Source organism: Streptomyces sp. NPDC090119 (assembly GCF_044747085.1).
Taxonomy (GTDB): domain Bacteria; phylum Actinomycetota; class Actinomycetes; order Streptomycetales; family Streptomycetaceae; genus Streptomyces.
Genome location: NZ_JBIVDK010000004.1, coordinates 617,433 through 672,761, shown reverse-complemented (window position 1 = coordinate 672,761; position 55,329 = coordinate 617,433). Strand labels below are relative to the sequence as shown.

The window sequence follows — 55,329 nt, the reverse complement described above, 5'->3', positions numbered from 1 at the left end:
CCTGCCGTGATCGGGCGTGTCATGCGTGCGGTCTCCTCGTCGTCCGGCGTGCTCTGTCGTCGCCATGACCCTGCCACAGCGGGCGGGTGCGTCCGCCACCCGGCGGCCGGAGCGCACTGGGGCGAAGCGGGAGAAACGCACATACGATGGGCGGGAACCGGCGCGAGGGACCAGCGACACCGTCCCGTGCACCCGACCGCTCGGGGTGAGAACGCATGGCACAGCCGACCGACGTGAGCCGGACCGTCCTGATGACCGTGGACGACGATCCCGGCGTGTCCCGCGCCGTCGCCCGCGATCTGCGGCGGCGCTACGGCGCGTCGTACCGCGTGGTGCGCGCGGAGTCCGGGGAGTCGGCGCTGGAGGCGCTGCGTGAGCTGAAGCTGCGCGGCGATCAGGTGGCGGTGATCCTGGCGGACTACCGGATGCCGGTGATGAACGGCATCGAGTTCCTGGAGCGCGCGATGGACGTGCATCCGGGGGCACGGCGGGTGCTGCTGACGGCGTACGCGGACACCGGGGCGGCGATCGACGCGATCAACGTGGTGGACCTGGACCACTATCTGCTCAAGCCCTGGGACCCGCCGGAGGAGAAGCTGTACCCGGTGGTGGACGACCTGCTGGCGGCCTGGCGGGCCGGGGACCGCCGGCCGGTGCCGGTCATGAAGGTGGTGGGCCACCGCTGGTCGGCGCGGTCGTCGGACGTACGGGAGTTCCTGGCCCGCAACCAGGTGCCGTACCGCTGGTACTCGGTGGAGGAACCGGAGGGGCGGCGGCTGTTGGACGCGGCCGGGCAGGACGGGCAGCGGCTGCCGCTGGTGATCATCCCGGACGGCGGGGTGCTGGTCGAACCCGAGGCTCCGGAACTGGCCGCGCGAGTCGGGCTGGCGACGACGCCCACGGCCGACTTCTACGACCTGGTGGTGATCGGCGGCGGCCCGGCCGGGCTCGGCTCGGCGGTGTACGGGGCGTCGGAGGGCCTGCGCACGGTCCTGCTGGAGCGTTCGGCGACGGGCGGGCAGGCCGGGCAGAGCTCGCGGATCGAGAACTACCTCGGCTTCCCCGACGGTGTCTCCGGCGCCCAGCTCACCGACCGGGCCCGCAGGCAGGCGACCCGGTTCGGCGCGGAGATCCTCACCGCGAGTGAGGTGACGGGTCTCGAGGTGAACGGCGCGGCGCGGATCGTCCGGTTCGCGGACGGCTCCGCGATCGGCGCGCACAGCGTGATCCTGGCGACGGGGGTGCAGTACCGGCGGCTGACCGCCGAGGGCTGCGCCGGGCTGACCGGCTGCGGGGTGTTCTACGGCTCGGCGCTGACCGAGGCGCCGTCCTGCCAGGGGCACGACGTGTTCGTGGTGGGCGGCGCCAACTCGGCGGGGCAGGCGGCGATGTACCTGTCCCGGTTCGCCAAGTCGGTGACGCTGCTGGTGCGCGGGCCCGACCTGTCGGCGTCGATGTCGCAGTACCTGGTCCAGCAGATCACCGAGGCCCCGAACATCTCGGTGCGGGCCCGCACGGAGGTGGAGGCGGCGCACGGCTCGGACCGGCTGGAGCGGCTGACGCTGCGCCGGGTGGACACGGGTGAGGCCGAACAGGTCGACGCGCAGTGGATGTTCGTGTTCATCGGCGCCGCCCCGCTGACCGGCTGGCTGGACGGGACCGTACGCCGGGACGGGCGCGGTTTCATCCTGGCCGGGCCGGATCTGACCGTGGACGGGGGCCCGCCGGAGGGCTGGGAGCTGGACCGGCCGCCGTACCACCTGGAGACCAGTGTGCCCGGCGTGTTCGTGGCGGGCGACGCGCGCGCGGAGTCGGCCAAGCGGGTCGCGTCCGCCGTAGGAGAGGGAGCCATGGCCGTGATGCTCGTCCACCGGTATCTGGAGCAGTCGTGAGCGGGCGGCCGATGCCGTGCAGCCCCGGCGAGATCGGCAGTCTGTTCCTGTTCGAGCGGCTGTCGCCCGAGCAGTTGGGGCGGCTGTGCCGGGAGGGCCGGGTGGAGCTGTTCGAGCCGGGTCCGGTGTACACCGAGGGTGACCCGGCGACCTGTTTCTACGTGCTGATCGAGGGCGCGGTCGTGCTCTCGCGGCGGATCGGCGCCGAGGACGTGGAGGTGTCCCGGACCGCGCAGCGCGGGGTGTACGGCGGTGCGATGCAGGCGTATCTCGGGGACCGGGTGCGGCAGGCGTACAACAACTCGATGCGGGTGACGGAGCCGACGCGGTTCTTCGTGCTGCCCGCGCCGGTGTTCGCGGAGATCATGCGGGCCTGGTTCCCGATGGCGGTGCATCTGCTGGAGGGGCTGTTCTTCGGCTCCAAGAGCGTGCAGGCGGCGATCGGGCAGCGCGAACGGCTGCTGGCGCTGGGCTCGTTGTCGGCGGGGCTCACCCATGAGCTGAACAATCCGGCGGCGGCCGCGGTGCGGGCCACCTCGACCCTGCGGGAGCGGGTGGCGCGGATGCGGCACAAGCTGGCGCTGATCGCGGAGGGGCCGTTCTCCCGGGACGCGCTGGCGAGCCTGATGGAGATCCAGGAGCGGACCGCCGAGCGGGTCGCCAAGGCGCCGGTGCTCGGTCCGCTGGAGGCGGCCGACCGGGAGGACGCGCTCGCCGACTGGCTGACCGACCACGGCATCGCGGACGGCTGGCGGCTCGCCCCGGTGTTCGTGCAGGCCGGGCTGGACGCCGACTGGCTGGAGCGGGTGGCCTCGACGGTGGACCGGGAGATCCTGGGCGGCGCGGTGGGCTGGCTCAACTACACCATCGAGACCGAGCTGTTGATGAATGAGATCGAGGACGCCACCACCCGCGTCTCCCAGCTGGTCGACGCCGCCAAGCAGTACACCCAGCTGGACCGGGCGCCGTTCCGGGTGGTGGACGTGCACGAACTCCTCGACAGCACCCTGCTGATGCTGTCCGGGAAGCTCGGCCCGCACATCGAGGTGGTGCGCGCCTACGACCGTACGCTGCCCTCGCTGCCGGGCTATCCGGCCGAGCTGAACCAGGTGTGGACCAACCTGATCGACAACGCGGTGGCCGCGATGACCCAGGACGGCGGCGGGGGCACGCTGACCGTGCGGACGGCGCGGGACGGGGAGGTGGCGCTGGTGGAGTTCGGGGACACCGGTCCGGGGGTGCCGCCGGAGATCCGGGACCGGATCTTCGACCCGTTCTTCACCACCAAGCCGGTCGGCTCGGGCACCGGTCTCGGGCTGGACATCTCGCGGCGCATCGTCGTCGACAAGCACCACGGCACCCTGCTGCTGGAGTCGGCCCCCGGCGACACCCGCTTCCAGGTCCGCCTTCCGCTGAGCACCGGTACGGAATCCGAGAGAACCCAGGAGAGCGCATGAGCGAGGACACCGCGATCGACCCGTCCGTGCCGCCGAGCGGTACGGGGTGCGTGGAGTGCGAGAAGACGGACAGCTGGTGGTTCCATCTGCGCCGCTGCGCGCGGTGCGGGCACATCGGGTGCTGTGACGACTCGCTGGGCAAGCACGCCACCGCGCACTACCGGGCCACCGGCCATCCGGTGCTCCGCAGCTTCGAACCGGGCGAGGACTGGTTCTGGAACTACGCCACGCAGGAGGTGTACGAGTCCGGTCCCGCGCTGGCGCCCCCGGAGAGCCATCCCGCCGACCAGCCGGTGCCGGGCCCGGCCGGACGGGTTCCGGCGGGGTGGGAGCGGTTGCTGAGCTGAGCCTCAGCGGCGGCAGTCGAGGCTCTCGGGGTCGACCGACCCGGCGATGGCCCGCATGCCGTCGTCGTCCGGGTGGAGGTGGTCGCCCGCGTCGAGGTCCGGGCGCAGCCGCTCGGGGTCGCGGGGGTCGCGCAGGGCGCGGTCGACGTCGGCGACGGCGTCGAAGCCGCCGTCGGCCCGCATCCGGTGGTTGACCTCCCGGCGTACCGCCTCCGCGTCCGGGTCCCACTGGAGCCAGCCCTTGAAGGGGGCGACGGTGGCGCCGATCACGCAGAGGCCCGCCGCGTGGGCCCGCTTCGTGATCTCCCGGTAGCCCGCGACGATCTCGGCCGCGCTCGCCCCCTCCTTCGCCTTGAGGTCGTTGACGCCCTCGTAGAGGATCACGGCGCGCACACCGGGCTGGGAGAGCACGTCCCGTTCCAGTCGGCGGACGGCGCTCGGGCCGCCGTTGTTGCCGGTGAGGACCCGGTTGCCGGATATCCCCGCGTTGGCGACGCCCGTGCCGTCCGCGCGCAGCCGCCGGGCGAGGTCGTCGGGCCAGCGCCGGTCGCGTCCGGGCGTGGACCCCCAGCCGTCGGTGATGGAGTCGCCGAGCGCGACGACCGCGCCGGTGCGGGGGTGTGCGGGGCGTACGGAGACGGCGTCGAGGTACCACCAGGAGCCGGTGGTGCGGGTCCAGCCGGTGTCGCCGTCGCCGCCGGGGTCGGCGTCCTCGCCGAGGTAGGAGGTGGTCAGGGCCATCTCGTGGCCGGTGGCGGGCCCGTGGGCGTCGGGGGTGCGCAGGCTGACGGCGAGGCGGGCCCCGGCGGGGACGCGGCCGGGCAGCGGGTCGCTCCAGACGGTGCCGCCCGCCGGGACGGTGACGGTGTCCTCGCCGTCGAAGGTGAGCGCCCGGTTGCTGTCCGGTTCGAGCGCGGCCCCGTCGGCCTGGAGGCCCGCGTGGGCGGAGTCGACGGTGAGCGGGCGGTTCCCGTAGGCGTTGGAGAGCCGGACGCGCAGGTCGCTCCCGCCGGCGCTGACGCGCAGGATCAGCCGGTAGGACCGGTCGGCGCCCTGCCCGAGGCGCTGGGCGCTCGCCGCCCAGGTGACGACGCCGGAACCGCGCACGGTGGCCCCGGACGGCGTGGTCGCGAGGGCGGGCGTCGTCTGACCGGCGAGGGTGAGCAGCAGGACGGCCGCCGCCCGGCAGGCTCTCCCCCGGCCGTTCACCTGGCCGGTTCCTTCGTCTGGCCCATGCCTGTGATGGTCCCGCCGACGCCCGCGCCCCGCACCTCGGTACGTTCCGTGTCGGCTCGTACACCGGGGCCCCGCCCCGCGCGGAGGCGGGACGGGGCCTTGGCGGAGCCGGTGTGCGTCAGCGGTTCGCCGGGGTGTTGGCGGCCTTGACGTTGACCGCGGCCCAGGCCCGGTCGACGGTCCGGTACTCGGTGCTGGTCGCGCCGTACAGGTCCCTGGCCGCGTTCAGCGTCGCCACGCGGGCGTCGTGGAAGTCGGTGGTGGAGACCATGTAGCGGGTCATGGCGCGGTAGAAGATCGCCGTGGCCTTGGTGCGGCCGATGCCCTTGACGGCGCCGCCGTCGTAGGTCGGGGAGTCGTAGGAGACCCCGCCGATCTTCTTCTTGCCGCTGCCCTCGGCGAGCAGGTAGTACGCGTGGGACGAGACGCCGGAACCGGCGTGCACCTCGGTGTCGTACGTGGCCTTCGACCAGTAGTCGACGGTGCCCTCCAGCTTGTCCAGGGAGGGGCGGTCGAGGCGGCGCAGGAACTTCTGCCGCAGGCCCAGCTTCTCGCCCACCAGGTAGTTCGGCGGGTTCTTCGCGTTGTTTGTGTAGAACTCCACGTCGGAGCCGAAGATGTCGGCGAGGGACTCGTTGAGCGAGCCGGGTTCGCCGTACTGGTTGCCCTTGCGGTCGACGTAGGTCGGCTCCAGCTTGGCGGTGGCGTCGACCACGCCGTGGGTCAGCTCGTGGCCGGTGACGTCGAGGACGACCAGCGGTTTCCTGATCGTGTCGTCGCCGTCGCCGTACAGCATGCAGCCGCAGGCCGGGTCCCAGAAGGCGTTGCCGATCTTGCGGCCCCAGTGGACCATCGCGCGGGCGGCGGTGCCGTTGTTGGTGATGCCCGCCCGGTTGAAGGTCGCCTTGTAGAAGTCCAGGGTCTTGGTGATGCCGTACTGGGCGTCCGCGGCCGCGCTGTTGCGGTTGCCGGTGGTGCCGTTGCCCCAGGTGTTGGCGGTGCCGGTGATGGCGCCGCCGCTGCCGAAGGTCTCGGTGTAGGTGCCCTTGGCGTCCCGGGTCTCGGTGTTGTGCCGGGTCGGGTCCTTGAGCTGGAAGTGGCCGCGCGAGGTCTGCGTGGTGGTCAGCGGGACGTTGCCCACGAACAGGGTCCTGCCGGTGCCGCGGGCGGTGGCCGGGTAGCCCGAGGCGCCCGAGGTGATGCCCGCGACGAGGCCCGACGCGGCCGGGGCGGAGGTGGACGGGGTGACGGTCTCGCCGCGCGCCCGCAGCGCCGTGCGGAGCTTCGGCGAGAGGAACTCGTCCGCGTTCGGGATGTTGCTGCGGACCTCGCCGGTGACGGCGTCCACGACGACCGTGCGGGAGCCGCTCGCGCCGCCCAGGGTGCTGCCGGTGACGGTGACCTGGTAGGCGAGGGCGGTCTCGCCGTCGCGCGCGTCGACGACGAGTTCGGTGCTTGTGTCGTCACCCTCGGCGGCGTCGGCCGCTGTGGCGGCTGCCTGCCTGGGGGTGATCCGGGCGTCGGCGGCGCTGGCCCGCACGGACTGGCCGGCCGCGGTGGTCACGCCGGTGTAGGCGAGCTGCCGGTCGAGGTGGACGACGAGGTCGCCGCCGAGCACCGGCATGCCGCCGTGGGCGCGCTGGAAGCGGACGTGGCGCCCGCCCTCGGGGTCGAACATCACGTCCTGCGTGCGGAGTTCGTCGCCCGTGCCGACCCCGGAGGCGTCGGCGTGGGCGAAGGCGGCCGCGCGGGCGGCGTTCACCACGGGGGCGGTCCGTGCGGCGGTCCGGACGCCTTCGGCGCCCGTGCGGGCCGTCGGAGGCGCGGGGCGGGCGAAGGCCGTACCGGCCAGGCCCGTGGCCGCCGTCGCCACCGCGACGGCGACGGCCACACTGCGTATGTGCGGTCTGCGCACCAGGGGTTGTTCCTTCGTTCGACGGCGGCCGGGCATGCCGGACGCCGTGACACATGGCGCCGTGGGGCGGCCATCGGGGCAGGCGGGTCGCGCCCCGAAGGTTCACCCTTTCGGATGAGTCATGGCCACGTAAAGAAGGAATGATCCATTTCGCTGCCCTCCGGGACAATCCTTTGCCCAAAGGACACCCCGGAGTGATCGCCACCTGGCCGACTGTGTGTCGACTGGGGAGACGGGCCGTCAATCCCCTAGGTTCCAGGCCGGAATGTGACGCATGTCGCAGCAACGGCGGTGTGGACGGGAGTGGTGACCTGATGGTCTCGGCAACGGTGGGCAGGAGCGCGGTACTCGGGGCGGTGGCGCTGTCGCTCCTCGTCGTCCCGGCACAGGCGGCGACCGGGGCGAAGGACGCGGCGGCCGCCCTCCCCGCACCCGACACGGCGGGCGTGGACGGCGTGCTGCGCACGGTCCGCACCCAGGGCGCCCCGGCCGCGCTGGCCCGGATCGACGACCAGGGCCGCAGCCATCTGATCAGCCGGGGCGTCGCCGACCGGGGCACCGGCCGCGCGGCGAGCACCGCCGACCGGTTCCGCATCGGCAGCGTGACCAAGACCTTCTCCTCGGTCGTCCTGCTCCAACTGGCCGACGAGGGCAAGCTGGACCTGGACGCGCCGGTGAACCGGTATCTGCCGAAGCTGCTGCCGAGCGACGCCATCACGGTGCGGCACGTACTGAGCCACCGCAGCGGTCTGTACGACTACACCAACGACATGTTCGCCGAGAGCGTCTCCGGCTTCGAGGGCGTGCGCAAGAAGGTGTTCACCTACCCCCAGCTGGTCGCGCTCTCCCTGAAGAAGCCGCGCGTCAACGCGCCCGGCGCGGCCTACTCGTACTCCAACACCAACTTCGTGGTCGCGGGCATGCTCATCGAGAAGATCACCGGGCGCCCCGTCAAGGAGGCGTACCAGAACCGGATCACGGGGCCGCTGAAGCTGCGGGACACCTTCTACGTGCACCCCGCCACCACGATCCCCGGCCGGTTCGCCCGCGGCTATCTCACGCCGGACCGGGCCGGTGACCCGCTGTTCGACGCGACCGAGCAGACCGTGTCCTGGGCGCAGAGCGCGGGCGCCGTCATCTCCACCGCCAAGGACCTGAACACCTTCCTCGGAGCGCTGCTCGGCGGCAGGCTGCTCTCCGCCGCCGGGCTCGCGCAGATGGAGCGCTTCACCAAGGTGGACACGACCACCGCGTACGGCCTCGGCCTGCGCCGCCGGGACCTGTCCTGCGGCATCTCGGTGTACGGGCACACGGGCGCGGTGCAGGGCTACTACACCTACGCGTTCGCCACGAAGGACGGCAAGCGGGCGCTGACGGCGGTGGCCACCACCTCCAACAACGGCAAGGTCCTCAACACGCTCGCGGGCGCCCTGGAACCGGCGTTCTGCGGGAAGACCGCCAAGCAGCGGCGCGGCCCGGCACTGGTGGAGCGCAACGCCGACATGGCTCCTGCCTCGGAGCGCTGAACTACCTCTCCCGGACGGACCCGCCACTCCGCGATCTTGGCGGAACGGGCCCGTCCGGGACACCATGCGCTCATGAAGGGTGACCTCTTTTCCAGTGAGCACATGGTCCGTCCGGCCGTCGAGCCGGGAATGGCGATAGAGAACGGCAAGTGCGTCAGGTACGCGGTGGACGGTGAGATGCTCGCCCGCCAGGGCGCGATGATCGCCCACCGGGGCAACCTCCAGTTCGAGCGCAAGGGCCAGGGCGTGGGCGGCATGCTCAAGCGCGCGGTGACCGGCGAGGGACTCCCGCTGATGGTGGTGCGCGGTCGGGGTGAGGCGTGGTTCGCGCACGAGGCGCAGAACTGTTTCATCGTCGAGGTGGAGCCCGGTGACCAGTTCACCGTCAACGGCCGCAACGTGCTGTGTTTCGACGCCTCGCTGTCGTACGAGATCAAGACGGTGAAGGGCTCCGGCATCGCGGGCGGCGGCCTGTTCAACAGCGTGTTCAGCGGGCACGGCAGGCTGGGTCTGATCTGCGAGGGCAACCCGCTGGTGATCCCGGTCTCGCAGCAGGCGCCGGTGTACGTCGACACGGACGCGGTGGTCGGCTGGAGCGCCGGTCTGCGGACCTCGCTGCACCGCTCGCAGTCCATCGGGTCGATGCTGCGCGGCGGTTCGGGCGAGGCGGTGCAGCTGATGCTGGAGGGTGAGGGCGTCGTGGTGGTCCGGCCGAGCGAGGCCACGCCGCAGAAGCCCCAACAGCACTGATTCCGTGGGGGGTTCCCCGCGCCACTCGGAGTGATCCGCGTCGCACGGGCAACCCCCGTCGCCGTACCCGCGTCTTGCCCCACGACCGACCACGCCCCGGCCCCCCGGTGGACCGGGGCGATTCGCCCGCCTGCTATACGCGAGGCGTATACACGTGGTGTATAGAAGGGTTCACATGTACGGCAAGGCTTTCGCCCCGGAGTACCAGGGCGCCCTGACCACCCTGTCCGTCAATTCCTCGCTCACCGATGTGCTGGCCGAGGGGCTGGATCGGCTGCGGGAGGCCGAGCGGGCCGGGCACCCCGCCGAGGTGGCCCGCTGCGGTCTCGCGGTGGCCGAGGCGCACCGGCGGCTCGGCAGCACGGCGGAGGCGGACCGCGCGTGGAAGGCGAGTTACCGGGCGGCCCGTACGGCCGGGGACACCGGCGCGATGGCGTGGGCGCTGTGGAGCGGGGGCACACTGGCCCGGCAGCGCGGGGCGTTCCCGCTGGCCTGGCGGCTGCTGGGACTGGCCGCCGAACTCGGCGAGCGCGGCGGGGACATCGTGGTCCGGGGTTACTCGCTGGCCGGGCTCGCGGAGACCGGGCGCATCCAGGGCGACTACGCGGCGGTCGGCCGGCTGCACGAACAGCTGCTGGCCGAGGCCCGCAAACGCGGCGAGGCCCGGCACACGGTGTGGGCGCTGGAGGGCATCGCGCAGATGCACCGCAACACCGGCGACTTCGACCGGGCGTACGCGCTGTTCGAGGAGGCGGCGGAGATAGCGGAGCGCGCCGACGACCGGCGGGGCCACGCCTGGGCGCTGCGCGGTCTCGCGGACATCCTCTCGGCGCGCGACGGGGACACCGGCCGGGCGCTGGAGCTGCTGTCGCGGGCGGAGGACACGTGCCGGACGATGAATCTGTCCAGCGCGCTCGCCTACAACCACAAGATGCGCGGCAACGTCCTCTATCGCGCCGGGCGTCACGAGGAGGCGCGGGACCTGTACGGCCTGGCGCTGTCCGAGTTCCGCACGATGGACGAACCCCGGGGCGAGGCGCTGTCCCGCCTCGGTCTGGCCAAGTCGCTGGCCCGGCTGGGCCGTGACCCGGAGGAGACGGCGGCCGAACTGGCCGAGCTGGCGGTCGTGCTGGAGCGTGCCGGGCTGCGGCACTCACGGGAGATGGTGGCGCGGGCGCAGGCCGAGTTCGTGCCCGAGACGGAGGGCGCCCGGTGACGGCGGTCTTCCGCGCGGAGCGGATCTCGGGTACCGAAGTACTGCGCGAGGCACGCGAGTTGGTGCGGCCCGCGCTCCGGGAGGCGGTCGCCGGGCTGCATCCGTGGCTGGCCGAGATGGCCGCGTACTCCTTCGGCTGGCACGACGGCGCGGAGGCGGGCGGCAAGGGGGTGCGGCAGGCGCTGGCGGTGCTCGGGGCGCGGGCGGTCGGCGCGGACGCCGGGGCGGGGGTGCCGGGCGCGGTCGCGGTGGAGCTGGTGCACGTCTTCTCGCTGCTGCACGACGACATCATGGACGGCGACACCGCCCGGCGCGGCCGACCCGCGCTGTGGAAGGCGTACGGCACCGGTCCCGCGGTGCTCGCCGGGGACGCCCTGTTCGCGCTGGCGGTCGGCACCCTGGCGGACGTGCCCGGCGGGGTGCGGCTGCTCTCCGGCGCGCTGGCCGACCTGATGCGGGGGCAGGCCGACGACCTGCTGTTCACCTCCCGCCCCTGGACCGGACCGGAGGCGGTGACCCCGGAGGAGTACCGGGTCATGGCGGAGGGCAAGACGGGGGCGCTGCTGGGCTGTTCGCTCGCGCTCGGCGCGCTGCTGGGCGGGGCTCCGCGCCCGGTCGTCGCCGCGCTGGACCGGGCCGGACGGCACGCGGGCGTCGCCTTCCAGCTCGCCGACGACGTGCTGGGTGTCTGGGGGCGCCCCGAGGTCACCGGCAAGCCGGTGGGCGGTGACCTGCGCGAGGGCAAGAAGACGTATCCGGTGCTGGCCGCGCTCGCCTCGCCCGAGGGCGACCGCCTGCACGGCCTGCTGCGGGCGCCGGGTCATACGGCGGAGGCGGCGGCGCTCGTCGAGGCGGCGGGCGGCCGGGCCACAGCCCTGTCGGAGGCTCGCGCGCACCTGACCGCCGCCCGTACGCTGCTCGCCGGGCTGCCTCTGGAGCCGGGCGCGGCGGCCGAGCTGGGCGCCCTGCTGGACGCGCTCGCCGTCCGCGAACGCTGAACCCCGTCCGGTACCGGCGGCGGCCAAACATCGCCTATCGGGCCATATAGGCTGCCCCCGGTGCCCGGCCGCCCGGGCCACCGCACCATCGAGCCCCCGCACACAGGAGAGCCATCCGTGACCCTGGCCATCGACCCCGCCGAGACGACCGCCGACGCCCCGGCGCCCCTGTCCGACCTGGTGGCGCGGGACGCCCGCGAGTTCGGGGTGTACGCGCGCACCGGCGGCTGGGCCTTCGCGCTGATGGTGGCGCGCAGTGTGCGGCCGGGCGGGCAGGCGGCCGGGGAGACCCCGAAGGTGTCCGCGAAGGAGTTCGCGGAACTGGCGGAGTGCTCCCCCGAGCGGGTCATGCGCTACTACCGGGCCTGGGACCGGGCAGCCGACGACGGCCTGGTCCCGCAGTTCGAGACGCTGGAGCCGGGCCAGGAGATCCAACTCCCCGACTCCGACGTCTGGTTGAGCTACTACTCGTCCCGCAGCAGCGCCACCTCCGAGCGCGGCACCGCCATCGCCGAGGCCGCCGAGGCCGAGGGCATCCGGCCGACCAAGGCGCTGGAGGTGGCCGAGAACCCGACCGCGCTGCGTGCCGCCATCCTGGCCGACCCCTCCACCGCCCGCGCGGCCCGCTCCGCCCTGCTGGACCGGATCAAGGAGGACCCGGAGCTCCAGGCCGAGCTGGCCCGGGACGTGGTGCGCACCGACGACCTGAAGAAGGCCGTCGCCACCGAGAGCCGCGCCGCCGACAAGATCGGCTACGTCCGGCAGATCGCGGAGTCCGGCCAGATCAAGACGCCGGCCGGGCAGACCGTCGACGCCCCCGCCGAGCTGCGCGAGGAGGCCGAACGGCACCTCTCGCTGATCGACGAACTGCAGGACGACGAGGACACCGGCGAGTGGGCGGTCGAGGCGTACGACACGCTGAAGACGCTGGTCGCCGACACCGTCGAGGCCGACCCGGAACTCCGCGTCCAGGAGCGGCGCACCAAGTTCTACGGCAGCCTCCAGAAGGCGACGCGGGCCTTCGAGGAGCTGACCTTCGACGACGCCCAGGACTTCTACGAGGACGACATGGTCCGGCGCCTGGAGGAGCTGCAGCAGGCCATCGGCTCCTGCCTCACCGCGCTGCGCGGTGCGGTGGGTTCCGCGGACCGGTAGGGGTGCTCGGTGGGGGCATGAGTACCGGTACTCATGCCCCGCGCGCCGGGCGGCCGGACGATGGGGCGACCGACACCGCCCAGCCTCTGGAGCCCGCCATGACCGCAGTCCACCCCGACCGGCCGTCCGTCCGCCGCCCAGTGCCGCCCGCCGTGTTCGCCGGTGTGGCCGCCGTGGGCCTGGCCGTGTCCGCCTGGGGCGCGCGGGACCGTACGACCTGGTTGCTGGAGACCTTCTGGGTCATGATCGGGCTGCCCCTGGTGGTGCTCCTCTGGCGGCGCTTCCCGCTCACCGGACTGCTGTGCGGTCTGCTCGCCGCGCACGCCCTGGTGCTGGCGGTCGGCGGCCACTACACCTACGCGCAGGTACCGGCGGGCGACTGGGTGCGCGACACCCTCCACCTGGCCCGCAACCCGTACGACCGGTTCGGGCACCTGATGCAGGGGTTCGTCCCGGCGATCCTGGTGCGCGAGCTGCTCACCCGCACCTCGCCGCTGCGCGGCAGCCGCTGGCTGGCCCCGCTGACGGTCTGCGCCTGCCTGGCCTTCAGCGCCTGCTTCGAGCTGCTGGAGTGGGTGGCGGCCGTGATCGGCGGCTCCGGCGCGGACGCCTTCCTCGCCACCCAGGGCGATGTCTGGGACACCCAGTGGGACATGTTCTGCGCCCTGATCGGCGCCGTACTGTCGCTGCTGCTGCTCAGCCGGGTCCACGACCGCTCCCTGGCGGCGCTGCGGACCCGGACCGGGCGTTAGTCGGAGTCGGGCTTGGTGTGCCGCAGCCGGGCCCAGATGGGCAGGCCGTACCAGCAGACCAGGTACCAGCAGACGACGGCCGTCACGAGCCACGGCACATAGCCGTCGTGGGTGGCCACCCGCAGGATCAGCAGCAGTGAGCAGGCCATGGTGGCCAGCAGCAGCACCAGGCCGATGAAGGTGAGCGCCCCGGCCAGCTTCACCGCCTGCGGTTTCACCTGGTGCCCGGAGACCAGGCGGTGCAGCGACACCGGTCCGATGAGGGCGCCGGTCGCGCAGGCGCCCAGGACGACGGTGACGATGTAGATGAACTGGTCGGTGCCGGACAGCTGGGCGTACTTGGGCTGGAACACCACGGTGAGCAGGAAGCCGAACAGGATCTGCACGCCGGTCTGGGCGACGCGCACCTCCTGGATCAGCTCTCCCCACTTGCGGTCGGCCCGCTCTTCCGCTGTCTCGTCCCGCCCCCGGCGCGGTGCCTCCTCGGTCATGCGATCCAATTAACCGCGCAAACGTTCTTTCAAACCGGTCACCTGTCCGAGCGCACTGTGCTGGTTCACTCGAAGTAGTGGCCCTCGTCCAGATCGGCGAGGAGGCCGGGCCCTTCGGGCCGCCAGCCGAGCCGTTCACGGGTGACGGCGCTGGAAGTGGGGTTGTCCACCCCGGCGAACCGGCCGAGGAACCCGAAGTGCTCCCCCGCCCGCTCCGGCTCCACGCTCACCACGGGCACGTCCAGATGGCGTCCGATGACCTCCGCGAGGTCCCGGAACGGCACACCCTCGTCGGCGGCCGCGTGCCAGCGGGTACCGGCCGGGGCCTGCTCCAGCACGAGCCGGAACAGCCGGGCGGCGTCGAGCCGGTGGACGCCGGGCCAGCGGTTGGCGCCGTCCCCGACGTAGCCCGCCGCCCCCTTCTCACGGGCGATCCGGATGAGATGCGGTACGAAGCCGTGGTCGCCGCGCCCGTGCACGGAGGGCGCGAGCCGCACGACGGAGCCGCGTACCCCCTGCTCGGCGAGCGCGACGGCGGCCTCCTCGGACGGGGTGCGGTGGGTGCCCGGCGCGGGCGCGTCGGTCTCGACGGCGAGGCGGCCCGCCGGGGCGATCGCGGTGCCGGAGGTGACCACGAGCGGGCGGTCGGAGCCCGCCAAGGCGGCGCCCATCGCCTCGACGGCCCGCAGGTCGGTGGCTCCGGCCGCGTCGAAGTCGGCGAAGTCGTGGACGAAGGCCAGGTGGATCACCCCGTCGGCGCCGTCAGCCGCGCGGGCCAGGCCCTCGGGGTCGTCGAGGCTGCCCCGGAACACCTCGGCGCCCGCCTCCTTCAGCGCGGCCGCGCCGTCGTCCGAACGGGCCAGGCCGACGACCTCGTGCCCGGCGCCGATCAGTTCGGGCACCACGGCGGAGCCGATGAACCCGGTGGCCCCGGTGACGAAAACACGCATGGTGACGCTCTCCTCGGATGGTCGGTGGAAGTGCCTCCATCGTCGGCCGGTCACCGCGCACCCGTCCAAGGCTTCTTTCGCATGGCGCAATACGTTTCGGGCATCACCGCTGGTGTGCCGGTCGGCCGTACGCTGGAAGGCATGTCCGACTACACGGATCTCGATCTCCGGCTGGTCCGGTACTTCACGGTCGTCGCCGAGCACCGGCACTTCGGCCGCGCGGCCACCGCCCTGCACATCACCCAGCCCTCGCTGAGCCGCCAGGTACGGCGGCTCGAACGGGAGCTGGGCGTCGAACTGCTGGACCGCACCCCGCGGGGCACCCGGCTCACCGAGGCGGGCGAGGTCTTCCTGCCGCACGCCGAGGCGCTCCTGCGGGCCGCCCGGCAGGCGGTGACCGAAGCACGGGCCGCCGCCGAGCCCAGCCGGATCACCATCGGCTACACCACGGGCGTGCTGGTCACCCCGGCCGTGCGGGAGCTGCGGCGCAAGTTCCCGGACGCGGACGTACGGGCCACGCACCTGCGCTGGCACGAGACGCGGGAGGCGTTGCTCGGCCACCGGGTGGACGCGCTGGTGGCCCGGCTGCCGTTCGCCACCGACGGGCTGCGGGTGAGCGTGCTCTACGACGAGCCGCGCGTGGTGGTGGTCCCGCTGGACCACCGGCTCGCGGGCAAGGAGTCGGTCACCCTGGACGACATCGCCGACGAGCCCCTCCCCCGCGTCCCGGACCCGCTGTGGGACGCGTTCTGGCGGATCGACCCGCGACCGGACGGACGGCCCGCGCCGGACGGGCCGTTCATCGGGGACATCGAGGACAAGTTCGAACTGGTCGCGTCGGGCCAGGCGTTGGCGATCGCGGCGGCCGCCCCAGGCATGCCCGCGCGGCCCGATCTGACCGCGATCCCGCTGCACGGCGTGGAGCCGTGCCATGTCGCGCTGGCCACCCGCGCGGGCGACAACGGCCGCCTGCTCGCCGCGTTCCGGCGCTGCGCGGAGTCGCTGCTGACCGGCCCCGAGGGGTGAGTCAGGGCGTCAGCTGGGCCTGGACCAGCGGGCCGTAGCGGTCGGCCACCTCGTCGGGGCCGGCCTCGCGCACCTCGGGGCCGCGGGCGATGCCGTACATGACGCCGACGCCGATGAGCGCGGCGACGGCCAGTTCGGCGCGCAGGCCCGCGTCGGGGCCGGTGAGCCGGGCGGCGAGGCGGTCGGTGACCTGGGCGCGGAAGTTGGCGCGCAGGATGTCGCCGTGGTCGCCGTGCAGCGGGGCGAACGCGATGCGCAGCAGCGGGTCGGCGCCCCGGTCGCGCTGGCTGGCCAGGACATGTCGGACCATGTGCCGTCCGAGGCCGTCGAGGGGCGCGTCGAGGAGGTCGTCGGCGTCGGTGTCGAAGGACATGACGCGGGCGAACAGGGCGTCCTTGTTGCCGAAGTACTTCAGCACCAGCGGCGGGCTGACCCCGGCCCGCTCCGCGACCGCCTTGAGGGTGATGTCGGCGTGCGCGTGCCGGGCCAGGAGGTGGCGGGCGGCCTTGAGGATGGCCGCCTTGGTGGCCTCGGCGTCGCGGCGGGCGGGGGCGGGGGTGGGAGCGGTGGTCACGCCTCCTCCAGGGCACGAGCCCCCGTCGTGGCGCCCTCGGCGCGGCGCGTGCCGTCGGGGCCGCTGTCGCCGGGGATGGTGAGCGCGGCCGCGCAGGCGGCGAGCGCGACGGCACCGGCCATGGCGAAGGCCAGCAGATAGCCGTGCAGGGTGGGCACCGGCAGGCCGCCGACGAGGCTGGTGTGGTGGACCAGTACGGCCGCGACCGCGGCGCTGGAGACGGCCTGGCCGATGGTCCGCATCAGGACGTTGACGCCGTTGGCGGAGGCGGTCTGGGCGGCCGGGACGGCGCGCAGAATCAGGGTGGGCAGCGCGGAGTAGGCGAGGGTGGTGCCGGTGGCCACCACGGTCGCCCCGAGGATGATCATCCACAGGTCGCGGCTGTCGGCGATGCGCAGCGCGTAGCCGCAGGCGATGACGGCGGCGCCGAGCGCGAGGGTGATCCTGGGCCCGCGCCGGGCGGAGATCCGGGCGGACAGCGGCGAGAAGAGCAGCATGGTGACGCCGCCGGGCAGCAGGCACAGTCCGGTTGCGACGATCGACAGCCCGAGCCCGTAGCCGCTGGCCTTGGGCGCCTGGACGAGCTGGGCGGTGACCAGCGAGTTGGCGTAGAACGCGAAGCCGGTGAGCAGGGCCGCCACATGGGACAGGCCCACCCGGGGCCTGGTCACCAGCCGCAGGTCGACCAGCGGCCGGGCGGTACGGAGCTGCTGGTACCACCACAGGGCGAGCACCACGGCGGACGTGATGAACAGGCCGAGGACGGCGGGGCTCCCCCAGCCCCATTGGCCGCCCTGGGAGACGGCGAGCAGCAGGGACACCAGCGCGGCGGCCAGGCCCAGCGCGCCGACCACGTCGAACCGGCCGGGCTCGCGTACCGGTGACTCCCTGACCGCCCACCAGGTGGCCGCGACCCCGAGCGCGCCGAGGGCGCTGGTCAGCCAGAACATGGTGTGCCAGTCGGCGTACTGCACGACGAGCGCGGCCAGCGGCAGGCCGAGTGCGGCGCCGATGCCGACGGTGGAGCTCATCAGCGCCACCGCCGACCCCCGCCGCTGGGGCGGGAGTTCGTCGCGCAGGATGCTGATGGACAGCGGGACGACGGACGCGGCGGCACCCTGCAGGGCGCGGGCGGTGATGAGCACGGTGATGTCGGAGGACAGCGCGCACAGCACCGAGCCGACGGTCATCAGGGCGAGCGCGGAGGTCAGCACCCGGCGCTTGCCGTACATGTCACCGGCGCGGCCGAGGACCGGGGTGAGCACGGCGCCGGAGAGCAGGGTGGCGGTGACCATCCAGGAGACGGCGGCCGGTGACGATCCGGTGAGCCGGGGCAGGTCGGGCAGGAGCGGGACGACCACGGTCTGCATGACGGCCATGAGGATGCCGCCCGACGCCAGCACGGGGATGGTGAGGCGTTCCCGCAGCCGGGGCGGCGCCGCGAGGGTGCCGGGCGGCTCGGGTATGGGGGCGGAGGGGCCCATCGACGCTCCTGCGGGTGAATGTGCGTGGCTGGTGAATAGCCATTCACTCTATCCAGTGAATGGCTATTCACCAACCTTTACCCGTGCCTTGAGCTGGGGTGCGGGGGGTCAGCGGGGGCGTTCGGGGGTGCGCGCGGCGTGCAGGGCGCGGGCGGCGCGGGGGCCGAGCCAGCGCTTGAGGCGGCGCAGTGGTTCGAGCTGTCCCGCGGCCTTGTCGAGGCCGTAGTAGAGCTGGGGCGGGACGTACGGCAGCAGCGGGGAGTGGCGCTGGCCCAGCAGGGCGAACATGCGGTGCGGGGGCAGGTCGATGTACCGGGGCAGGCTCTCGTACCAGCGGGCGCTGTAGCGGGCGGCGCTCTGCGCGGACAACAGCTCGGTGCGGCGCCGCTTCTCGTAGGCGGCGAGGGCGTCGCGCGGGGCGGGGTGTTCGCGCAGGGCGGTGGCGAGGCACATGGCGTCCTCCAGGGCGAGGGTGGTGCCCGCGCCGATGGAGTAGTGGGTGGTGTGGGCGGCGTCGCCGAGCAGGACCAGGCCGTCGTGGTGCCAGGTGCGGTTGGTGAGGGTGCGGAAGTTCAGCCAGGGGACGCTGGCGCCGTCGCTGGTGCGGCCGATGAGGGGGTGGCCGTCGAGGAGTCCGGCGAAGAGCCGTTCCAGCAGGGCGAGCCCCTCGCCCTCGTCGGCGCGGTGCAGGCCGAGGCCGGTGAGGGTCTCGGGCGAGCACTCGATGACGCAGGTGCTGTGCCCGGTGTCGTACGGGTAGCCGTACGCCCAGATCCAGCCGTGCCCGGTCTCGACGAAGGCGAAGGTGAAGGCGTCGAAGACCTTGGTGGTGCCGAGCCAGAGGAAGTGGTTGCGGCCGTGGTTGACGTGGGTGCCGAACTCGTCCGCGTACCGCGTGCGCAGGGCGCTGCCGATGCCGTCGGCGGCCACCACCAGGTCTGCCGCTGCCGGGAGTTCGGTGATCTCACTCTCGAACTCCAGCCGTACGTCCAGGGATCGGGCGCGGTCGGCGAGCAGTTCGAGGAGGCGGTGGCGGCCGATGCCGAAGCCCCGGTCCCCCGGCTGCCGGGTGCTCGAGTCCCGTACGTGGGCGACGCCTTCGTTCCAGTGGACCGAGTTCGCCGCGATGGCGTCCGCCGACTCGGGGTCGTGGGCGCGGAGCCGGTCCAGGAGTCCCTGCCAGTAGGTGACGCCCCAGCCGTAGGTGGAGCCCTCGGGGGCGCGTTCATGGACGGTGATGTCGTGGGACGGGTTCTGCCGCTTGAGCAGGATGGCGAGGTACAGGCCCGCGGGCCCGCCCCCGACACAGACGACCTTCACGCGCACACCCCTGGAAGTCACCGGACGTAGTCGATCGGCCTCGCAGGGTAGCAGCGATGAGGTACGACCGGGCCCGGAAAACTCCGGCGGGGACGGTCAGCCGGTGGCGGTACGGCACTCCGGGTGGCCCCAGCCCTGCGCGTTCTTGGCGATGGACTCGCCCGCGGCGTAGGAGCGGCCGCAGAGGCAGCGGCCGGCGAACTTGGCCTTGATGGTCCGTGAGGAGGCGGACCCGGAGGAGCCGGTGGCACGGCGGGGCGTCTTGCGGCGGGCGGCCGGGGCCGGGGTGTCGGGCGAGGGCGGCGGCTCGGGCGAGCCGTGGGCGCTGCCCGCGGCCTCCTGGACGACGGCGGCCTGGCTGGCGGCGCGGTCGGCGAAGTCGTTCAGCGGGTCGCCGTCGACCTGGTGGGCGGGGACGTACCGGAACTCGACCGAGCGCCCGTCGAGCAGCTCGTCGATGCGGACGACGAGCTCCTGGTTGGCGACCGGCTTGCCCGCGGAGGTCTTCCAGCCGTTGCGCTTCCAGCCGGGCAGCCAGGTGGTGACGGCCTTCATCGCGTACTGGGAGTCCATCCGGACCTCCAGCGGCACGTCGGGGTCGACAGCGGCCAGCAGCCGTTCCAGCGCGGTGAGTTCGGCGACGTTGTTGGTGGCCCGGCCGAGCGGGCCCGACTCCCAGCGGGCCGGGGTCCGCTCGTCGTCGGAGACCACCCATGCCCATCCGGCCGGTCCGGGGTTTCCCTTCGAAGCCCCGTCGCACGCGGCCACCACACGTTCACGCATGTGCCCGATCATGCCATGGCCGCGCCGGGGCCCGGACCGGCCGGGTCAGGCGTCCTTGAACTCGGGCATGCCGCCCTCGGTGGTGGTGACGTCGATCACCGAGAAGTGCGCGCCCTGCGGGTCGGTCAGGGCGGCGAACCGGCCGAAGGGGCTGGTCATCGGGCCGAAGCGGAGCACGGCCCCCTTCTCGGTGGCGCGGGCCACGGCCGCGTCGCAGTCCTCGACGGTGAAGTAGACGTTGACGTAGGAGGGGACCTCGGGCGGGAACTCCTCGCCCATCCGCATCCGGCCGAGCACCGGGTCGGCGCCCAGGTCGAACAGCCGGAAGTCGACGTGTTCGTCCGCCATCTCCTTCATCCGGTACGGGAAGACGGCCGACAGGAACCCGTCCGCCTTCTCCGGCTCGCGAGTGAACACCTCCGACCAGCAGTAGGCGCCGGGCTTCGCCACCGCCTCGAAGCCCTCGTGGGCGTCGCCCTGCCAGACGCCGAACACCGCGCCGCTGGGCTCGCGGGCGATCACCATCGTGCCGAAGTCACCGACCCGCATCGGCTCCATCAGCACCTCGCCGCCGTTCTCCCGGATCTTCGCGGCGGTGGCGGCGGCGTCCGGCGAGGCGAAGTAGAGACACCACTGCGAGGCGCCCTCCTGGCCGGGCATGGGCGGGACGACGGCGGCGACGGCCTTGCCGTCCGCGTACGCCTGGGTGTAGTTGCCGTACTCCGACGAGGACTCGCCGAAGGTCCAGCCGAGGACGTCGCCGTAGAACCGCTTGGCGCCCTCGAGGTCGGTGAACATCGCGTCGGCCCAGCAGGGCGTTCCTTCGGATTGCACGGCCATGGTCGGCCCTCTCGTGTTGATGGTTCGTCCCGGATTGTCACGCTAGCCACTCGGCGAGCGGGGCGCTCGGGGACGGCGTGGTCCGGTTTTTTCGGTCGACAGCGGGGACCCGGCGGCCCTTGGATGGGGCTGATGAGTACTCGGAAGATGCGTGACGGGGAGATCGACATCGACGCACCGCTGGTGCGCCGCCTGGTGGCACGGCGGTTCCCGGCGTGGGCGGGGCTGCCGGTGACCCGGCTGAGGTCGTCCGGCACGGAGAACGCGATGTTCCGGCTGGGTCCGGACCTGGTGGTGCGGCTCCCCCGCCATCCGGGCGCGGTGGCGGACGTGGCGCACGAGCGGGACTGGCTGCCCCGGCTGGGCCCCGGTCTGCCGGTGGCCGTGCCCGAGCCGGTGGGGTCCGGGGAGCCGGACGGCGACTTCCCGTGGCCCTGGTCGGTCTACCGCTGGCTGGACGGCGCCAACCCGGTAGCGGGCGGTGTCGCGGAGCCGGAGCAACTGGCCAAGGAGCTGGGCGCGTTCGTGGCGGCGCTGCGCCGGACCGCGACCGTGGACGCGCCCCGAAGCTACCGGGGCGGCCCGCTCAGCGGCCAGGACGCGTCGGCTCGCGAGGCGCTGGCACAACTGGCGGGCCGGGTCGACACGGCCGGGGCGACCGCCCGCTGGGAGCGGGCGCTGGCCGCCCCGGCGTACCCCGGCCCGCCGGTCTGGGCGCACGGCGACCTCTCCCCCGGCAATGTCCTGGTGACCGCCGAGGGACGGCTGGGCGCGGTGATCGACTTCGGCTGTGCGGGGGTCGGCGATCCGGCCGTGGACCTGATCGCGGCCTGGAACCTGCTGCCCGCCTCCGCCCGGAACGTCTTCCGCGACGCGGTGGGCGCGGACGACTCCGAGTGGGCGCGCGGCCGGGGGTGGGCGCTGTCCATCGCCCTGATCCAGCTCCCCTACTACTGGCACACCAACCCGGTACTGGCCGAGAACGCCCGGCACACGATCGGCGAGGTGCTCGCCGAGCCCGTGTGACCGGGCGCCGGAGCCGGTCATTCGCCCGCGTACGCCTTCTCGAGCGCGGCGAGGTCGAGCTTGCCCATCTTCATCATGGCGCCGAAGGCGCGGGCGGCCTTCTGCGGGTCGGGGTCCCTGGTCATGTCGAGCAGCCGCTCGGGGCAGACCTGCCAGGAGACGCCGTACTTGTCCTTGAGCCAGCCGCAGGGGCCGCCCTCGCCGCCGTCCTCGATGAGCCGGTTCCAGTAGTGGTCGATCTCCCGCTGGTCGGCGCAGAGGATCTGGAACGAGATCGCCTCGGTGAACTTGAACTCGGGGCCGCCGTTGAGGGCGACGAACTTCTGGCCGTTGGCGGTGAACTCGACGGTGAGCACGGTCCCGGCCTCACCGGGGCCCGCCTCGCTCCAGTGGGTGACGCGGCCGACGCCGGAGTCCTTGAAGACGGACACGTAGTAGTGCGCCGCCTCCTCGGCCTGGCCGTCGAACCAGAGACATGTGGTGAAACCACCGTGGGACATGGGGCCTCCTGTGCGAATCGCCGCGCCGGTCGCGCGCTCACCAGTACCGACCGCCACCCGCCCCGGGACTCATCGGTCGCAGGCCGATAAGATCAAGCCACATCGTCGATTTCGAGCCAGGTCGAAATTCGTCTGCATGCGTCGCGTGACCGGGGGTACCCGGCCCGTGAAAGAAGACGTGCATGGGGCGGGGTTTGCCGGGTAGCCGGTAACCACGCGGCATCCGTGGCCCAGGGAGACCGGGGCCGGGGGGAGCAGTCGTCGAACCGTGACTTACGTGGGAGAGGTAATGGACACCGCCGTCGGCATCCGGTCACAGGCAGAGGTCGCGGAGAAGACCGCGCAGGACAGGACGGACGAGGAGATCCTTCCTGGTATCGCGGACCCCGCAGCCGTGGCCCCGCGTGACGCGCGGGCGCTCTCACGGCAGTTCTTCCGCCGTCTGGCGGAGCTGGAGGAGGGCACGCACGAGTACCAGTACGCGCGCAACACCCTCATCGAGATGAACATGTCGCTGGTGCGCTTCGCCGCCGGACGCTTCCGGGGCCGCGGCGACGACATGGAGGACATCGTCCAGACCGGCATGATCGGCCTGATCAAGGCGATCGACCGGTTCGAGGTGTCGCGCGAGGTGGAGTTCACCTCCTTCGCGCTGCCGTACATCGTGGGCGAGATCAAGCGGTTCTTCCGCGACACCACCTGGGCGGTGCACGTCCCGCGCCGCCTCCAGGAGCTGCGCGTGGAGCTGGCCAAGGCTCGTGAGGAGCTGTCGAGCCGACTCGACCGCGACCCCTCCGTGGCGGAGCTGGCCACGCTCATGAACATCACCGTGGAGCAGGTCGTCGAGGGCCAGCTGGCCTCCAACGGCTACAACTCCAGCTCGCTGGACGCCGCCCTCACCGGCGACGGCCGCGAGGACGGCGAGGCGGTCCTCGCGGACTTCATCGGCGTCGAGGAGGAGGGCCTGCGTCTGGTCGAGGACTTCCACGCGCTGGCCCCGCTGATGGCCGAACTGAGCGACCGCGACCGGCAGATCATCCACATGCGGTTCGTGGAGGAGGCCACCCAGGCGGAGATCGGCGAGAAGCTCGGCTGCTCGCAGATGCACGTCTCCCGTCTGATCAAGCGCATCATCTCGCGGCTGCGCCAGGGCATGCTCGGCGAGCTGGGCTGCGCCTGAGCATCACGGTTCTGACACCTTGAGGTGAGAGGGCGGTCCGGTTCGGCCGGGCCGCCCTTCGTCATGCCTGCTCGACCGTGAAGCCAGGAAGATGCGGACACACGAAGACGCCGACCGGATCGCGGTCGGCGTTCATTGCTCCAGGAGGGCCGTGCTGCTGTCCGCTCAGCCGTCCAGCCGGATCAGGGCGCGCACGCGCTTCCCCACCGGGACGCGGTCCACGATGATCTCCGAGGCGACCGCGCGCACGATCTCCAGGCCGTGGTGGCCGACGCGCTCGGGGTTCTTGGGGAAGCAGCGGGGCAGCGCCACGCTGCTGTCGTACACCGACACGGTGACCGCGCTGTCGGTGCCCTCCAGTTCCAGGATGTACGGGCCCCCGCTGTGCCGGTCGGCGTTGGTGACCAGCTCACTGACGACCAGGAGCAGGTCCCCGCCCGTCCGGCTGTCGACGGTGGCGCACCACTCGGTCCGCAGCTGCTCCAGGAAGCGCTTGGCGAAGGCCCGCGCGTCGGCGATGCATCCCGGCTCTCCGGTGTAGTGCGCCGTACGCCGAAGGGGTTCCACGGGTACGTCGAAACCAGTCGGTATCACTGCCACTGCCACGCCCAGGTGTTCGGTCATGGTGTCTCTCTCGAAATGCCCGGTCCGGCCGGTCGCCTGTTGCCTGTGTTGCACGTACCCCGACTCGGGCCGCACATTCCCCCCGATGTGCTCGCCCTTCACATATCTTCACCGAGTTCGCCACGACCGGGCCGGACCTGGGGTTTCGCGGTCAGGCGACGGGGACGACGAAGGCGGGGACGGTGCGCTGCATGCGCAGGGCGTCGACCGACTCGGCGAGCAGCTCGTACTCGGTGGTGTCGTCGCTCGCCGCGATCCGCACCAGGCGTCCGCCGGCCAGTTCGTCCGCGACCAGTTCCTGCCGGGTGTCGTCGGAGCACCAGGCGCGCAGCAGGGTGGGGACGTCTGCCACGGTGTCCGCGACGGGGACGAGGGCGCCCGCCGGGATCTTCTCGCCCTCGGGGCTGGGGTCCAGCCGCTCGGCGATCCAGGAGGCCCGGTCCCGCAGCCACCACAGGGCGAGCGCGAGGGTGGGCGCGCGGTAGGTGCCGAGCGGTACGCCTACCCGCTGACCGCCGCAGATCCCGTACGCGGTGACATGGCACAGGAATTCATCGTGCACGATCACTCCCCCGTTGCCTCGCCGGTGTGCCGACCGGTCCCTCTCTTTTCCGTGCGGCTCCTGTGCGGTGAAGTGCCCTTGGCAATTCGAGTATCGCCACATCGGAAACACTGTCACCATGTCTTTCCGGCCACTCTCCTGGCATATGCGATGCCCCGATTCTGGCCGAATCATGTGACGCGCGGGAGCGCCCCGCATCAGTTGGCGGATTATCGCCCGTGAACGGCGCGCCGCAGCCCTGCTCGCCAGTCCCCGCAAGGCAAGAGCCCAGGGGTGAGGCTCCCCTGGGCTCTGCTCCGGAACCGCTTCCACGGCATGGCAGGAATTCAGCGCCACCCGCATCCGCGCCGGAATACGCGAAGAAATTGTGAAGGCGGAAAAAACCTCGGCCGTCCGCTACTGGCGTTCCGGCGAGTTCAAGTCTTCACGATGGCGTCGATACGGGCCAGTTCCTCCGCGTCGAATTCCAGATTCCGGATGGCGCCGACGCTGTCCGTCAGTTGCTGGGCGCTGCTCGCCCCGACCAGAGCGGACGTCACCCGTCCGCCCCGCAGCACCCAGGCGAGCGCCATCTGGGCCAGGCTCTGGCCGCGGGAGGCGGCGATCTCGTTCAGTGCGCGCAGTCGGGCGACCAGGTCCTCGGTGACGGCGTCGGACTTCAGGAACGGGCTGTCGCTCGCGGCGCGGGAGCCCTCCGGGATGCCGTCCAGGTACCGGCCGGTCAGCAGGCCCTGCTCCAGCGGGGAGTAGACGATGGAGCCGACCTGGAGCTCGTCCAGGGTGTCCAGCAGCCCCTGGTCCTCCGGGCGCCGGTCGAGGATGGAGTAGCGCGGCTGGTGGATGAGGAGCGGGGTGCCCAGCTCGCCCAGGATGCGCGCGGCCTCGCGGGTCTGCTCCGCCGAGTAGTTGGAGACGCCGACGTAGAGCGCCTTGCCCTGCTGGACCGCCGAGTGCAGCGCGCCCATCGTCTCTTCGAGCGGGGTCTCGGGGTCGAAGCGGTGCGAGTAGAAGATGTCGACGTGGTCCAGGCCCATCCGCGTCAGGCTCTGGTCGAGCGAGGACAGCACGGACTTGCGCGAGCCCCACTCGCCGTAGGGGCCGGGCCACATCAGATAGCCGGCCTTGGTGGAGATGACCAGTTCGTCGCGGTACGGCGTGAAGTCGGCCTTCAGGGCCTCGCCGAGCGCGGACTCGGCGGCGCCGGGCGGCGGGCCGTAGTTGTTGGCCAGGTCGAAGTGGGTGATCCCGAGGTCGAAGGCGCGGCGCAGGATCGCGCGCTGGGTCTCCACCGGCCGGTCGGGGCCGAAGTTGTGCCACAGGCCGAGCGACAGTGCGGGGAGCTTCAGTCCGCTGCGTCCGGAGCGCCGGTAGGGCAGGTCGGCGTAGCGGTCGGGGTGGGCGGTGTACAACGCGACTCCATAAGGGGTTGGCACACGGTCTTCCCGGCACCGGACCCATACGTGTCCGGCAGCCTCCCCCACTCTTCACCGGAGCGCGGTCAGCGGTCCAACAGGAGAATCCGATGGATTTCAGCGGCTAGGCTTCTCAATCATGGAACTGCGTCATCTCCAGCACTTCGTCGCGGTCGCCGAGGACCAGCACTTCACCCGGGCCGCCGAGCGCCTGATGGTGTCCCAGTCGGGGCTGTCGGCGTCGATCCGCGCCCTGGAGCGGGAGCTGCGGGCGCCGCTGTTCGTGCGCACCACCCGCCGGGTGACGCTGACGGAGGCCGGGCGGGCGCTGCTGGTGGAGGCCGAGCGCATCCTCGCCCAGGTGCGCTCCGCGCACGAGGCGGTGGCGGCGGTGCAGGGCGTGCTGCGCGGCACGCTGGCGCTGGGCGCCGAGCAGTGCATCGCCGGGGTGCGTGTGGCGGGGCTGCTGGCCGCCTTCCGGCGGGAGCACCCGGACGTGGAGATCCGGCTGCGGCAGAGCGGTTCGGGAGCGCTGGCCGAGGGGGTGTCGGCGGGCCGCCTGGACCTCGCCTTCGCCTACCGCGTCCCGGCCGACGGCGACCAGCTGCGCTCGCTGCCGCTGGCCGGCGAGCCGATGACCGTGCTGTGCCATCCGGAGCACCGGCTCGCCGAACTCGGGGCGGTGCCGGACCCCGCCGCCCTGGCCGGTGAGGTGTTCGTGGACTTCCACCCGGACTGGGGGCCGCGCCGGGCCACGGACGCCGCGTTCGCCGCGGCCGGGGTGCGCCGTACGGTCGCCCTGGAGGTCAACGACGTGCACAGCCTGCTGGACCTGGTGGACGAGAACCTCGGGATCGCGGTCGTCCCCCGGCACTTCCGGCACAAGCGGACCTCACTCACCGCGCTCCCGCTGAAGGGCGTCGACGAGGCCGCGTACGAGACGGTGGCCCTGCTGCCCCCGGAGCGGGCCACCAGCCCGGCCGCCCGCGCGCTGATCGCCCTGCTCGGCACCCCGGACACGGAGCGCGCCGAAGCCCGGTGACGTCACGCCCTCGCGCCGGGGGCGGGGATGCGCGAGGGTGGGAACATGTACGCGAAGGAGATCCTCATCGAGGGCTACGACCGTATCCGGGAAGAAGTCCACACCGTGCTCGACGGCCTCGGCGCGGACGACCTGGACCACTCCCCCGCGCCCGGCGCGAACTCCATCGCCTGGCTGCTGTGGCATCTCAGCCGGGTGCAGGACGACCACGTCGCCGACGCCTTCGGGCTGGACCAGGTGTGGCTGTCGCTGGACTGGGCCGACCGCTTCGACCTGGATCTGCCGCACGACGACATCGGCTACGGCCACACCCCCGAGCAGGCCGCGAAGGTGCGGGTCCCGTCGACCGTGCTGCTGGCCGGGTACTACGACGCCGTGCACGACCAGACCCTCGGCGTGCTGCGGGCGCTGGCCGCCAAGGATCTGGAACGGGTCGTGGACGAGCGCTGGGAGCCGCCGGTCACGCTGGGCGTGCGCCTGGTGAGCGTCCTGTCCGACGATCTCCAGCACCTCGGACAGGCCGCCTACGTCAAGGGGCTGCTTCAGAGCGCTGCGGCGTAACCCGGCAGGACGACGTCCTCGATGAGCGCCTTGCGCTCGTCGAACGGGATGAAGGCGCTCTTGACCGCGTTCACGGTGACCGTGCGCAGGTCCTCCACCGTCCAGCCCGCCTCCTCGACCAGCAGCGCCATCTCGCGGGTCATGGTGGTGCCGGAGACCAGGCGGTTGTCGGTGTTGAGGGTGACGCGGAAGCCGAGGTCCTTCAGGGCGGTGACGGGGTGCTCGGCGATGGAGGTGGCGCAGCCGGTCTGGAGGTTGGAGGTGGGGCACATCTCCAGCGCGATCCGGCGGTCGCGGACCCAGCCCGCCAGGCGGCCGAGCTTGCCGTCGACGATGTCCTCGGTGATGCGGACGCCGTGGCCGAGGCGCTGGGCGCCGCAGACCTGGACGGCCTGGTGGATGCTGGGCAGGCCGTACGCCTCGCCCGCGTGGATGGTGAACGGCACGCTCTCGGCGCGCAGCCGCTCGAAGGCGGCCAGGTGGTCGGCGGGCGGGAAGCCGTCCTCGGCGCCCGCGATGTCGAAGCCGACGACCCCGGCGTCCCGGTAGGTGACGGCCAGTTCGGCGGCCTCGCCGACCCGGTCGAACATCCGCATGCCGCACAGCAGGGTGCCGACGCGTACCGGCGTCCCGGCGGCGGCCGCCTTGGCCATACCGGCGGCGAGACCCTCCTGCACGGTCTCCACGACCTCGGACAGCGTCAGGCCGCCGCGCGTGTTCAGCTCGGGGGCGTAGCGCACCTCGGCGTAGACGACGCCGTCGGCGGCGAGGTCGAGGACGTACTCCTCGGCGACGCGGAGCAGTCCCTCGCGGGTCTGCATCACGGCGAGGGTGTGCTCGAAGGTGCCTATGTAGCGGACCAGGTCGCCGGAGCCCGCGGCCTCGACGTACCAGGCGGCCAGCTCGTCGGGGTCGGTGGTGGGCAGGGTGTGGCCGACCGCGGCCGCGAGTTCGATGACGGTGGCGGGACGCAGACCGCCGTCGAGGTGGTCGTGCAGGACGGCCTTGGGGAGCCGTCGGAGGGTCTCGGTGTCGATGCGGGGCGCGGTCATGGCGTGCTTCCTCGGCGGGTCGTGCGGATGGGATCGCGGATGGGGCGAGTGGGATGCGTGCGGCGTTCAGGCGGCGGGCTGGAGCAGGTCCCAGCGGTTGCCGTAGAGGTCCTGGAAGACGGCCACCGTGCCGTACGGCTCGTGGCGGGGGTCCTCCAGGAAGGTCACTCCGTGGGCGGTCATGCGGGCGTGGTCGCGGGCGAAGTCGTCGGTGTGCAGGAAGAAGCCGACGCGGCCGCCGGTCTGGTCGCCGACGCGGGCGCGCTGGTCGTCGTTCTTCCCCCGGGCGAGCAGCAGGCCGGTCCCGGCGCCCGCTTCGGTGCCGGGCTCCACGACGACCCAGCGTGAGCCGTCCGGGCGGGGCTCGTCCTCCGCCAGCCGGAAACCGAGGGCCTCGGTGTAGAAGCGGATGGCGTCGTCGTAGTCGTCCACGACGAGGGTGACCAGGGCAACGCGGCGCATCGGGGCCTTCCGGTGGGGGGTGGTTAGCGGGAGAGGTTATACGTAAAACTACCGGGGCGCCAGTCATCTCCTGCGGGGGGTCCGGCGGGGTGCTCGGCTACTCGTGGAAGGCGTTCAGGCGGCCCAGTTCGTCGTCGGTGAGTTCCAGGGCGCCCGCCGCGATGTTCTCCGCGAGATGGGCGGGGTCGCCGGTGCCGGGGATGGCGAGGACGTGCGGGCCCTGGTGGAGGGTCCAGGCGATCCGGACCTGGGTGGGGCTGACGCGGTGAGCCTCGGCGACCTCCGCGACCGCCGCGTCCGCGTCGGCCACGACCCGTTCGTGCGCGCCTCGTTCACCGGTCTCCCCGGCGACGGAGTAGAAGGGGACGAAGGCGATGCCGCGCTCCCCGCACAGCCTGAGCAGTTCCTTCCCCTCGGGTCCAGGGGTGTCGAGCCCGTACCGGTTCTGCACGGCGACCACGGGCGCGATGGCCAGGGCCTCGTCGAGGTGCCGGGGTGCGACCGCCGAGATGCCGAGGTGCCGGATCAGGCCCTCCTGCCTCAACTCCGCGAGGGCGCCGAAGTGTTCGGCGACGGAGTCCTGGCCCATGCGGCGCAGGTAGACGAGGTCGAGGTGGTCGCGGCCGAGCTGGCGGAGGTTCTCCTCGACATGGCCGCGCAGCTGGTCGGGGCGGGCCGCGGTGCCCCAGGAGCCGTCCTGTTCGCGGAAGGGGCCGACCTTGGTGGCGATGACCAGGTCGTCGGCGTAGGGGGCGAGGGCGGTGTTGATCAGTTCGTTGGCCGAGCGGAGGGAGGAGAAGTAGAAGGCGGCGGTGTCGATGTGGTTCACGCCGAGTTCCACGGCCCGGCGCAGGACGGCCAGCGTGCGGGCCCGGTCGCTGGGGGTGCCCAGGTGGAAGGCGGCGTTGCCGGTGAGCCGCATCGCGCCGAGACCGACGCGATGGACGGGGAGGTCGCCGAGGGGGTGGGTGCCGGAGTCCGCCGCGGTGATCGTTTCGGTGGTCATCGGCGGAGTGTGCCACAGGTGCCGGGCGGGGCGGGCGGGGTAGGGATGCGCGCATGACGATCACCGATCACCCGCTCGTCGGCCGCGCCCGCCTGCTCGCCGCGGAGTTGCTGGTGCCCGAGGCGGAGCGGGTGGACCAGGAGGGCGTGCCCGCGAGCCACGTCGAGGCCGTGAAGCGGTCCGGGCTGCTGGGCCTGAACGCCCCGGCCGGATACGGCGGCTGGGCGGCACCGCCCGCCGTGATGCGGGAGGTCACGGAGATCCTGGCGGGCGCGTGCGCCTCGACCTGGTTCGTCCAGTCCCAGCACCACACCCCGGTCCAGGTCCTCGCCCGGGGTGAACCGGCCGCACGCGAGCGCCTGTTGGGCCCGCTGGCACGCGGCGAACTGCTGTCCGGCGTGGCGTACGCCCAGCTCCGCGCCCACCCGAGGGTTCCGGTGCGGGCCCACCACGACGGCAGGGGCTGGCGCTTCGACGGAAGGGTGCCCTGGTGCACCGGCTGGGGACTGAACGACGTCCTCCTCCTGGCCGGTCTGACCGACGACGACGAGGCGGTCTTCGCCTTCGTGGCCGCCCGCGAGCAACCGGGCCTGCGCCCCTCCGCCCCGCTCCGCCTGGCCGCCCTGACCGCCGCCCGGACGGTGTCCCTGGAGCTGGACGGCCTGCGCGTACCCGACGACTCGCTGGCCCTGCGCCTCCCGTACGCGGAGTGGGCCCCCACCGACCGGGCGAAGACCCTGAACGCCAGCCCGGCGGTCTTCGGCATCGCCGCGGCGGCCCTGTCCCTGCTGGACGACGACACGGCGTCCCCGCTGCGGACCCGCCTGGCGGACATCCGCACCCGCGCCTACGCCCTGGCCGACCACCCGTCCCCGCTGGAGCGGGTGGACGAACGCCTGGCGGTACGGGCGGAGGCGTACGCGGCCCTGGACACCGCCACCACGGCGGCGGTGCTGGCGGGAGGCGGCCGTGCGATGTCCCTCACCTCCCGGTCCCAACGCCTCGCCCGCGAGGGGATGTTCCTCCTGATCCAGGGGCAGACGGCCGAGACGCGGCAGGCCCATCTGCGAGCGCTCGGGGAGCGGTAGGCGCCGGCCGGCCTCTCGTCAACCGCCCCGCCAGCGCGTGGCTGCCCGCCACACCCAGCGCCGCCACCGCCGCCCCGCCGGCCAGATCACGGGCCCGCGTGGGCCGCAGCACCCCGGCCCGGCGCAGTCGCCCCCGTGCCCACAGGGTGAACGGGATGACCACCAGCGGGCTGGTCACGGAACCCGGCGTGCAGGTCCGCAGCGCGACCGCCTGGACGAGGTGCATCACCCCGTGCAGCCCGAAGGTCGTCAGGGCGGTCTGGAAGACGGCGGACCGGCCGCCCGTGCGCTGCCCCTCGGCCGACACGACCGCCACCAGCACCCCCACTCCCGCCACCGAGAGGGTGAATTCACGAGGTGTCACCGGCCGGAGGCGCCGCCACACCGGTTCCGGGACCCGGGGCCGTCGCGCGCGCAGTTCCGGGACCCGCGTACGGGTCCAGCGCGGGACCGTGGCCACTTCTTCCGCGTCGTGCAGTGCCCAGGCGGCCAGCAGGCCCAGGGTGACCGCCGCGCCGACTCCCGCCGGTTCCTCACTCATGAACCGGCAGTATCGCAGCCCGCGTCGGTCGGATTCCCTCTCCCGGGGGACGAGATTCAGTCGTCCGCGCGGCCCTCGACCACGACCAGGAACGCGTCCGACTTGAGGTCCATGATCACCGTCGCGGGTTCGCCCTCGGCGCGACGGGCGGCGGCGTACTCCTCCGCGGGCCAGGAGCCGCGCGGTGAGCCTGCGGGGAAACGCTCCAGCACTGTCGAGTTCATGGCGGCGGACACCTCCGGCGGAAGCTTCGGGTGGGACACAGAACCTGTACCTCACCGGCTGCCCGGCTATCACTCGGACATGCCGTTGTACGCCGTCCGGCACAACCCGCATCCGCATACCGCGTCCGGCGGGAAGGGATCACAGGGAGCCGTGGCGGACCACGGGCTGACGACCGAGGCCAAGGAGCCGGAAACGATGAACGACGACGACTCCGCGGGCGGGCTCCGCTGTCTGGTGACCGGTGCCACCGGCTACATCGGGGGCAGGCTCGTGCCGGAGCTGCTCGCCGCCGGACACCGGGTGCGCTGTCTGGCCCGTACCCCCCGCAAGCTGCGCGACCAGCCGTGGGCGGGTGACGTGGAGGTGGTCCAGGGCGATGTCATGGACCCCGACTCGCTGGCCGAGGCGATGCGGGACGTCGACGTGGCGTACTACCTGGTGCACGCGCTGAACAGCGGTGACGACTTCGAGGAGACCGACCGCAAGGCGGCCCGGCACTTCGGCGAGCAGGCCGAGGCGGCCGGGGTGCGCCGGATCGTGTACCTCGGCGGGCTCACCCCGGCCGGGGTGCCGGAGCGGGAGCTGTCCCCGCATCTGCGCTCGCGGGCGGAGGTCGGGCACATCCTGCTGGCGTCCGGTGTGCCGACGGCCGTGCTGCGCGCTGCGGTGATCATCGGTTCCGGCTCGGCCTCGTTCGAGATGCTGCGCTATCTCACCGAGCGGCTGCCGGTGATGGTGACCCCGAGCTGGGTGCACACCCGTATCCAGCCGATCGGCGTCCGGGACGTGCTGCGGCTGCTGGTGGGCTCCGCGACGCTGCCGGAGGACGTGAACCGGGGCTTCGACATCGGCGGGCCGGACATACTGACGTACCGGCAGATGATGCTCCGGTATGCCCAGCTCGCCCATCTGCCGCGTCGGTTGATCGTGTCGGTGCCGATGCTCACGCCGGGTCTGTCCAGCCACTGGGTGGGGGTGGTGACGCCGGTGCCCGCGTCCATCGCCCGGCCGCTGACCGAATCGCTGCGGTACGAGGTGGTGTGCCGCGAGCACGACATCCGGCGGTACCTGCCCGACCCGCCGGGACATCCGTTCACCTTCGACGAGGCGGTACGGCTGGCGCTGCGCCGGGTGCGGGAGGCGAAGGTGGTCACCCGCTGGTCGTCGGCGTCGGTGCCGGGCGCGCCGAGCGATCCGCTGCCCACCGACCCGGACTGGGCGGGCGGCAGCCTGTACACCGACGAGCGCGAGATCGTGGTGGACGCGCCGGTGGACCGGCTGTGGCGGGTGATCGAGGGGGTCGGCGGCGACAACGGCTGGTACTCCTTCCCGCTCGCCTGGAGCCTGCGCGGCTGGATGGACCGGGCGATGGGCGGGGTGGGCCTGCGCCGGGGCCGCCGGGACGCGGAGCGGCTGCGGGTCGGCGACTCGCTGGACTTCTGGCGGGTCGAGGAGATCGAGCCGGGCCATCTGCTGCGGCTGCGGGCCGAGATGCGGCTGCCGGGGCTCGCCTGGCTGGAGATGTACGCGGAGCCGGACGGCGAGGGCCGCAGCCGGTACCGGCAGCGGGCGCTGTTCCACCCGCACGGACTGGCCGGCCAGGCGTACTGGTGGTCGGTGTCGCCGTTCCACGCGATCGTGTTCGGGGGGATGGCCCGCAACATCGCGCGCGCCGCCGTCCACGGTCCGCTGCCCACGATGCGGAACCGGAACCTCGCGAAACGGGGGCTGAAGGACCTGGGGCTGCGGAACCGGAGGCTGAAAAAGCGGGCGCGGCGTTGACGTCCGCGTCCAACAGGCGCTCTCGCCCGGAAGAGTCCACCGTCCGCATCCCCTGCTCCGGAGCCGTTCGATGAACACCTCGGTCGTCCTCTTCACCGCCGATCTGCGTCTGCACGACCATCCGCCGCTGCGTGCGGCCCTCGACGGGGCCCGCGAGGTGGTGCCGCTGTTCGTGCGCGACGACGGCGTCGACGGCGCCGGTTTCGCCGCGCCCAACCGGCTGGCGTTCCTCGCCGACTGCCTGCGGGACCTGGACGCCGGGCTGCGCGAGCGCGGCGGACGGCTCGTGCTGCGCTCCGGGGACGTGGTGGCCGAGGTGCTGAAGGTGGTCGCCGAGGCGGACGCCGACGAGGTGCACATGGCCGCCGACGCCAGCGGCTACGCGCACCGCCGCGAGCACGCCCTGCGCGACGCCCTGGAGGCGGACGGGCGCAGGCTGCACGTCCACGACACGGTGACCGGTGCCGTCGAGCCGGGCGTGGTGACCCCGACGGCCTCGGACCACTTCGCCGTGTTCACCCCGTACTTCCGGCACTGGTCGGGGCAGTCGCTGCGGGACCCGCTCGGCGCGCCCCGCAAGGTGCGCGTCCCCGAGGGCGTCAAGTCCGAGGAACTCCCGTCCCGCGACGCGGTGTCGGGCACGTCGCCGGGGCTCGCCGAGGGCGGGGAGGTGGAGGCGCGCCGGATGGTGACCGCCTGGCTGCGCTCCGGGATCGGCGCCTACGAGGACCAGCACGACGACCTGGCCGGGGACGGCACCTCCCGGCTCTCCCCGCATCTGCACTTCGGCACCGTCTCCCCGGTGGAACTCGTGCACAGGTCCCGGCTGGAGGGCGGCGCGGGCGCGGAGGCGTTCGTACGGCAGGTCGCCTGGCGCGACTTCAACCGGCAGGTGCTGGCGGTGCGTCCGGAGGTGTCGCACGCCGACTACCGCACCCGGCGCGACCGTTGGCGCACCGGGAAGAAGGCGGAGGCGGACATCGAGGCGTGGCGGGAGGGCCGTACCGGTTATCCGATCGTGGACGCGGCGATGCGGCAGCTGCGGCACGAGGGCTGGATGCACAACCGGGGCCGACTGCTGACCGCGAGCTTCCTGACCAAGACGCTGTACGTGGACTGGCGGGTGGGCGCCCGGCACTTCCTGGACCTCTTGGTCGACGGGGACGTGGCCAACAACCAGCTCAACTGGCAGTGGACGGCCGGGACGGGCACCGACACCCGCCCCAACCGCGTGCTCAACCCGACGACCCAGGCCAAGCGGTACGACCCGGACGGCGCCTATGTCCGGCGCTGGGTCGAGGAGTTGGCGGACGTGGAGGGCTCGGCGGTGCACGAGCCGTGGAAGCTGAGCGGCACCGAGCGGGCGCGGACCGGGGACTACCCGGACCCGATCGTCGACCTCAAGGACGGGCTGGAGCGGTTCAAGCACGCACGCGGGCTGGAGTGAGGTCGCGGGCGGGCTCGCTGCCGTAGGCGGCGGTGAGGGTGTCGACGGCGTCGGCGAGGCCGGTCGGGCGGAGCATGCCCGGACAGGAGCGGCCCGCCCAGCCGGGGCCGCCGAGCAGCATCAGGGCCTGCCCGCGGGCGCCGCGCACCCCCCATTCGATGCCCGCGACGTGCCGGGCCAGCGGCAGGCTCGCGGTGGGGCGGGCCTGGGACCACAGCACGACGGCGGCGGGGCCCAGCCGCCGTACGGCGGCGGCGAGGGCGTCGGCTGGGACGGCGCTGCCGAACATCCGGGTGGGGACGCCGTGTTGGCCCAGCGCGGCGTTGAGCGCCTCCAGCGGGAGGGTGTGCTGTTCGTCGGGGGCGCAGGCGAGCAGCACGGGTCCGGCGACGGGGGCGCCGGGCGGGCCGAGCCGGGGTGTGTGGCGGCGCAGGGCGGTGGAGACGTGCCAGGACAGCAGGTGCTCCACCTCGATGTAACGGTCCCCGGAGGAGACCCACTTGCGGCCCACGGCGTGCAGGGCGGGCGCCATCACGTCCTGCCAGGCGACGGTGATGCCGTACTGCGCGACGACACCGTCCAGTTGCTCCTCCACGGCCGGGGCGTCGAGGCGGACGGCGGCGCGGGCCAGTCCCCGGCACTCCTGGCGGACGTCGCCCAGGGGCAGTGCGCCGGGGGCGCGGGAGCGGGGCGCGGGGGCCGGGGACCGGTCGGCGGGCGGGTGGGTGGCGTCGCGCGCGGCGCGGGCGGCCTCGGCGGGCGGGACACCCGAGGAGGTGAGGCGGCACATCGCCTCCAGCACGGCCACGTCGTCGGGTGTCCAGCGGCGGTGTCTGCCGTCGGCACGGGTGGCGGGACCGAGGCCGTAGCGGCGGTCCCAGGAGCGCAGGGTGGTGGGCGAGACACCGAGCCTGCGGGCGAGGGCGCCCGTGGTCAGCCCGGCTCCGGGTACCGGAATGTCGGCTTCGTCGTCCATACGACGACTGTACGCCGGGAACGACGCAGAAACGATGCGAGTTGTCGCCCACCCCGGCCGCCTCACACGATGACCTGACGCCCCACCCGAGGAGCCAGGTCATGAGCTCGCAGCCGTCCCCGTCCGCCACCGCCGCGCCGCCAGTGGCCCCGGCCGGGGACGGGTGCGACGACGAGGAGCTGGCGCGGGGCCTGGTCGCGGGGGACGAGGACTGTCTCGCGGCCGTGTACCGGCGCTGGTCCTCGCTGGTGTACGCCCTCGCCCGGCGCGCGCTGGGGAACGCGGGCGAGGCGGAGGACGTGACCCAGCAGGTGTTCCTCGGGGTCTGGCGCGGCCGTTCGGGATACCGCCCCGAGCGCGGGCCGCTGGGCGGCTGGATCGTCGGCATCACCCGGCGCAAGATCTTCGACGCGCTGGCGGCCCGTGCCAGGCGGGGCGAGCTGGTCGCGGCGGCGGCCGCGACCCTGTCCCGTACCGCGCTCACCGCCGAGACCTCAGCGGACCCGGAGACGGTGCTCGACCGGCTCCTGGTCCGGCGCGAGCTGGGGCGGCTCCCGGCGGCCCAGCGGCGGGTGCTCTACCTGGCCTTCTACGAGGACCTCACCCAGCCGCAGATCGCCGCCCGCACGGGCTGGCCGCTGGGCACGGTGAAGAGCCACGCGCGCCGGGGCCTGCACCGGCTGCGCCGCGGCATCGAGCGGCCGGAGCCGGTGGAGGCGGCCGTCTGAGCGGGGCGGGACCGCTCCACGGGTGGGGACCGAATTCCGTACGAAGTAATGCCCGAACCCCCCTACCCATACAGGAATAAAAGGCGCAGAATAGACGGATACGCGATACGCGGCACTCCACCGCTGGCCCACCGGACGCGGTCGAGTCCGCTCGGTTCGACGGAAGGAGGACCGTACGGAGCCCCCCATCGACAACGAAGGACGCGAGGCCGGTCCGCCGGAGCGGACCGGCCTCCTCGTGCGTGGGGGCGGCGCGTCCCGGCCGGAGGTCTTTGACACGGTTCGCGGCGCTTTCTAGCTTGAGCCGGGCCACAGCGTTCCGTGACCTCTCGAGGCTGGAGTCCGCCCTGTCCGCTCGCCCCGCCCCCGGCCGCCGCCTCGCCACGGCCGCCGCGCTCCTCGGCCTGATCGGCACCCTCACCACCACCGCCTGGGCGGGCCCGAAGGACCGCGCCCCGGCCCCGCGCCCGGCCGCCGGGGCGACCCGCGTCCCGGACACGGCGGGCTCGGCCACCCCGCTCGCCTCCTTCGCGCTCCAGTCCACGGCGAAGGTCCGCGAGTCGGCGGCCGCCGTCTCCTCCCCCGGCTACCCGGCACGCGGCTGGCACCGCGCGGGCCCGCGCTCCACCGTCCTCGCCGCGCTGCTGGCCGAGGGCCGCTACCCGGACCCGTTCCGCTCGACCAACCTGAGCAAGATCCCGAAGGCCGACTTCAAGGTGCCCTGGTGGTACCGCTCCGACTTCACCCTCTCCGACACCTCCCGGCGCACCCGTCTCGACTTCAGCGGGGTCGTCCCGGCCGCCGAAGTCCATGTCAACGGCCACCGGGTGGCGACGGACGCGCAGGTGAAGGGCGCGTACACCCGGCACGAGCTGGACATCACCCCGCTGGTGCGGCCCGGCCGGAACACGGTCGCCTTCCGGGTGCGGCCCAACGACCCGAACCGCGACCTCAGCATGGGCTGGCTCGACTGGCTGCAGCCGCCCCCGGACCAGAACATGGGCCTGGTCCGCGATGTCCTGGTCCGGCGCGGCGGGCCGGTCGCGCTGAGCGACGCGCATGTGGTGACGAAGCTGGCCGTGCCGTCGCTGGCCACCGCCGACCTGACCGTGCGGGCGCGGGTCCGCAACGACACCGGCCGGGATGTCACCGCCCTGGTCTCCGGCAGCGTCGCCGGGACCACGCTCACCCGCCGGGTCCCGCTGGCCGCGCACGAGTCGCGGACGGTCACCTTCTCCCCCGCCGACGTCCCGGGCCTGCGCCTACGGGCCCCGAGGGTGTGGTGGCCCGCCGGGATGGGCGGGCAGCCGCTGTACGGCCTGAGGCTCACCGCCTCCGTCGCCGGTGCCGTCTCCGACACCGCGCACCAGAACTTCGGCATCCGTGACGTCCGGGCGCCCCTGGACAAGGACGGCGCCCGCCAGTACCGGATCAACGGACGCCCGCTGCAGATCCGGGGCGGCGGCTGGTCACCGGACCAGTTCCTGCGCTGGGACCGGCGCTATGTGGAGGACCGGCTGCGGTACGTCCTCGACCTCGGGCTGAACACGGTCCGGCTGGAGGGGCACATCGAGCCCGACGAGTTCTTCGACCTGGCCGACCGGCTCGGCGTGCTCACGCTGCCCGGCTGGGAGTGCTGCGACAAATGGGAGGGCCAGGTCAACGAGGACGGCTCCGGGGAGAAGTGGGACGCGGACGACCATGTGGTGGCGAAGGCGTCCATGGCCGCCGAGGCGGCCCGGCTGCGCTCCCACCCGAGCGTCATCTCCTTCCTGATCGGCAGCGACGCGGCACCGGACGCCACGATCGAGAAGAACTACCTGGACGCCCTCGCGGCCGCCGACTGGCCCACCCCCGTGATCCCGGCCGCCTCCGACAACTCCGCGCCGCAGCTGGGCCGTTCGGGCATGAAGATGAGCGGCCCCTACGACTGGGTACCGCCCGCCTACTGGTACGCCAAGCGCGAGGGCGGCGCCACCGGCTTCAACTCCGAGACCAGCGCCGGGCCCAGCATCCCCACCCTGGACACCCTGCGCCGGATGATGACCCCGGCCGAGCTGGACACCCTGTGGAAGACCCCGGCGGCCAAGCAGTACCACCGCTCCCCCTCGGCGGTCTTCTCCACCCTCAAGCTCTACAACGACGCACTGAAGGCCCGCTACGGCGCCCCGACCGGCCTCACCGACTATGTGCGCAAGGCGCAGCTGGCCCAGTACGAGAACGTCCGCGCCGAGTTCGAGGCGTACCGGCGCAACGCGCACGACGCCGACAAGCCCGCCACCGGGATCGTGCACTGGATGCTCAACAGCGGCTGGACGTCCCTGCACTGGCAGCTGATGGACCGCTATCTCGACCAGAACGGCGCCTACTTCGGCGCCAAGAAGGCGGGCGAACCGCTGCACGTCCAGTACTCCTACGACGACCGCTCGGTGGTCGTCGTCAACGACCGGCACACCCCCGCCACCGGCCTCACCGCGCGGGCCACCCTGTCCGACCCGGACGGCACCCCGCGCTACGACCGCACCCTGACCGGGATGCGCGTACCCGGCGACGGCGCGCACGCCACCGCGTTCACGCTGCCGAAGGACCTCGGCGGCACCTCCCGGACCCGTCTGCTGCGGCTGGTGCTCACCGGCCCGGACGGCAGGGAGGTGAGCCGGAACGTGTACTGGCTCTCCACCCGGCCCGACACCCTCAACTGGGCGCACACCGACTGGTACTACACACCGACGACCGCCTACGCCGACCTCAAGGGCCTCTCCGCCATGGCACGGGTCCCGGTGTCGGCCACCGCCGCCACCCGCTCCTCCGGCGCACTGTCCACCACGACGGTGACCCTGCGCCGCACCGGCGGCGGCCGGACGCCCTCACTGCTGACGGACGTCCATCTGGTCGACGGCAAGGGCCGACCGGTACTTCCGGTGCGCTGGTCGGACAATCAGGTCGGGCTCTGGCCCGGCGAGTCGGTGACGCTCACCGCCACCTACCGCACGGCCGATCTGCGCGGTTCGGCACCCCGGGTGCGGGTCTCCGGCTGGAACACCCCCGAGCGGACGGTCCCCGCCTCCTGATTCCCGCCCGCTCCGCCGCGTCGGCGGCCGCCGCCACGGGCACTCTCCCGGTGGGAGTTCCCGGGCGGCGGCGCCGGAGTGGACTGTGTCCGTCCGCAGCGGGCACTTGCCACATCAGCAGGGGCCGAGACCACTAGGGGTGGACATGGAGATTTCAGGACTCATCAGCGCCATCATCATCGGCATCGTGATCGGTGTGCTGGGGCGGCTGGTCGTGCCGGGACGTCAGCACATCGGTGTGCTCGTCACCATCCTCGTCGGCATCGTGGCGGCCCTGCTGGGCACCGCCATCGCCGCGGGCCTGGGTGTCGCGGACACCGACGGTCCGGACTGGATCGAGTGGCTGATCCAGATCGCCCTGGCCGCGGTCGGCATCGCCGCACTGGACCGGACGGTGGGCCGCCGCCGCTGACCCTCGGGTCACATCTTGTACAGATACGGCGTCGTGGTGGTCAGGGCGTGCAGCCCGAGGCGTTCCAGGACGGGGCGGCTCATGGCGGAGGCGTCCACCTGGACATGACGGCAGCCATGGGCGGCGGCGACGCGGGTGCGGTGGGCGACCAGGGCGCGGTACAGGCCCCGGCCCCGCCACTCCTCGACGGTGCCGCCGCCCCAGAGTCCGGCGAAGTCTCCGCCCGGCACCAGCTCCAGCCGGGCGGAGGCCACCGGCTCGTCCCCGGCCAGCGCGACCACGGCGAGGACCGTGCCGGGATCGGCCGTGAGCCCGGCCAGCAGATGGTCACGCAGGGCGGTGCCGTCGGTGCCGAAGACCCTCTCGTGCACGTCCACCACGAGATCGACGCCCGCCGCGTCGACGGCTTGGACCAGACGGACGCCGTCCGGGAGCCGTTCCTCCAGCGTGAGTTCCGCGATCTCGCCGACCATCAGCGTCTCCGGCTCCTCGGCCCGGAACCCCGCGGCGGTGAGGCGCTCGCCCAGATCCGCCGGCCCGTCGTGGCCGTAGAGCTTCCACTCGAAGTCCCGGCCCAGGTCCGTGAAGTACGCGATCTGCTCCTCGATCGCGCGATCCGCGCCCGCCGCGTCGAGGCCGGACCACACGACCCCGTCCCAGCCCCGCTCGTCCATCACCTGACGCACCACGGCACCCGCCCGTTCGATCCGGGCGCCTGGCGCGTCGCGGCGGGTGTTCCGGCGCATCTCAAGGTCGTAGCGGGCGAGTACCGCGGCGTGATCCATTCCGTCACTCCAGCATCGGGGGCGGGGCCCGTCAACGGAATTTCTTCGAACGGCCCCCGCGATCAGCCGAGTTCGAGCGTGGTGATGCCGAACACCCGCTCGGCGGCATGGTCGCGGACCGGGCCGGTGTACATGCGGGCGGTCTCGAAGGAGGGGGTGAGTCCGGCCGCGAGGGCCATCTCGACCGCGGCCTTGTTCGGCTCGGGTACGTCGATGGCGATCTGGCGGCCGGTGTGGTCGGCGGTGAGGGCGGCGAACAGGGCGCGCGCGTCCTCGGGGGTGTCGGCGAAGAGGGGGCCGACGCGCAGGCAGTCCGCGCCGGGGCGGATCACGCCGTAGCCGGTGAGGTGCTCGCCCTCGTGGCGGACGTAGGTGTGGTGGCCGGGGGCGGTGAGCCACTCGGCGAGGAAGCGGGGGCGGTCGGCCGGGGTGCAGGCGCTGTCGTAGCGGGTGATCGCGTCGAGGTCGCCGGGCTGGGCGTGGCGCACTTGGGTGGGCGGCTCGGCCGCCGGGGCGAGACCGGTGTAGCGGGCGGTGCGGTGGGCGAGTTCGAAGCCGGAGCGGCGGTAGTTGTCCTGCTGGTCGACGACGCCGTCCAGGCCGACGACGCGTTCCCCGGCGTGGGCGAGCGCGGTCTTCCAGGTGGTGAGGCCGTAGCCGTGGCCGCGCAGGTCGGGGCGGACGAGGTAGCAGCCGAGGAAGGCGTAGTCCGTGCCGTAGTTGACGACGGAGATCGCGGACACCGGCTCGCCGTCGATCCGGCCGAGGAAGAAGCCCTCGGGGTCCTGGGCGAAGAAGGCGGGGCCGTCGGAGAGTCCCGGATTCCAGCCTTCGGCCGCCGCCCAGCCGCTGATCACCGGCCAGTCGTCCAGGGTGGCCTGGGTGACGGTGAACTCCTGGGGGGCCGGTGACGTCATCGCCGCGCTCCGTTTCCGTGGGGTCGGGGGCGTGGCCGGGCCGCCGTCGAGCCGGTGAGGGCGTACGGCACGGTCGCACGCGCCGCATCCTTCCCGATCGGACGGCCCCGCGTCACGCCGGGACCGTACGGGCCCTGCGCGTACCGGGCGCAGGCACGACAAAGGCCCCACCGAGTGGTGCTGGTTCCGGTGGGGCCGTGCGGTGGAGCGGGATCAGCGCAGGCTGTCCGGGCGGAAGCGCCGGTACAGGGCCGCGCCCGCGACGATGAAGGCCGCGCTTCCGGCCAGCGCCGGGGCGGCGAGGTCCGATCCGGTGTGCGCCAGGCTGGGCGGTGTCTCGTGGGTGGGCGGCACCACGGTCTTCGGCGGCGCCGGGGGCTGGTGCTTCGGCGGGGCCGGAGGCTGGTGCTTCGGCGGGGTGGGCGGCGCCACCGGCGGCGGGGTGGGCGCCTCGGAGTGGTTCTCGCAGTGGTTGCCGAAGGCCGGGTTGAGGGCACCGACGACGTCCACGCTGTTGCCGCAGGCGTTCACCGGGATGTCGACCGGCAGCTGGATGCCGTTGCCGGAGAGCACGCCGGGCGAGCCCTGGGTGACGCTGTGCGCCGTGGCACCGCCGCCCCCGTTGCCGCCGACGGCCCTGCCGCCACCGGACCTGTCGCCACCGGCCTTGCTGCCGCCGGCCTTGCTGCCGGAGCCGCCGTTGCTCACCGCGCCGCCGTCGTCGGAGCTGGTGTTCGCGCAGGCGTTGCCGAAGGCCGGGTTGAGGAGCCCGACCACGTCGACACTGTTGCCGCACGCGTTCACCGGCACGCTGACCGGGGCCTGGACGGTGTTGCCGGAGAGCACACCGGGCGAGCCGACAGCGGCGCCGTCGGCGCTGGCACCACCGGCCGCGAAAGCGGCGGACACGGGCATGGCCATGGCCATCGCACCGGAGGCGGCGGCGACGCCGATCACACCGTTTCGGGTAGCCCGTTTCATAGGTTCCCTGCCTTCCAGAAAGTCGTAGCGGGCAGTCACCCGCACCACATAGAACGCGGCCGAACCATTCGGGTTATGGCCTGTGCGGCTTTCACCCGTTCGGGGGGCACGATCGTTCGAACCGCGCGTCAATACGACGGCGCGCCCCTCGCCCGGATAGGTGGAACTTTCACCCGGCCGGTGGAGGTGGTCCCGGGCGGCCCGGAGCGCGGTTCACCACCCGGACGGCCGGGAGGCGACCCGCGCGGGGCCCGCTTATGGTGAGGACGGCGCCGCGCCTGTTCAGGGCGGTGGCGCCCTGGGAGGCGTTCGATGCCGGCCAAGGTCAAGCAGTCCAGACGGTCCGCCGTACGGCGCGGCGCGGGTGCGGGAGTGCTCGCCCTGGCGCTGCTCGGCGCGAGCCTGCCCGCGGCGGTCGCCGCCGAGTCCGGGTCCGATCAGGCCGATCGGCCGGGCATGGCCCGCTTCTACCAACAGAAGATCACCTGGGGCCGGTGCACGGGTCCGGACATGCCCAGGGACCTCCAGTGCGGCAAGGTGACCGTCCCGCTCGACTACGCCCACCCCGGCGCGGCCACGCTCGATCTCGCGCTGGCCCGCTACCGCGCGACGGGCTCGCAGCACCGCGCGGTGCTGCTGAACTTCGGCGGGCCCGGCGCCTCGGGGGTGACCCAGCTCGCGGCAGGCGGCAAGGAGTTCATGGACCTCACCAACGGCTCCGACGTGGTCGCCTTCGATCCGCGCGGGGTCGGTCGCTCCTCCCCCGTGAGCTGCGGCGCCGGTGAGGAGCCCCCGTCGGACTCCGCCGGATCGGACGTGAGCGCCGACATCAGCCGCCCGCAGCAGCTGATGACCCTGCTGAGGCAGGCCGCGGAACTGTGCGCCAAGTACTCCGGGCCGGTGCTGGCGCACATAGGCACGGTGGACGCGGCCCGCGACATGGACGTCATACGCCAGGCCCTCGGCCAGAAGAAGCTGGACTACCTGGGCTTCTCCTACGGCACCCGGCTCGGCGCGGTGTACGCGGCGCAGTTCCCGCGCAAGGTGGGCCGGATGGCCCTGGACGGGGTGGACACGCTGACCGAGCCGCTGTCCGAGCAAGGGGTGGCGGGCGCCCAGGGGCAGCAGACGGCGCTGGAGGGGTTCCTCGACTGGTGCGTGACGGACATGGGCTGCCCGTTCGGCCAGGACCGGCGGGCGGCGGACGGGCAGGTGCTCCAGCTGGTGCGCTCGCTGGACGAGAACCCGGTGCCCACGGACTTCGGCGGCACCTTCTCCGGCCAGGACCTGGTGGGCGCCATCGGGACGGGCCTGTACAGCAAGGACCTGTGGCCGTCACTGGAGCGGGCGCTCGCCTCGCTGGTGGAGGACGGGGACGCGCGCCGGGTGCTCAGTTTCGCCGCGGGCGGCTCCGGACTGCCGATGCGGGCCAACGGGTCCGGCAGGAACAACGGCGGGCTGACCGATCCGCAGCAGGTGCCGATCGACAACCTCACGGCCGCGCTGCTGGCGGTCAACTGCGCGGACGACCCCGACCGGCCCTCCGCCGCCCGCCTCACCAAGGACCTCGGCGAGCTGCGTGCCTCCTACGACGCGGCGTCGCCGGTCTTCGGCCGCTACCGGCTCACCCAGTTGCTGATGTGCTACGGCCGCCCCAAGGGCACCGACTACATACGGGACGCGGTGAAGGACGTGCCGTCCTCCCGGATCCTGCTGGTCGGCACGCGCGGCGACCCGGCGACGCCGTACCGCTGGACCGAGGAGACGGCCCGCAGGCTGGGTTCCTCGGCCGTGGTGCTCGACAACAAGGGCGACGGCCACACCGGCTACACCTCGTCCAAGTGTGTGCACCGCAAGGTCGACGACTTCCTGATGTACGGGACGCTGCCGTCCAGTGGCAGCTCGTGCCCGGCGGACGGGAAGGCGTGGAGCTCCACCGTGTCGACGGACCCCTGAGCGAAGGGTGACGCCGCAACTTTCGGGGCCATGTCCGGCGTCACACTGGGTAGGCGCGGCCCCAGCCCGCCGACCGGACCCGATCGTGACAGGGGGACATCCCTCATGCGTTTCCGTACCGTCCACACCGTTCCCGTCCTCGCCGCCTCCGCCGCGCTGCTGCTGGCCGCCACGCCCGGCCAGGCGGCCCCGCGGCACCAGAGCGCGCCCGCCCGGTGCGCCGAGAAGGCGCTCACCCTGCACGCCAAGGGGGTGCCGGGGAAGACGACCGTGGTCCGCTTCTCGGTGACCAACTCCGGCTCCCGCGCCTGTCTCGTGGACCGGGTGCCCACGGTCACCTTCGGTGCTCTGGACGGGGCCGCGCTGCCGACGCCCGAGGGCGGCCGGGGCACCTACCGGCTGGACGCCGGGAAGACGGCCTACGGGGCGGTGCGCACCATCAAGGACCCGTCCGACCCGGAGACGCGGCGGTCTCCCTCGATCGGGGTGTCGGCCTCGGCGTCCCAGTGGGGCCGCTCCTTCTCGGCCGCGCGGCTCGGCACCGGGCGGGACGTCCGGGTCTGGGAGCCCGTGACGACGTGGTGGCAGCCGACGCGCGCGAAGGCCGACAAGGCCATCGGTCTCGGCTGACGAGGGGGAGCTGACGACGGGAACAGGTGTGCGGCGAACACGCGGGCCAGCGCCGTGCCGTGGTCCACGCGCATGGGACAAGTCCCGTACGCGTACTACGACTTGACCGGCACGGCGCCTAGCCTTCGGGACCACGTGGAGCACTCCGGGAAGACTCTGGCATATGCCGGAAGCATCCCCGTATCGTGTGTTGCCAAATCCCTTACGGGGCATCGCGGGCTGTGCCACAGTCGTAGCGGTCCCTCCGTTCCCCCTGGCCCTACCGTCCCCTTCGGAGTGCGTCATGCCGCCCCCAGTCTCCGCGGACCATCCACCCGCCCAGCCGCCAGGACGCGGCCCGGTCGAGGCGCTGCTCTCGCAGACGCGACGACTGAAGGGCGACGTGGACGCCGTGCGGCGGGACGTACGCGGCAACGGAACGGACCAGGACCCCGAGGGACGCTGGCAGCGTGCCCTGTACGACCTCGCCCTGCATCAACTGGACGACCTCGACGCCCACTTCGAGCAGTTACGGGACGGACCGGCACCGGCCGTGCCCTCCGAGGGCACCCCGTTCGGCCTGGTGGGCCGGGCGGAGTGGGGCCTCCTCACGGACGAGGCCGAGTGGTCGGCCGAGCTGTACCGCATCCTCGGCCTGGAGCAGTCCGCACCCGCGCTCACCCTGGACGAACTCCCGGCGCTGGTGCACGAGGAGGACCGGCCGCGGCTCACCGCGATGGTGACGGGCTGCCTGGTGGACGCCAGACCGATCGACGGCGAGTTCCGCGTCCTGCGGCCCGACGACTCGGTACGGACCGTGCACATGATGGGCGAACCCGTACTGGGCGCGGACGGCGGCACCGTCTCCATGTGGGCCGTGATCCGGGATGTGAGCGAACTGCGGCTCCACGGAAGGTCGGTGGGCGAGGCACCGCCTCCGCCTCCCCACCGGAGGCCGCTCGTCCACGGGCCGCCCACGCTCGACCTCGCGGCGCACCACCTGCCCGGCTCACCTCCCCTCGACACGGCGGGCGACTGGTGCGACGTGCTCGAACTTCCGGGTGGAGCAGCACTGTTGAGCGTCGGGAACCTCACCGGCCCGGACTCCGCCACGCTGCTCGGCGCCGTGCACGGCATGGCCCTGGCGGGCACCCGCCCCGGCCGGCTGCTGGCCATACTCGACGAGCTGGGACCGGCCACCTCGTTGCGCGGCGCCGTCTGCTGCCGTTACGAGCCGCAGAACCGTACCTTCACCTGGGCCCGGTCCGGCCGCCCCGTCCCGCTGCTGTTCCGCGACGGGACGGGCCGTCGGCTGACCGCACCGGACGACCCGCCACCCGGCACGCACTCCCCCTACGGGCAGGACGAACTCACCCTGCGAGAGGGCGACTTGCTCGTACTGCACACCGACCGGCTGAACGACACGGACGTGGAACGCCTGCTCGCTCTCGGCCCACGCCTGTGCGCGGCCCGTACCGCGCGGGACTGCGTGCGGGCGCTGGCCGGGGAGTTGGGCGCGGGGCAGCACGGCGACGCCTGTGTGCTCGTCGTCAGGGTCTCCGGATAGGGCGTACCGCCGCTACGCCGGTGCAGTGCCTCCGTCCCGGCTCCTGGGCTTGGGCAGCGCCTGCCTGATCTCCTCCCGCAGTTCGCCGACCTTCGGATAACTGGCGTACTCGGCGGTGAGCCGGTACATCTCACGCAGCCGGTCCCAGGTGCGGCGGGAGGAGTTGGCTCCCATCGCCATCAGCGCCAACCGGGCGTACCGGTCCGCCTGTTCGGGATCGTCCGCGATGAAGCAGGCCGAGGCCATGGAGAGATGGTCGAAGATCTTCGACCGCTCCCGCCCGTCGATCCTGAGCGCCAGCGCCTTCTGGGCGTAGTGCTGGGCGTGCACGGCCGCGCTCGGGTCGTGCTCGGCGAGCGTGCGGTAGGCGAGGGCCTGCATGCCGTACAGGTCCTCGTCCTTGAAGGTCTGCATCCAGTCCGGCTGCCGGATGTCCTGGCGTTCGGAGACGAACAGGTCCTCGGCCTGGCCGAGGGTGCGGCGCATCGCCTGGCCCTTGCCCATCGCCGCCTGCGCCCACGCCTCGATGGTGTGGAACATGGCCTTCGTTCTGGGCTGGAGCTCCTCCCCCGAGCCGGACTGGGCCAGCTTCATCAGGTCCATGGCGTCGTCCGGGCGGCCCAGATGCACCATCTGGCGGGCCGCCCGGGACAGCGCCTCCCCGGCCCGGGGGCGGTCGCCGCCCTCGTGCGCGGCGTGCGTGGCGATGACGAAGTACTTCTGCGCCGTGGGCTCCAGACCCACGTCGTGGGACATCCAGCCCGCCAGGACCGCGAGGTTGGCGGCGACGCCCCACAGGCGCCGCTGGAGCTGGGGTGGATGGTGGTAGGCGAGCATGCCGCCCACCTCGTTGAGCTGGCCCACGACCGCCTTGCGCTGGAGACCGCCGCCGCGGGCGGCGTCCCAGGCCCGGAACACCTCCACCGAGCGTTCGAGTTCCTCGACCTCCTGGGACCCGATGGGGGCGGCCTCGTAGCGGTCGAATCCGGCGGGTTCCGCGTGCAGGGGGTTGTCGAGGACGGGGGCGTCGGCCCGGAGCGTGGGGTCGGTGTGCAGCCAGTCGTGCATGGCGCTGCTGAGTGTGGCTCCCGCGGCGAGCGCGGCACCCGCGCCCACCAAGCCGCGTCGGTTGAGCATGAGGTCCATTCCCGTGAATTCGGTGAGGACCGCGGCGGTTCGTTCGGGCGCCCACAGCACGCCGTCGGGATCGTCGCTCTTCCCGTCGCCCTGCCGTTTCCCCGCACGCCCGTGCCGTACCAGACCGAGGTCCTCCATGGTCACGACACGGCCGAGACGCTCGGTGAACAGAGCCGCCAGCACCCGCGGCACCGGATCGCGCGGGATCTCTCCCGTGTCGATCCAGCGCCGCACCCGCGAGGTGTCCGTCGACAGCTGGGGGTGGCCCATGGCCGCCGCCTGCCGATTGACCAGCCGCGCGAGTTCGCCCTTGGACCAGCCGGCCAGGCCGAACAGGTCCGCAAACCGGGTGTTGGGTTGTCCGCTCACGTCAAGCCCCCAGGTTCTCGGCTGAGTTGACAGTAGCCCCGTGCAAGTTGCCGGGCGACTATTCGCCAGGGTTCGCCAGGGTGCGCCAGATGGTGTGCCAGTGGACGCCGGGTGTCAGGTAGGAAAGCGCCACCCCGGCCCGGTCCTCCCAGGGGTACTCCCCAGGGTGTGCCTGGGAGGACCGGGCCGGGGTGGGCGCGAGAGCCGTCGGAGGGCTTCCTCCCCGGAAGACCGCTCGACGGCGTCGGCGCAAGCGACGCACAGGCAGGCACAGCAGGCACACGAAGGGATCTGTATCTCCCATGTACGCAGCATCGTCCTCCGTGTCCGCCCCGCCCCGGCCACCACGTCCCCGCCCCGTGGGCGGCGGACCGTATCTGGACCCGGCGGCGCGACCCGGAGTACCCCTCCTGGGCGTGGGCCGGGCACCACGCGTTCCCGGGCAGCCCGGCTCCCAGCCGCTCAGCGGCAGGCTGGACCTGTCCGGCCCGCAAGGGGCCCAGCTCCGCACCGCCATCGCCTCGGTCCAGCGGATCTGCCCGGAGTTCGCACCGGTACAGGTGCTCCGCCGCAGCCCACGGTCCGTCACCTTCGTGGGGACGACCGGCCGCAGCACGGCGGTCGCCAAGTGCCTGCTGGACCACGCGCCCGCCGCGGCCGAACGCGTCCGGCACGAAATAGCGGCCTACCGCTCCTTCGTCCGGCACCGTCCGCCGGTGCGGGTGCCGAGGCTGATCGCGGCCGATCCGGAGAACTGCACGCTGGTGATCGAGCGGATGCCCGGCCGCGTCGCCTCGCACCGCCGCCACCCGCTGGAGTCCCCGCCGCGCTCGGACATCCGGGCCGCGCTCGGCGCGATCTGCAGGCTGAACGCCTGGCGGCCCCCGGCGGGCACCTTCGCCGCCCCGCTGGACTACGCGGCCCGCATCTCCCGCTATCACGAGCTGGGGCTGCTCACCGACCGCGACCTGGGCGACCTCCAGAAGCTGCTGCACGGCATCGCGCACACGGCCGGCCGTCAGGGCATGGGCCAGTTCTGCCACGGCGACGCGCTGCTCTCCAACATCCTGATGTCCCCGGCCGGTCCGGTACTGGTCGACTGGGAGCACGCGGGCTGGTACTTGCCGGGATACGACCTGGCCACCCTGTGGCTGGTCCTCGGTGACGCCCCGGACGCCCGCCGTCAGATCAGCCAGCTCGCCCAGTCCGGCGGCCCCGCCTCGCGCGACGCCTTCCTGGTGAACCTGATGCTGGTGCTGACGCGCGAGATCCGCACCTACGAGACGGCCGTGCAGCGTTCGATGCACGGCGCTCCCCCGGCCCCCGTCCCGTCGGGTGTGACGCCCTCCGGTGAGGAGCAGCGGCTGCTGCTGCGGAGGCTGCACGACGACTGCCACATGGCCCGCCGGGCCGTGCGGGCGGCGGTCGGCACCCGGTAGGAGCAACCCCAGAGCACCGCGGTGCGCCCGAGCGGCGGCGTACCGCGGTTCCGGGTGCCGGGCCCGCGAGGCGGGGGGTCACTGGTATACGCCACTGACGCCTCCCAGGCCCGCGCCCCCTCAGCGCGAAACTCGCCCGAAACCCTTTGTGACATGGGAAATCACCTTCCCGAGGGCATCATTGACGGATCGTCGACAAGCCGGTAGCACTGACCGAGCCCGGCGCCGTCCGTCCCGCCACGCCCCGCCCGTCACAGGAGGCCGCATTGCGAGGATTCGCCCCTGACCCGTCGTCCGCGTCCGGTGTCAGACGCCTGAAGCGGACCGCGGGCACGCTCGCCTCGGCCGCCCTGGTGCTGCCGCTGCTGGGCGCCGCCCCGGCCGCGCCCAGCGCGCCCCCGGCCGATCAGCTCCAGCGCGCCTTCGGGAGCGCGGCCACCGAGTACCAGGTGCCCCGGAGTGTGCTGCTGGCCGTCTCCTACCTCCAGTCCCGCTGGGACGCGCACGCCGGGGCACCCAGCGTGAGCGGCGGCTACGGCCCGATGCACCTCACCGACGCCCGTACCGCGCTGGCCGCGACCGAGCATCACGCGGAGGGCACGGAGGACCCGCGAGGCGACGACGCCCGCTCCGCGCTGCGCCCCAAGGCCGATGCGCCCACCCTGTCGCAGCTGCCCGCCCGGCTGCGGACGCTGCGCCGTGCGGCCGAGCTGACCGGTCTCCCGGCGGCCGAGCTGCGTACCGACCCGGCGGCCAACATCGCGGGCGGCGCCGCACTGCTCGCGGCCGCGCAACGGGAGCTGGGCGAGCCGCTCAGCGCCGACCCGGCCGCCTGGTACGGCGCGGTCGCCCGCTTCTCCGCCGCCGATGACCGGGCGACGGCCGCCGCGTACGCGAACGACGTGTACGACGTGCTGCGCACCGGCGAGCGGCGCACCACCGACGCGGGCCAGCGGGTCGAGCTGGCGGGGAACCCGCGACTGCGCGCCGACACCGCCCAGTTGCGGCGGACCGGGCTGCGTGCCGCTCGCGCGGGCGATGTCGAGTGCCCGAGGTCGGTGTCCTGTGTGTCGGTCCCGGCTCCGTACGAGGAGTTCGGGGACAACGACTACGGCAACCACGATCTCGGCGTCCGCCCGGCCGCCCAGCGCGTCAAGTACATCGTCATCCATGACACGGAGGGCGGTTGGGACGGGGTGATGAACCTGATCCAGGACCCGACCTATGTGTCCTGGAACTACACGATCCGCTCGACCGACGGGTTGATCGCCCAGCATGTGAAGGCGAAGGACGTCGCCTGGCACGCGGGGAACTGGGATGTGAACTCCCGTTCCGTGGGCATCGAGCACGAGGGTTTCCTCACGGCGCCGGACACCTGGTACACGGAGGCCATGTACCGGTCCTCGGCCCGGCTGGTGAAGTACCTGTCCCGTGCCTACGGGGTGCCGCTGGACCGGCAGCACATCCTGGGCCATGAGAACGTGCCCGGTCCGACCGCGTCCACCATTCCCGGTATGCACACCGATCCGGGCCCGTACTGGGACTGGCGGCACTACTTCGAGCTGCTGGGCCATCCCTTCAAGCGCACCGGCACCAGCCGTTCCGGCCTGGTGACGATCCTGCCGGACTACGCCGCCAACCAGCCGGTGTACACGGGCTGCACGACGAAGGGCGAGCCGTGCCCGGCGCACGGTTCCGGTGAGGTGCGGCTGTACTCCGACCACGACGAGAACGCGCCGCTGATCAAGGACATCGGCCTCGGCACCGCGCCGACCGACGGGGTCAACGACCTGTCCTCCCGGGTCTCCACCGGTCAGCAGTACGCGGTCGCGGACCGCTGGGGCGACTGGACGGCGATCTGGTACCTGGGGCAGAAGGCGTGGTTCAGGAACCCGCACCGCGCGTCCACGGCCGTTCCCGCGTCCGGGTTCACGATCACCCCGAAGGCGGGCCTGGCGAGCGTCCCGGTGTACGGGCGTGCCTACCCGGAGAAGGAGGCGTACCCGGCGGGCGTCCCGGCGCAGTCGGTGGTGCCGCTGCCGTACACGATCCCGGCCGGGCAGAAGTACGTGGTCGGTGACCGGATGCCGGGCGAGTACTACTACGCGGTCACCTTCACCGAGGACTCGCACCAGGTGATCACCGGCAAGGACCGGTACTACGAGATCCAGTACGGCCACCGGGTCGGGTTCGTCCGCGCGGCGGACGTGGACCTGGCGGCCGCCCGCCGCTAGCGCGCGATCTCCCTCAGCCCTGCTGGAAAAGCTCCGCCGGGAGCGGCTTCAGCAGGGCGTACAGGTCGTCGGTGATGGGGCGGTCCCAGGCGGCGATGGTCACGAGGACGCCGTCGCTGCGGTCGAACTGCACGCAGGAGATCCGGCCCTCGGAGAGCTTGAGGCGGCGCACGATCAGCAGGTTGTCGCCCTGGAGGACGGGGGTGTCCTCGGAGCCGACGACGGTGACCTCCTCCTCGTTGTCCAGCGCCAGCAGCAGCTGGGCGACCTCGAAGGGGATCTCGTCCTCGGTGGTCTCCCGGGCCGGGGAGCCCTCGGGGAGATTGCCGATGATCATGGCGGGGCCACGGCCGCCGAACAGGTCGTAGCGCAGGAAGACGCCCTGGCAGCTTCCGTCGGGGGCGGGCAGCAGGCCCGCGCCGAGGTTGCCGGGCCAGTCGCCGGGGTCCATGGCCAGCACGTCGAAGTCTGGTCCGGCGGGAGTGGCGCTGCGGCGGCGGAGGAACGACATGCGGCCAATGGTACGTGCCCGGAGGGGCCCGGCGGCGTGCGGGAGCCCTCCCGGCATGGCCTGGTGCGGGGTCACTCCTCGGCGGGACTAGAGGGGACGACGGCGACGGGGCTCGCCGCGTGCAGCAGGACGGCCTGGGTGACCGAGCCGAGCATCCGGGTGGGCACGCGCAGCCTGCGCCGGTGGCGGCCGACGACGACGAGATCGGCGCCCGCCGAGAGGGCGACCAGATGTCCGGCGGCGTCGCCCGGCAGCGCCTCGGCCTCCGCCTCGACGCCGGGGTACTGGGCGCGCAGCGGGTCGAGGAAGCCTTCGGCGAGGACGCGGGTCTCGCTCTCGACGGCGACCTGGTCGATGGGCGGGGGCACCAGTTGGCCGGGGGCCGACCAGGTCTGGACGGGCCAGGGATAGGCGGAGATCACCTGGAGGCGGGCGCCGAGCAGGGACGCCTCGGCGAAGGCGAAGCCGAGGACGCCGTCGTCGGGGCTGTCGACGTGCAGTCCGACGACGACCCGGGGGCCGGGCTCGGCCGGGGGTTCGGCGTGCACCTCGCGGCCGGGCCGGGGGACGACGACCACGGGGCAGACGGCGTCGCGGGCGGTGGCGAGGGAGTTGGAGCCGAGGAGCAAGCTGGCGAAGCCGCCCCGGCCGCGTGAGCCGAGGACCAGCAGCTGGGCGTCGGCGCCGAGTTCGGGCAGTACCGCGCCGGGCACGCCCTCGACGGCGACGTACTCCACGGTGGGCAGGTCGGGGCGGTCGGCGAGGCGGTCGCGGACCTCGTCGAGGACCGGGTCGCCGCGCTCGTCGGGCGGGTCGGCGACGAGGATGTCGGCCTCGCCCCAGGCCGCGTACTGGCGCACATGGATGACGCGCAGCGGTGCGACGCGGCGGCGGGCGGCCCGCAGGGCCCAGTCCAGGGCGCGCAGGCTGTCCTCGGAACCGTCGACCGCGGCGATGACCGGCACAGCGCTCATCGTTGCTCACCTCCCGGGGCGCGGCCTTCCCCGTGCCGGGGCGGGCCTGTTGTCGGGGTCAGCCTGGCCCAGAAGGCGCTGCCGAGGGGCCCGCGTGGGGCGCGTGTTGGGCAATCGCGGCCGGAACACCCCCGGTCGGCTCCGGTCCGGGCGCCGCCCGGTGACTCAGGTGAGGTCGAACTCGCCCTCGCGGGCCCCGGAGACGAAGGCGCCCCATTCGGCGGGGGTGAAGATCAGCGAGGGCCTCTCGGGGCGGCGGCTGTTGCGCATCGCGATGAAGCCCTCGACGAAGGCGATCTGGACGTCGCCCAGACCCCGGCTGCCGGACTGCCACTGGGCCCCGCTGAGGTCCAGGTCCGGCTTGTCCCAGCCCGTGAGCGACTGCTGCTGGATGGTGCTCTCGGCCACGTCCGTGCTCCTCCCATTACGTCGTCCGCGGCTCAGCCTAGCGACCGGCCCTGACGGCGCACAGGCCACGTGAGGGGGACCTTGGGGCGGGTGGGTGTACGCGGCCGCCGGGCCGCGCGCGGAAAAATCCCGGTCGGCCTCTTGCCCGTGGCGCGGTGGCCTGAATTACTGGCCTCGGCAAGATCGACCGAATGATCGGTCGTCCGTATTGCGTGTCGTGAGCGTGTCGTGATGGGTGCCGTGACGCGTGTCGTGTGCGAAGGGATGTCCCGATGGCGGAGGAGACGGACCTGCTGGACGCGGGCGAGCGGCTCGGGCCGGAGGAGCTGCGGGCGCTCCAGTTGGAGCGGCTGCGCGCCTCGCTGCGGCACGCCTACGCCCACGTGCCGTTCTACCGGGAGTCCTTCGACAAGGCGGGGGTGCGCCCCGAGGACTGCCGGTCGCTGGCGGACCTCGCGCACTTCCCGTTCACCACCAAGGCGGACCTGCGGGCGAACTACCCGTACGGGATGTTCGCCGTGCCCCGCGAGCGGGTGCGGCGGCTGCACGCGTCCAGTGGGACGACGGGGCTGCCCACGGTGGTCGGCTACACCGACAACGACCTTTCCATGTGGGCGGACATGGTGGCCCGCTCGATCCGGGCGGCGGGCGGGCGGCCCGGTGACATCGTCCATGTGGCGTACGGCTATGGATTGTTCACCGGAGGACTGGGCGCGCACTATGGGGCCGAGCGGCTGGGCTGCACGGTGGTGCCCGCCTCCGGGGGTATGACATCCCGGCAGGTGCGGCTGATCCAGGATCTCGGGCCGGGCGTCATCATGGTCACCCCGTCGTACATGCTGACGCTGCTGGACGAGTTCGAGCGGCAGGGTGTGGACCCGCGCTCCACCTCGCTGCGGGTGGGGGTGTTCGGGGCGGAGCCGTGGACGGAGAGCATGCGGCGGGAGATCGAGGAGCGGTTCGCCATCGACGCCGTGGACATCTACGGGCTGTCTGAGGTGATCGGTCCGGGGGTGGCGCAGGAGTGCGTGGA

Annotated in this window: 53 protein-coding genes (2 of these 53 running past the window's edge); 26 read left to right on the top strand and 27 right to left on the bottom strand. The window is 72.9% G+C overall.

What is annotated here, in order from left to right:
* Nucleotides 1–23, bottom strand: the 5' portion of a protein-coding gene (locus ACIPPM_RS20775; RefSeq protein WP_401449809.1) for a universal stress protein. 862 nt of this gene lie to the left of the window's left edge; the window shows 23 of its 885 coding nt (coding positions 1–23); the start codon lies at nt 21–23; the stop codon falls past the left edge of the window.
* A 192-nt stretch (nt 24–215) separates the two neighbouring features.
* On the opposite strand from ACIPPM_RS20775, the gene ACIPPM_RS20770 reads away from it, so the two are divergent.
* From ACIPPM_RS20770 to ACIPPM_RS20760, 3 genes are read left to right on the top strand one after another with little or no spacing between them, the layout of a single operon-like run.
* On the top strand, nt 216–1,892 hold the full coding sequence (locus ACIPPM_RS20770) for an FAD-dependent oxidoreductase (RefSeq protein WP_401449806.1): 1,677 nt from the start codon (nt 216–218) through the stop codon (nt 1,890–1,892).
* Nucleotides 1,889–3,349 (top strand): ATP-binding protein, encoded by a 1,461-nt coding sequence (locus ACIPPM_RS20765; RefSeq protein WP_401449803.1) that lies wholly within the window; start codon nt 1,889–1,891, stop codon nt 3,347–3,349. The genes ACIPPM_RS20770 and ACIPPM_RS20765 overlap by 4 nt, the downstream gene beginning before the upstream one ends.
* On the top strand, nt 3,346–3,696 hold the full coding sequence (locus ACIPPM_RS20760; protein ID WP_401449800.1) for a UBP-type zinc finger domain-containing protein: 351 nt from the start codon (nt 3,346–3,348) through the stop codon (nt 3,694–3,696). The genes ACIPPM_RS20765 and ACIPPM_RS20760 overlap by 4 nt, the downstream gene beginning before the upstream one ends.
* Before the next feature lie 3 nt (nt 3,697–3,699).
* On the opposite strand, the gene ACIPPM_RS20755 is transcribed toward ACIPPM_RS20760, so the two are convergent.
* Both ACIPPM_RS20755 and ACIPPM_RS20750 read right to left on the bottom strand, forming a co-directional pair.
* Nucleotides 3,700–4,905: an SGNH/GDSL hydrolase family protein gene (locus tag ACIPPM_RS20755; protein ID WP_401449797.1), complete on the bottom strand. Its 1,206-nt coding sequence runs from the start codon at nt 4,903–4,905 to the stop codon at nt 3,700–3,702.
* A gap of 145 nt (nt 4,906–5,050) precedes the next feature.
* On the bottom strand, nt 5,051–6,847 hold the full coding sequence (locus ACIPPM_RS20750) for a M4 family metallopeptidase (protein ID WP_401449795.1): 1,797 nt from the start codon (nt 6,845–6,847) through the stop codon (nt 5,051–5,053).
* Between the two features lie 314 nt (nt 6,848–7,161).
* Here ACIPPM_RS20750 and ACIPPM_RS20745 point away from each other — a divergent pair, with 314 nt between their 5' ends.
* The 6 genes from ACIPPM_RS20745 to ACIPPM_RS20720 all read left to right on the top strand — a co-directional run bounded on the left by ACIPPM_RS20745 (nt 7,162) and on the right by ACIPPM_RS20720 (nt 13,244).
* A complete protein-coding gene (locus ACIPPM_RS20745) occupies nt 7,162–8,373 on the top strand; it encodes a serine hydrolase domain-containing protein (protein ID WP_401449793.1) in 1,212 nt (403 codons plus the stop codon).
* Between the two features lie 72 nt (nt 8,374–8,445).
* Nucleotides 8,446–9,123 carry an AIM24 family protein gene (locus ACIPPM_RS20740; RefSeq protein WP_401449790.1) on the top strand — a complete coding sequence of 226 codons (678 nt, stop codon included), beginning with the start codon at nt 8,446–8,448 and terminating at the stop codon, nt 9,121–9,123.
* Between the two features lie 175 nt (nt 9,124–9,298).
* On the top strand, nt 9,299–10,339 hold the full coding sequence (locus ACIPPM_RS20735) for a tetratricopeptide repeat protein (protein ID WP_401449788.1): 1,041 nt from the start codon (nt 9,299–9,301) through the stop codon (nt 10,337–10,339).
* Nucleotides 10,336–11,337: a polyprenyl synthetase family protein gene (locus tag ACIPPM_RS20730; RefSeq protein WP_401449786.1), complete on the top strand. Its 1,002-nt coding sequence runs from the start codon at nt 10,336–10,338 to the stop codon at nt 11,335–11,337. The genes ACIPPM_RS20735 and ACIPPM_RS20730 overlap by 4 nt, the downstream gene beginning before the upstream one ends.
* A gap of 117 nt (nt 11,338–11,454) precedes the next feature.
* Complete coding sequence (locus tag ACIPPM_RS20725; protein ID WP_401449783.1) at nt 11,455–12,492, top strand: hypothetical protein; 1,038 nt, start codon at nt 11,455–11,457, stop codon at nt 12,490–12,492.
* Nucleotides 12,493–12,590: 98 nt separating this feature from the next.
* Nucleotides 12,591–13,244, top strand: a complete 654-nt coding sequence (locus ACIPPM_RS20720) for a DUF2238 domain-containing protein (protein WP_401449781.1) — start codon at nt 12,591–12,593, stop codon at nt 13,242–13,244.
* On the opposite strand, the gene ACIPPM_RS20715 is transcribed toward ACIPPM_RS20720, so the two are convergent.
* Nucleotides 13,241–13,735 (bottom strand): DUF6328 family protein, encoded by a 495-nt coding sequence (locus ACIPPM_RS20715; RefSeq protein WP_401449779.1) that lies wholly within the window; start codon nt 13,733–13,735, stop codon nt 13,241–13,243. The two genes, ACIPPM_RS20720 and ACIPPM_RS20715, sit on opposite strands and share 4 nt — an antisense overlap.
* Before the next feature lie 65 nt (nt 13,736–13,800).
* Nucleotides 13,801–14,685: an SDR family oxidoreductase gene (locus tag ACIPPM_RS20710; RefSeq protein WP_401449777.1), complete on the bottom strand. Its 885-nt coding sequence runs from the start codon at nt 14,683–14,685 to the stop codon at nt 13,801–13,803.
* Nucleotides 14,686–14,826: 141 nt separating this feature from the next.
* Between ACIPPM_RS20710 and ACIPPM_RS20705 the strand changes: the two genes are divergently transcribed.
* Nucleotides 14,827–15,711 carry a LysR family transcriptional regulator gene (locus ACIPPM_RS20705; RefSeq protein WP_401449774.1) on the top strand — a complete coding sequence of 295 codons (885 nt, stop codon included), beginning with the start codon at nt 14,827–14,829 and terminating at the stop codon, nt 15,709–15,711.
* Between the two features lies 1 nt (nt 15,712).
* Here ACIPPM_RS20705 and ACIPPM_RS20700 read toward each other — a convergent pair whose 3' ends face one another.
* From ACIPPM_RS20700 to ACIPPM_RS20680, 5 genes are all read right to left on the bottom strand, one after another.
* Nucleotides 15,713–16,285: a TetR family transcriptional regulator gene (locus ACIPPM_RS20700; RefSeq protein WP_401449772.1), complete on the bottom strand. Its 573-nt coding sequence runs from the start codon at nt 16,283–16,285 to the stop codon at nt 15,713–15,715.
* Nucleotides 16,282–17,769 carry an MFS transporter gene (locus tag ACIPPM_RS20695; protein WP_401449770.1) on the bottom strand — a complete coding sequence of 496 codons (1,488 nt, stop codon included), beginning with the start codon at nt 17,767–17,769 and terminating at the stop codon, nt 16,282–16,284. Before ACIPPM_RS20695 ends, ACIPPM_RS20700 begins: the two co-directional genes overlap by 4 nt.
* Before the next feature lie 108 nt (nt 17,770–17,877).
* A complete protein-coding gene (locus tag ACIPPM_RS20690; protein ID WP_401449768.1) occupies nt 17,878–19,089 on the bottom strand; it encodes an FAD-dependent monooxygenase in 1,212 nt (403 codons plus the stop codon).
* A gap of 96 nt (nt 19,090–19,185) precedes the next feature.
* Nucleotides 19,186–19,884: a ribonuclease H gene (locus tag ACIPPM_RS20685; RefSeq protein WP_401449766.1), complete on the bottom strand. Its 699-nt coding sequence runs from the start codon at nt 19,882–19,884 to the stop codon at nt 19,186–19,188.
* 33 nt (nt 19,885–19,917) lie between these two features.
* Complete coding sequence (locus ACIPPM_RS20680) at nt 19,918–20,712, bottom strand: VOC family protein (RefSeq protein WP_401449764.1); 795 nt, start codon at nt 20,710–20,712, stop codon at nt 19,918–19,920.
* A gap of 132 nt (nt 20,713–20,844) precedes the next feature.
* Here ACIPPM_RS20680 and ACIPPM_RS20675 point away from each other — a divergent pair, with 132 nt between their 5' ends.
* Complete coding sequence (locus tag ACIPPM_RS20675; protein WP_401449762.1) at nt 20,845–21,738, top strand: aminoglycoside phosphotransferase family protein; 894 nt, start codon at nt 20,845–20,847, stop codon at nt 21,736–21,738.
* A gap of 17 nt (nt 21,739–21,755) precedes the next feature.
* Here ACIPPM_RS20675 and ACIPPM_RS20670 read toward each other — a convergent pair whose 3' ends face one another.
* Nucleotides 21,756–22,238, bottom strand: a complete 483-nt coding sequence (locus ACIPPM_RS20670) for a VOC family protein (RefSeq protein ID WP_401449760.1) — start codon at nt 22,236–22,238, stop codon at nt 21,756–21,758.
* Nucleotides 22,239–22,527: 289 nt separating this feature from the next.
* On the opposite strand from ACIPPM_RS20670, the gene ACIPPM_RS20665 reads away from it, so the two are divergent.
* Entirely contained in the window at nt 22,528–23,418 is an 891-nt protein-coding gene (locus ACIPPM_RS20665; protein WP_388997986.1) for a SigB/SigF/SigG family RNA polymerase sigma factor, read from the top strand.
* A 165-nt stretch (nt 23,419–23,583) separates the two neighbouring features.
* Here ACIPPM_RS20665 and ACIPPM_RS20660 read toward each other — a convergent pair whose 3' ends face one another.
* From ACIPPM_RS20660 to mgrA, 3 genes are all read right to left on the bottom strand, one after another.
* Nucleotides 23,584–24,042 (bottom strand): ATP-binding protein, encoded by a 459-nt coding sequence (locus ACIPPM_RS20660; protein ID WP_393915170.1) that lies wholly within the window; start codon nt 24,040–24,042, stop codon nt 23,584–23,586.
* Between the two features lie 151 nt (nt 24,043–24,193).
* On the bottom strand, nt 24,194–24,604 hold the full coding sequence (locus ACIPPM_RS20655) for a hypothetical protein (RefSeq protein ID WP_393592897.1): 411 nt from the start codon (nt 24,602–24,604) through the stop codon (nt 24,194–24,196).
* Nucleotides 24,605–25,020: 416 nt separating this feature from the next.
* Complete coding sequence (gene mgrA / locus ACIPPM_RS20650) at nt 25,021–26,013, bottom strand: L-glyceraldehyde 3-phosphate reductase (RefSeq protein WP_401449757.1); 993 nt, start codon at nt 26,011–26,013, stop codon at nt 25,021–25,023.
* 142 nt (nt 26,014–26,155) lie between these two features.
* Between mgrA and ACIPPM_RS20645 the strand changes: the two genes are divergently transcribed.
* Nucleotides 26,156–27,058 (top strand): LysR family transcriptional regulator, encoded by a 903-nt coding sequence (locus tag ACIPPM_RS20645; protein ID WP_401449755.1) that lies wholly within the window; start codon nt 26,156–26,158, stop codon nt 27,056–27,058.
* Between the two features lie 45 nt (nt 27,059–27,103).
* The gene (locus ACIPPM_RS20640; RefSeq protein ID WP_401449753.1) at nt 27,104–27,619 is read left to right on the top strand and encodes a DinB family protein; all 516 of its coding nucleotides are present in this window, start codon (nt 27,104–27,106) and stop codon (nt 27,617–27,619) included.
* Here ACIPPM_RS20640 and ACIPPM_RS20635 read toward each other — a convergent pair.
* The 3 genes from ACIPPM_RS20635 to ACIPPM_RS20625 form a co-directional block, all read right to left on the bottom strand.
* Nucleotides 27,601–28,671 (bottom strand): adenosine deaminase, encoded by a 1,071-nt coding sequence (locus ACIPPM_RS20635; RefSeq protein WP_401449750.1) that lies wholly within the window; start codon nt 28,669–28,671, stop codon nt 27,601–27,603. The two genes, ACIPPM_RS20640 and ACIPPM_RS20635, sit on opposite strands and share 19 nt — an antisense overlap.
* Nucleotides 28,672–28,737: 66 nt before the next feature.
* Entirely contained in the window at nt 28,738–29,133 is a 396-nt protein-coding gene (locus tag ACIPPM_RS20630) for a VOC family protein (protein WP_401449747.1), read from the bottom strand.
* Between the two features lie 97 nt (nt 29,134–29,230).
* Nucleotides 29,231–30,139, bottom strand: coding sequence for an aldo/keto reductase (locus tag ACIPPM_RS20625; protein ID WP_401449745.1), 909 nt, complete (start codon nt 30,137–30,139; stop codon nt 29,231–29,233).
* Between the two features lie 53 nt (nt 30,140–30,192).
* Between ACIPPM_RS20625 and ACIPPM_RS20620 the strand changes: the two genes are divergently transcribed.
* Nucleotides 30,193–31,227, top strand: a complete 1,035-nt coding sequence (locus tag ACIPPM_RS20620) for an acyl-CoA dehydrogenase family protein (RefSeq protein WP_401449743.1) — start codon at nt 30,193–30,195, stop codon at nt 31,225–31,227.
* Here ACIPPM_RS20620 and ACIPPM_RS20615 read toward each other — a convergent pair.
* Nucleotides 31,121–31,768: an HXXEE domain-containing protein gene (locus tag ACIPPM_RS20615; RefSeq protein WP_401449740.1), complete on the bottom strand. Its 648-nt coding sequence runs from the start codon at nt 31,766–31,768 to the stop codon at nt 31,121–31,123. The two genes, ACIPPM_RS20620 and ACIPPM_RS20615, sit on opposite strands and share 107 nt — an antisense overlap.
* A gap of 56 nt (nt 31,769–31,824) precedes the next feature.
* A complete protein-coding gene (locus tag ACIPPM_RS20610; protein ID WP_388998013.1) occupies nt 31,825–31,992 on the bottom strand; it encodes a hypothetical protein in 168 nt (55 codons plus the stop codon).
* Nucleotides 31,993–32,188: 196 nt separating this feature from the next.
* Between ACIPPM_RS20610 and ACIPPM_RS20605 the strand changes: the two genes are divergently transcribed.
* Together ACIPPM_RS20605 and ACIPPM_RS20600 are read left to right on the top strand one after the other, a co-directional pair.
* Nucleotides 32,189–33,775, top strand: a complete 1,587-nt coding sequence (locus ACIPPM_RS20605) for an SDR family oxidoreductase (protein ID WP_401450146.1) — start codon at nt 32,189–32,191, stop codon at nt 33,773–33,775.
* Between the two features lie 70 nt (nt 33,776–33,845).
* Entirely contained in the window at nt 33,846–35,222 is a 1,377-nt protein-coding gene (locus tag ACIPPM_RS20600) for a cryptochrome/photolyase family protein (protein ID WP_401449738.1), read from the top strand.
* Here the strand turns inward: ACIPPM_RS20600 and ACIPPM_RS20595 are convergent.
* The gene (locus tag ACIPPM_RS20595; protein ID WP_401449736.1) at nt 35,197–36,198 is read right to left on the bottom strand and encodes a MerR family transcriptional regulator; all 1,002 of its coding nucleotides are present in this window, start codon (nt 36,196–36,198) and stop codon (nt 35,197–35,199) included. The genes ACIPPM_RS20600 and ACIPPM_RS20595 overlap by 26 nt on opposite strands.
* 101 nt (nt 36,199–36,299) lie before the next feature.
* Here ACIPPM_RS20595 and ACIPPM_RS20590 point away from each other — a divergent pair, with 101 nt between their 5' ends.
* From ACIPPM_RS20590 to ACIPPM_RS20580, 3 genes are all read left to right on the top strand, one after another.
* On the top strand, nt 36,300–36,926 hold the full coding sequence (locus ACIPPM_RS20590) for an RNA polymerase sigma factor (protein WP_401449734.1): 627 nt from the start codon (nt 36,300–36,302) through the stop codon (nt 36,924–36,926).
* Between the two features lie 347 nt (nt 36,927–37,273).
* A complete protein-coding gene (locus tag ACIPPM_RS20585) occupies nt 37,274–39,997 on the top strand; it encodes a glycosyl hydrolase 2 galactose-binding domain-containing protein (RefSeq protein WP_401450144.1) in 2,724 nt (907 codons plus the stop codon).
* Nucleotides 39,998–40,142: 145 nt separating this feature from the next.
* Nucleotides 40,143–40,409, top strand: coding sequence for a GlsB/YeaQ/YmgE family stress response membrane protein (locus ACIPPM_RS20580; RefSeq protein ID WP_393592916.1), 267 nt, complete (start codon nt 40,143–40,145; stop codon nt 40,407–40,409).
* Nucleotides 40,410–40,417: 8 nt separating this feature from the next.
* Here the strand turns inward: ACIPPM_RS20580 and ACIPPM_RS20575 are convergent, their stop codons facing one another.
* The 3 genes from ACIPPM_RS20575 to ACIPPM_RS20565 form a co-directional block, all read right to left on the bottom strand.
* The gene (locus ACIPPM_RS20575; protein WP_401449732.1) at nt 40,418–41,194 is read right to left on the bottom strand and encodes a GNAT family N-acetyltransferase; all 777 of its coding nucleotides are present in this window, start codon (nt 41,192–41,194) and stop codon (nt 40,418–40,420) included.
* A gap of 62 nt (nt 41,195–41,256) precedes the next feature.
* A complete protein-coding gene (locus tag ACIPPM_RS20570) occupies nt 41,257–42,111 on the bottom strand; it encodes a GNAT family N-acetyltransferase (protein ID WP_401449729.1) in 855 nt (284 codons plus the stop codon).
* Between the two features lie 213 nt (nt 42,112–42,324).
* Nucleotides 42,325–43,092, bottom strand: a complete 768-nt coding sequence (locus tag ACIPPM_RS20565; RefSeq protein ID WP_401449726.1) for a chaplin — start codon at nt 43,090–43,092, stop codon at nt 42,325–42,327.
* Nucleotides 43,093–43,404: 312 nt separating this feature from the next.
* Between ACIPPM_RS20565 and ACIPPM_RS20560 the strand changes: the two genes are divergently transcribed.
* From ACIPPM_RS20560 to ACIPPM_RS20550, 3 genes are all read left to right on the top strand, one after another.
* Entirely contained in the window at nt 43,405–45,048 is a 1,644-nt protein-coding gene (locus tag ACIPPM_RS20560; protein ID WP_401449724.1) for an alpha/beta hydrolase, read from the top strand.
* A 105-nt stretch (nt 45,049–45,153) separates the two neighbouring features.
* On the top strand, nt 45,154–45,678 hold the full coding sequence (locus tag ACIPPM_RS20555; RefSeq protein ID WP_401449722.1) for a DUF4232 domain-containing protein: 525 nt from the start codon (nt 45,154–45,156) through the stop codon (nt 45,676–45,678).
* Nucleotides 45,679–45,961: 283 nt separating this feature from the next.
* Nucleotides 45,962–47,224, top strand: a complete 1,263-nt coding sequence (locus tag ACIPPM_RS20550) for a SpoIIE family protein phosphatase (RefSeq protein WP_401449719.1) — start codon at nt 45,962–45,964, stop codon at nt 47,222–47,224.
* A gap of 12 nt (nt 47,225–47,236) precedes the next feature.
* Here ACIPPM_RS20550 and ACIPPM_RS20545 read toward each other — a convergent pair whose 3' ends face one another.
* Nucleotides 47,237–48,730, bottom strand: coding sequence for a hypothetical protein (locus ACIPPM_RS20545; protein WP_401449717.1), 1,494 nt, complete (start codon nt 48,728–48,730; stop codon nt 47,237–47,239).
* Between the two features lie 302 nt (nt 48,731–49,032).
* On the opposite strand from ACIPPM_RS20545, the gene ACIPPM_RS20540 reads away from it, so the two are divergent.
* Complete coding sequence (locus ACIPPM_RS20540; RefSeq protein WP_401449715.1) at nt 49,033–50,169, top strand: aminoglycoside phosphotransferase family protein; 1,137 nt, start codon at nt 49,033–49,035, stop codon at nt 50,167–50,169.
* A 266-nt stretch (nt 50,170–50,435) separates the two neighbouring features.
* Nucleotides 50,436–52,403 (top strand): N-acetylmuramoyl-L-alanine amidase, encoded by a 1,968-nt coding sequence (locus ACIPPM_RS20535; protein ID WP_401449713.1) that lies wholly within the window; start codon nt 50,436–50,438, stop codon nt 52,401–52,403.
* 13 nt (nt 52,404–52,416) lie between these two features.
* Here the strand turns inward: ACIPPM_RS20535 and ACIPPM_RS20530 are convergent, their stop codons facing one another.
* The 3 genes from ACIPPM_RS20530 to ACIPPM_RS20520 form a co-directional block, all read right to left on the bottom strand.
* Entirely contained in the window at nt 52,417–52,914 is a 498-nt protein-coding gene (locus ACIPPM_RS20530) for a hypothetical protein (RefSeq protein WP_388998057.1), read from the bottom strand.
* Between the two features lie 71 nt (nt 52,915–52,985).
* Nucleotides 52,986–53,888 (bottom strand): universal stress protein, encoded by a 903-nt coding sequence (locus ACIPPM_RS20525; RefSeq protein ID WP_401449710.1) that lies wholly within the window; start codon nt 53,886–53,888, stop codon nt 52,986–52,988.
* A gap of 165 nt (nt 53,889–54,053) precedes the next feature.
* Nucleotides 54,054–54,296, bottom strand: coding sequence for a DUF397 domain-containing protein (locus ACIPPM_RS20520; protein WP_401449708.1), 243 nt, complete (start codon nt 54,294–54,296; stop codon nt 54,054–54,056).
* Nucleotides 54,297–54,568: 272 nt separating this feature from the next.
* On the opposite strand from ACIPPM_RS20520, the gene paaK reads away from it, so the two are divergent.
* Nucleotides 54,569–55,329 carry the 5' portion of a phenylacetate--CoA ligase PaaK gene (gene paaK, locus ACIPPM_RS20515; protein WP_401449706.1) on the top strand. The gene runs 535 nt beyond the window's last position, so only the first 761 of its 1,296 coding nucleotides appear in the window; it begins with the start codon at nt 54,569–54,571; the stop codon falls past the right edge of the window.

Excerpts from the sequence above, each read along its gene's own strand:
- ACIPPM_RS20770 (WP_401449806.1), top strand. The coding sequence starts at position 216 with ATGGCACAGCCGACCGACGTGAGCCGGACCGTCCTGATGACCGTGGAC.
- ACIPPM_RS20760 (WP_401449800.1), top strand. The coding sequence starts at position 3,346 with ATGAGCGAGGACACCGCGATCGACCCGTCCGTGCCGCCGAGCGGTACG.
- ACIPPM_RS20745 (WP_401449793.1), top strand. The coding sequence starts at position 7,162 with ATGGTCTCGGCAACGGTGGGCAGGAGCGCGGTACTCGGGGCGGTGGCG.
- ACIPPM_RS20740 (WP_401449790.1), top strand. The coding sequence starts at position 8,446 with ATGAAGGGTGACCTCTTTTCCAGTGAGCACATGGTCCGTCCGGCCGTC.
- ACIPPM_RS20735 (WP_401449788.1), top strand. The coding sequence starts at position 9,299 with ATGTACGGCAAGGCTTTCGCCCCGGAGTACCAGGGCGCCCTGACCACC.
- ACIPPM_RS20720 (WP_401449781.1), top strand. The coding sequence starts at position 12,591 with ATGACCGCAGTCCACCCCGACCGGCCGTCCGTCCGCCGCCCAGTGCCG.
- ACIPPM_RS20715 (WP_401449779.1), bottom strand. The coding sequence starts at position 13,735 with ATGACCGAGGAGGCACCGCGCCGGGGGCGGGACGAGACAGCGGAAGAG.
- ACIPPM_RS20710 (WP_401449777.1), bottom strand. The coding sequence starts at position 14,685 with ATGCGTGTTTTCGTCACCGGGGCCACCGGGTTCATCGGCTCCGCCGTG.
- ACIPPM_RS20705 (WP_401449774.1), top strand. The coding sequence starts at position 14,827 with ATGTCCGACTACACGGATCTCGATCTCCGGCTGGTCCGGTACTTCACG.
- ACIPPM_RS20695 (WP_401449770.1), bottom strand. The coding sequence starts at position 17,769 with ATGGGCCCCTCCGCCCCCATACCCGAGCCGCCCGGCACCCTCGCGGCG.
- ACIPPM_RS20685 (WP_401449766.1), bottom strand. The coding sequence starts at position 19,884 with ATGATCGGGCACATGCGTGAACGTGTGGTGGCCGCGTGCGACGGGGCT.
- ACIPPM_RS20680 (WP_401449764.1), bottom strand. The coding sequence starts at position 20,712 with ATGGCCGTGCAATCCGAAGGAACGCCCTGCTGGGCCGACGCGATGTTC.
- ACIPPM_RS20675 (WP_401449762.1), top strand. The coding sequence starts at position 20,845 with ATGAGTACTCGGAAGATGCGTGACGGGGAGATCGACATCGACGCACCG.
- ACIPPM_RS20670 (WP_401449760.1), bottom strand. The coding sequence starts at position 22,238 with ATGTCCCACGGTGGTTTCACCACATGTCTCTGGTTCGACGGCCAGGCC.
- ACIPPM_RS20665 (WP_388997986.1), top strand. The coding sequence starts at position 22,528 with ATGGACACCGCCGTCGGCATCCGGTCACAGGCAGAGGTCGCGGAGAAG.
- ACIPPM_RS20660 (WP_393915170.1), bottom strand. The coding sequence starts at position 24,042 with ATGACCGAACACCTGGGCGTGGCAGTGGCAGTGATACCGACTGGTTTC.
- ACIPPM_RS20645 (WP_401449755.1), top strand. The coding sequence starts at position 26,156 with ATGGAACTGCGTCATCTCCAGCACTTCGTCGCGGTCGCCGAGGACCAG.
- ACIPPM_RS20640 (WP_401449753.1), top strand. The coding sequence starts at position 27,104 with ATGTACGCGAAGGAGATCCTCATCGAGGGCTACGACCGTATCCGGGAA.
- ACIPPM_RS20635 (WP_401449750.1), bottom strand. The coding sequence starts at position 28,671 with ATGACCGCGCCCCGCATCGACACCGAGACCCTCCGACGGCTCCCCAAG.
- ACIPPM_RS20630 (WP_401449747.1), bottom strand. The coding sequence starts at position 29,133 with ATGCGCCGCGTTGCCCTGGTCACCCTCGTCGTGGACGACTACGACGAC.
- ACIPPM_RS20625 (WP_401449745.1), bottom strand. The coding sequence starts at position 30,139 with ATGACCACCGAAACGATCACCGCGGCGGACTCCGGCACCCACCCCCTC.
- ACIPPM_RS20620 (WP_401449743.1), top strand. The coding sequence starts at position 30,193 with ATGACGATCACCGATCACCCGCTCGTCGGCCGCGCCCGCCTGCTCGCC.
- ACIPPM_RS20615 (WP_401449740.1), bottom strand. The coding sequence starts at position 31,768 with ATGAGTGAGGAACCGGCGGGAGTCGGCGCGGCGGTCACCCTGGGCCTG.
- ACIPPM_RS20610 (WP_388998013.1), bottom strand. The coding sequence starts at position 31,992 with ATGAACTCGACAGTGCTGGAGCGTTTCCCCGCAGGCTCACCGCGCGGC.
- ACIPPM_RS20605 (WP_401450146.1), top strand. The coding sequence starts at position 32,189 with ATGAACGACGACGACTCCGCGGGCGGGCTCCGCTGTCTGGTGACCGGT.
- ACIPPM_RS20600 (WP_401449738.1), top strand. The coding sequence starts at position 33,846 with ATGAACACCTCGGTCGTCCTCTTCACCGCCGATCTGCGTCTGCACGAC.
- ACIPPM_RS20595 (WP_401449736.1), bottom strand. The coding sequence starts at position 36,198 with ATGGACGACGAAGCCGACATTCCGGTACCCGGAGCCGGGCTGACCACG.
- ACIPPM_RS20590 (WP_401449734.1), top strand. The coding sequence starts at position 36,300 with ATGAGCTCGCAGCCGTCCCCGTCCGCCACCGCCGCGCCGCCAGTGGCC.
- ACIPPM_RS20580 (WP_393592916.1), top strand. The coding sequence starts at position 40,143 with ATGGAGATTTCAGGACTCATCAGCGCCATCATCATCGGCATCGTGATC.
- ACIPPM_RS20575 (WP_401449732.1), bottom strand. The coding sequence starts at position 41,194 with ATGGATCACGCCGCGGTACTCGCCCGCTACGACCTTGAGATGCGCCGG.
- ACIPPM_RS20570 (WP_401449729.1), bottom strand. The coding sequence starts at position 42,111 with ATGACGTCACCGGCCCCCCAGGAGTTCACCGTCACCCAGGCCACCCTG.
- ACIPPM_RS20565 (WP_401449726.1), bottom strand. The coding sequence starts at position 43,092 with ATGAAACGGGCTACCCGAAACGGTGTGATCGGCGTCGCCGCCGCCTCC.
- ACIPPM_RS20560 (WP_401449724.1), top strand. The coding sequence starts at position 43,405 with ATGCCGGCCAAGGTCAAGCAGTCCAGACGGTCCGCCGTACGGCGCGGC.
- ACIPPM_RS20555 (WP_401449722.1), top strand. The coding sequence starts at position 45,154 with ATGCGTTTCCGTACCGTCCACACCGTTCCCGTCCTCGCCGCCTCCGCC.
- ACIPPM_RS20550 (WP_401449719.1), top strand. The coding sequence starts at position 45,962 with ATGCCGCCCCCAGTCTCCGCGGACCATCCACCCGCCCAGCCGCCAGGA.
- ACIPPM_RS20540 (WP_401449715.1), top strand. The coding sequence starts at position 49,033 with ATGTACGCAGCATCGTCCTCCGTGTCCGCCCCGCCCCGGCCACCACGT.
- ACIPPM_RS20530 (WP_388998057.1), bottom strand. The coding sequence starts at position 52,914 with ATGTCGTTCCTCCGCCGCCGCAGCGCCACTCCCGCCGGACCAGACTTC.
- ACIPPM_RS20525 (WP_401449710.1), bottom strand. The coding sequence starts at position 53,888 with ATGAGCGCTGTGCCGGTCATCGCCGCGGTCGACGGTTCCGAGGACAGC.